Source organism: Mesorhizobium sp. M5C.F.Ca.ET.164.01.1.1 (assembly GCF_004792125.1).
Taxonomy (GTDB): Bacteria; Pseudomonadota; Alphaproteobacteria; order Rhizobiales; family Rhizobiaceae; genus Mesorhizobium; species Mesorhizobium wenxiniae.
Map to the genome: position 1 here is coordinate 124,641 of NZ_SRTG01000003.1, position 54,819 is coordinate 179,459.

Below are 54,819 nucleotides of genomic sequence, written 5' to 3' on the forward strand. Positions count from 1 at the left end.
GGTCAGATGCAGCACCGAAGGATGCGCGCCGGTGGCGATCTGGCGAAACAGCGATGACGCCGGATCAGGAACGGCAAGGACTTCCGGCGCCTGTTCGGACGCCGGATGCTTCAACAGATGATGCGCAAGGTGAAAGGCGAGCGTCGCCTTGCCGATGCCGACCGGTCCGACAAAGATCAGCGCATGCGGCAGCTTCCCGGAGCGATAGGCTGACGCCAGCATGGTCGCTGCCTGGCCATGTCCAACCAGGCGCGGGGTCTCGGACGGCTCCGGAACGCCGTCCAATGTGTCGTGCTGTTCTGGTGCGATCCGTTCGAAAATCATCCCGGCGCCTGCTTCCTGTGCGCCGTTGTCATCGTCTCCAGGGCCGCGAATACGGCGGCGGTGACGACATTCTCCACTATGTCGGGGTCGGCGGACGCGTCGACGACGATGCAGCGCTCGGGTTCTGCCGCGGCGATTGCCAGAAAGGCTTCGCGGCGGCGCTGATGGATATCAAGCGTTTCCTTTTCGAAGCGGTCGGCTCCGGCATCAGTGCCCCGCCGTGCCGTGGCGCGCCGCAGTCCTTCGGCCGGATCGATATCGAAGATCAGCGTCATGTCGGGCACCATGCCGTTGATGGCGACCTTTTCCAGCGCGCCCATGAACACCGGGTCGAGGCCGCCGGTGACGCCCTGGTAGACGCGCGAGGAGTCCATGAAGCGATCGCAAAGCACGATCGAGCCGCGTTCGACCGCCGGCCGGATGACCTGCTCGACATGGTCGGAACGCGCAGCGGCGAAAAGCAGCGCCTCCATCCTGGGGCCGAATGGCTCGGCAGCGCCGGAAAGCAGGACATGCCTGACCGCCTCTGCGCCCGGTGAGCCACCCGGTTCACGCGTGACAAGGACATCGTATTTCTTGGCGCGCATCTTCCTGGCCAGCCGCTCGATCTGCGTCGACTTGCCTGCCCCTTCTCCGCCTTCGAAGGTGATGAAAAATCCGTACGCCAAACCCTTTATCCATGCTGCGGGACCGTATTAGTCCTGACTTGAGAAAAGGTCCACGACATGGATGCTAACGCAGCCAGCCGACGGCCAGTTCCTTGGCGGCATCGAGCGCCCGTTGCGGCAGCGAGCCGACGCCTACCGACTCGGCCGCGAAAAGCGGCGTCTCCTGGCTCAGCGTATCACCGATCCAGACCCGCAGCGCACCCACTGGTTGCCCCTCTTCCACCGGGGCTGCAACCGGCCCGTCATAGACGATCTTGGCGGTCAGCTTGTCGCGGTTGGCGATGGGCAGGAAGATGACCACCGGCGCTTTTGCCTTCAGCGCCACGCCGGATTTCGCACCGCCGAAAACCTGGGCCTCGCCGACCACCTCGTCCTTGGCGAAAATCTCGGTCTTCTGGAAGGAACGAAGGCCCCAGTCGAGCAGCTTTCGCGCTTCCTCGGCGCGCTCGCGGTCGCTTGCCAGGCCGCTCATCGCCGCAATGACCCGCCTGCCACCGTGGCTGACCGAGCCGACGACGCCGAAGCCTGATGCCTCGCTCCTGCCGATCGCCAGGCCATCCGCACCGATATCCATCGCCAGCAGCGGGTTGCGGTTCCTTTGGGTTATCTTGTTCCAGGTGAAATCCTTCTGGCCGTAATAGCGATAGAGGTCCGGGTACGAGCGCCAGATATGCAGGGCCAAAAGCGCAAGCTCTCGAACCGTCGTTTGCTGACCGTCGGCCGGCAGACCGGTTGAATTGACGAATGTCGACTTCTCAAGGCCAACCTGCCTTGCGCGCTCGGTCATCTCAGTCGCGAAATTCGCCTCCGAGCCCGCAAAACCTTCGGCGATGATGATGCAGCCGTCATTGGCGGCCTGAACCGTCACGCCCTGGATCAGGTCTTCAAGCCGGATCGTTGACTTCAGTTTGGCAAACATTGTCGACGTCCCGGATGGCGCCCCGCCCGTGCGCCATGCGTTTTCACTCACCACGAATGTGTCGTCGAGCGTCACGCGCCCCGATTTGATGGCGTTGAACACCACCTCCATCGTCATCAGCTTGGCCAGCGAGGCCGGCTGAATCGGCCTGGCAGCATCCTTGGAAAACAGCACCGTTCCGGTTTCGGCATCGATCATGAAGGCCTGCGCGGCCTTCGTCTCGAAAAGCTGCGCCGCGGCCGGAGTCAGCGAAAGCAGCAGGAGGCCAAAACCCAGAAGCCCGGCGAGAGGCGCGGCGAAGCGAGATTTCATGAGAAGTTCGACCTGTCAGCCGGCATTTTTGGGCAAGCTCTATCAGGCTTTGTCCCGGCCGATCAACCGCGCGATGGACAGCTGGGCAAAACTTCAGGTTTTGCCGGTCAGTTCCGAACTACGAGAGCGTCCGGTGCGCCATGCGACCATGCCGCCTGCAGCATTTCGTCAAGGCTGCCATGGCCGTCCGGATAGAGATTGACCGAGTACCAATCCTCGCCCTCGAATTCGGAACGCTGGATTTCGGTCTTGCCGAAGCTGGAGAGCCGGGCTGCCACACGCTGCGCCTCGGCGGCATCCTCGAACGAGCCCGCCGCGATATAGTCCTCCGTGGGCGAACCGGCCGGAGGAGCTTGCCGCTTCCACGATCGGAGGATTTCGGCAGGCGACATGCCGGCGCCATCCAGCGCAGCAAAGACATGGGAGGCGCGCTGCACGCGTTCATCCGCGTAGGACAGCGACGCTACGCTGAACGGCGATTGCGCCGGCAGATTGATCTGCGGGCGTTCGGGCACGATCGGCCCGAAATCGGGCAGCGTCACATTGCCGAAGGCTGGCGCCTGCGCCGCAATGACCGGCTGTGATGATGCGGAATTCGTCAACTGACCGGGAAATGGAGCGGCGGCCGCGCCCACCGCCCTGCTCGGCGATGGCCCATTCATGGCGATCATGACACCGGTCGGCAAGCCTTCCGACGGATCCGGCACCCTGTTGCCTGGATTGTAGGAGGTCATCAAATACTGATCGTCATTGCCGTCGAGCGGCGCCCGACCGACATATTCGACCTTCACCTTGGCCGTGCCAATATTGGCATAGTCGAGCATTTCGGCGGCGCGCCTCGAAACATCGATGATGCGCCCGTCATGGTAAGGGCCGCGGTCGTTGACGCGCACGATGACCGAGCTGCCGGTCTTCAGATTGGTGACGCGCGCATAGCTCGGTAGCGGCATTGTTGGATGCGCGCCGGTCAGATGTGTCATGTCGTAGACTTCGCCGTTGGCGGTCAGCCTGCCGTGGAAGGCTTCGCCATACCAGGAGGCGAGACCCATCTTGGCATAGCGCTTGTCTTCTTTCGGGTAATACCACTTGCCGCGCACCTGATAGGGCTTGCCGAGCTGGTCGCGTCCGCCGCCACGCTGCAGGCCGGATTTCTTGAAGGTAACGCGCGGGCTGGCCTTTACGCCATATTCGGATTCGGCAAAATATTCCTTGGAGCGAGGCTTCGTGTTGACCATCGCCTTGGGCTGTGGCTGGCCGGCGCAAGCCGCCAGCAAGGCAGCCGACAGGGCAAACAACGTGAAAGCGCAAGCGCGACGAAGATGCGGGCGCGCCGTGCTCTGCATGTTTCGATTGTCCCCCCTTAACAGGCACCGAAACTCGACTGTCGACAGGCCTAAAAACCCCTCGACAATTGCCAGCGCCACCCTGATTCGCTATCCCTTTTGCGCAGGAATTGTTTATCAGCCTATTAACCGATTATGGTCGGAACCGGGCGAGATTGTGGCACAAACGGTCCCAGGCGATCGCTGTGAAAAACCGCTGCTTTTCGATCGTCGGCGCCGTGCTGTTCGCCCCGCTTCAGCCCTGCCGTCAAGCGTCCATGTTCTGCCGTTGGCGCGAATGGGCCACGGCCGGTTGACAGGACTTCATCGGGCGCACTAGAGCAATGCAGCGCGAACAATCTCCGGGTAGCGCGGCAGTGCCAACAGGCACGAGTGAGATCAGGACGAGCATCCAAGTGGTTAAAAAATCACGTGGAGGGATGGCCGAGCAGTTTAAGGCACCGGTCTTGAAATTCGGTTGCAGGCGTCCCTGGCTATCCCGATGCATCCCGGCAAGTCGTTGCCTGTCAAGGGTTTGCGGGCAATCGAGCGACGTGGGTGTTAGGCTGTCCTGTTCCGTACCGTAGCGTTGCGTTGCAAAAAACGTAGCAGCTTATTCACCTGCCGTTCTCACCATGGAAAAAGGCCCCAAAGCCGCCGGGCCAAATTCACCGGCTCCGTCACCGAGCGGCTTCTTTCTCGACGTCTACGTCGTCGGGAGATTTTTTGAGGACTGGGCGAAGCCAATCGCTCTGCATTTCCTTGATATCATCCGGCATATTGGGCCGTCCACTCCCACGGATGAAGAGGCCGCGGCCCAGCGGCTTTCTCGGGCCCGTCGCTCAAGCCGCTTTTGCTCCCGCTCGATCTTGTCCAGATGGGCATGGGCAACCTGCATTTCCTCGTCGAGCCGGAACAGCTCGGCGTCGGGATGACGCTCGCTTGCGACGGCTGGCACGGCGCCCGCGACCAACGCGGCAACAGTGCCGGCCAGGATGCGGCGGCGGCGGCGCCGGTGTGAGGCTGAGGAAGCAGTGAGCGGCGCTATTTCAGGCCGAACTGCGCCTTAGACACCATGGCGCCGTTCTGGAACATCGCATTCATGTTCCCACCGAAGCCGTTGCCGTCCCACATGTACATCACGGTCTCATAGCCGCCGAACTCGCTGCTGCTCAGCTCTTCGCCTTCGCACCCAAGGATGCGTATGGCATGCTGATAGCTCATTCCGTTTCGCAGGGCATTGTATTGGCTCTTCGTGACGGAACAGTCGGATGCGACCGCTGGCGAAACGCAATGGCCGCGAGCGCAATGGCCAAACCAAGCCGGCTCATCGCACATCCTCCGTGATCAGGATCTTCTTACCCCTGGTCATCAATGTAAACAGACCAAGGATGATATCGCCAGCTACCCAGAAGAAGACAAGCATGCTGGTGCCTATTGCTGCCCCGATGGCGCCGCCTGCCTTCTCAGCTTGGCTGCCCTGATCGAGCATGCCGCCGATCTTCGACCAGTAGGAGAAGAGCCAGAGCACCATAAGTATGTTGAAGATGATGAATAGCCATTTGAATATATGGCCAAAGAACCCGCGCTTGCGGATTTGCGCTGAACTACTGGCATTTTTAAAGAAACCCCCGTCTCCTCCACTTGGCTATGAAAGCATGGGATCGGCGGGCTGTCCAATGGTGAAAATTATGCGGGTAGTCATCTTCAGCAGTTCGTCGTCGTTTGGTCTATAAATCGAAAACGGAAACTCCCTGATGCCTGCCACACCAAGACCATGCCCATTCGATCACCCGATCCGCCGCGGCTCGGATGTCGAGCCGATCAACAGCCACTTCCATGTCGTCTGCCGTGACTGCGCAGCACAGGGGCCGGAGCGGGACATTTGGGCGGAAGCACTCGGAAGCTTGGAATGCACGCCGTAAGGGCGATGGCCACTCCTGAAATCGCAGGGAAATCGCTCACAATGGGCATTTTGGAAGCGTTTTGCCGGCGTTTTCCTAAGCCCCACAACGCCGCACATATTAGGCCCCGCTTTAGACTGGTCGCGCTATGGGACGGCCGAGCGCACCTACATCAAGGTTTGGAGAAGGCCAACTGTCGGTCTAGCTTTGCAGACCGGGCCGGATGCTGTTTCCTCGAGGATTGCGATGATCGTTCATTTAGTAGACGGCACATACGAACTGTTTCGCCACTTCTATGGCCAACGCCGGTTCAACAACGGCCAAGACAAGCCGTTTGGCGCCGTTGTCGGCGTGCTGAACACAGTGTTGGAGATGATCGAGAATGGCGCCACACATATTGGGGTGGCTACCGATCATGTAGTCGAATCGTTCAGAAATCAGCTCTGGCCTGCCTACAAGACCGGGGATGGCATCGAGCCGACATTGCTCGCGCAGTTTCACCCCCTCGAGAGAGCCCTGGCGGCGATGGGAGTGGCGGTCTGGCCGATGATCGAGCTGGAAGCCGACGACGCGCTGGCATCCGCGGCACACAGCGCGGCTGCCGATGATGGCGTGCAGAAGGTGTGCATCTGGACGCCGGACAAGGATCTCGCGCAGTGTGTGCGCGGTGATCATGTGGTCCAGGTAGACCGCAGGACGCAGAAAATTCGCGATGCCACCGGCGTGCGCGAGAAGTTCGGAGTTGAACCGGCCCTGATTCCAGATTTCCTCGCGCTCGTGGGTGATGCCGCCGATGGCTACCCCGGTCTCGAAGGCATCGGCCTGGTGTCAGCCGCCCGGCTGCTTGGCCGATACGGCCCTCTTGAAAGCTTTCCGCCTGAAGCCCTCGGCAAGCGTAGAGAGCTCGCGCTTTTGTTCAAAAATCTGGCGACGCTGCGCATGGACGCTCAGCTGTTCGATAACGTCGAAGAGCTGCGCTGGCACGGCCCGACCAAAGAGTTCGAGACGTGCGTGACCCAGCTAAATGACACCCGGCTCCTCGCACGTGCGCTCAAGGCTCGCCGTAACTGACTTCGGAGGCGAGGTCTGGAAGCGGCCTTTGGAAATGCCGCTGACTCAGCAGGAACTTGCTGACACCATGGGAATGTCATTGGTCCATATTGAAAAGCTCCCTCCTTGTTCTGGAAGGTGCTCAGGCAGGATCGCGCTGCCGTCCACGACGTGCCAGCCGCGCATGGCCGCGCCGGGTGTAGAAGCGAATGCCGTCCTCGTCCTTGATTGCCTGGGTGCGGAAGCCGTCGAATTGGACCTCATGGATCCAGGCATCGGCCTTCCGGAGGCTTGTCGACCAGGGTTGGTATGGCGGTTCGATGAACTGCAACCGGCCATCGCCGGAACTCTTACGCATACTGAAACCCCACACCACATACGCGGACTCAAGCCGCCAAATCGGTTTCAGTTTCCGGAACATTTTAGACAAATTGCATGTTTGAAAGGTTATGGCGAAGAAGCGACTGCCGAGCCGCGGGTAACGCTATGGAGAAAGCCCGCGCCTCTGGCGGAGAGCGCGGGCCCGATCGGGTTGCGGCCCGATCTACAGCGGGCACCGGGGGGCCGTGCCCACTGGTCACAGACAATCATTAGGATTTGCTGAAGTTCCACTTTGGAAATCGGCGCGGCCGGAACAAACGGGATCGACCTCGAAGTGGCCAAGGCCAGACAGGGTGTAAAACGAGCCGAGAACTCTCTGAAGCGCGCGAATGAGTTGCTAGACGAGGACGGTGGCGACGCCGTTAATCTCGCGTTGTGCGGCCGGATAAGGGCCGAGCAAAGGCGCGTGATCGATGCCAGAGAGCGTCTGACGAAGATCGATCCGAACAGCACGGACAACTAGAGACATGTCTGCACAAAAGGAAGACTATCGAACGAACAGAGCCGACTACGCGATTGCCGCGAAGCATGGCCGAGCGGCCGCTAATGGAAATCGCGATAAACTGCTGGCAAGAAAAAAGAGGTTGCTGTTGGTAAGGATCGGCGATCTGCAAGGCTGATTGCAAATGCATCGGAAAGCGCGGCGGAACCGAAAGCCAGTACGCGCGGTTAGCGCGGCTGGACCCATTACTACGAACGCTCGACGGCAAATGTCGGCGCGTCATCTCCCTCCCGGCCTGGAGAAATTCGACGACGGCAAAGTGAAGCCCTGGCCCTGCCATAAGCGTTCACCGGCGCGCGCTTCAGGCGGGCGCTCGTGGATAAAACCGTTCCCGGGTCGAAATGCACAATGGCATTAAGGATGGTGCGGTAGAAATTGTCTACTTCCTCGTCGATCTCTTCACGCCTGATGCCCACGGACTTCGCGTCGGCAAACAGCTTGTGCGTCAGCTCATTGATCGAAATCACATCCGGCCGGGCCGTTTTAGGAACGCTGTTCGCAATCCACTTGTGCAGGAAGGTGATGCCGCGTGCGCTCATTTGGGCATAAGCTACCGAATGGACATTAGTTCCAGCTTGAACACGAACAACAGAGCGGATGAATGAATTTCGGAACAAAGAGGAACAAGGCGCTATGTCGCAAGTTGGGTTCCGTAGTGGGAAGGAACATCTCACCATGGGCGAAGATAGAAAAAGTGAACCCGAGCGGCAAAAGGAACTCCAGGCGCAGGCGCTCGCACGCGAAACCGGGATCACCCGGGATCAGGCTCTCACGCTCATAGAATTGCTAGGAACGGATCGATCATCACTGCTGCGTAGGCCAACATACTGAAGAATCGAAAGCCCAGCAGTGCACCATGACGAACCACAAGACGGGCAGCTATCACTGCCACTGACTATGCGGCCCTCTGAATGACCCGCCTATCTGTTTCGGAAGAGCTTGAAAGTGCCGCCGACCGCATCGCCCATATAGCGCGCGCGGATCTGTGTCGCGCTGCATCGATGCTTAGTCTCCGGCGTGCCGCTGGAGCCAGCCACCGCAGACACGCTCGATTCCATCGCTGCCGAAATGGGAATCGGCCGATCCGACCTCATCCAGATCGTGTTGCGCGAATGGCTGGAAACCAACGCCTATCAGCCGGTCCGGGCGATAGACGAGGAAAGCGAGACGGACGGCAGCGCGTAGGCTGGGACGCGACCTCTATGCAGAAGACCCGCCGCTACATTTGCGAAGCGACGGGCCTCCACCCCATTCCCCCATACCTGACCATGCAACTGGCGTGCCAGACTTTATTGGCCCAATGCGGAACACCTTATGGCTTCTGCGCAGCGGAATTACCGACACGTACTTCGTTCGCATGTTTGATTAATTAGTTTTACTCACGTATTCACCAGCCACGTGAGCACGCCCCCGAAGGCTCTCTGGTCAGGCCCAGCGGCCTCCCCGCTCGCAATCCAAATAGACGTCTTTCAGCTGTTTGATTGGCATGTCAGCGTGAGCGAACGCGAGGTCCTGAGCGTCAGAAGCCGACAATGAAGCCGTACTGATTGCGATCAGCACGGTGCCGAGCGTCACAGGCGCGAGGGACTTAACAACTGACGTGATCATTTTGAGATCCTCCCCAGCTCCCGTCGGTCAACATTCAGTCCTTGGGGTCGCAGGTGTAGTGCCGTTCGAAGGTCCCGTCCGCGCGCCGCTGCTTGTCGAAGCCGCGATGTAAGGCTCGATCGCGCGCTCGTGGACCAGCCAAAGGGGATCTCGGCCGAGGCGTAGCCACTGCCGGCGGCCAACCGTTTCGGGATCGAGGCCGAAGCGATCCTGGTGCGCTCGATCGTCGTGCCGGCCGCGCCTGCCTCCGCATGACGGATGGCGCGGCTTCGCAAAGCGCACATGATTTCGTCACGTGAGATGCCGATGTCGCCAAGAACGTCATCGGGTAAACGGCTCAACTGGTCCGTTGCCGACAAGAGAGCTTTTCGCTCGGCGCGGAGGCGTAACCACCTGCGAAATGGACCAATGGCGACAGCATGAATTATAACCATGATCAGATCGTCCCTTCATTGATCTGAATTGACCGGTACGGAACGGCGCGAACGGCACTCCGGGCGAGAGCGTCAGCCGTCCGCGAGGCAAGTTAGGCGTAGTGGTCGATGGATTGGTTTTGCCGCGGCGTGCCCATACGGCGGGCGGTGGCTGGCCCCGGGCCACGCATGTAATAAAGCTCCGGGCGGTAGCGCGGCGCGACGAATTTGCGAAACTCCGCAGCAAGTTTTGTGACGGGAGCCAAGAATTTCATGACTGTTCCCTTTCCCTTCGCCGGCTTGCACACGAGCCGGCGGGCCTGACGTTGCAACAAGGATATGACAGTCGAACCAGGCTCGGCTGTGGGAATTCCCACACCGGGGAAAACATTGGCAAAATCCGCTCCCAGTTTGCATCCCGGAAAGCGGGGCCTGCGGCCATCAAATTTCCTTGGATAGGGAGTAAGGTGAAGTACACTTGATTGAACAAGAGACCGTTGTGACAGGCTCTCTGGCCTTCCTCTCAAGACTTTGCGATGCCGACCTCGCCGCGCTGACCAAACGGTGGCACGAGCGCAGCTATCGACACAACGAGCTAATCATTTCCCACGGCGACACTGGTCGCGATGTCTTCTTCCTGCTGGAAGGACGGGCTCGCGTGACACTGGTTTCAGCGGACGGCAGGGAGATAGCGTATCGCGATGTCGAACCGGGTGACATTTTCGGGGAGCTCGGAGGCATTGACGGGATTGCACGCTCTGCCAGCGTAGTCGCGCTGGAGGCAACCCGCGCTGCACGGCTGTCCGGCACAGCATTCCGGGATATCGTGATGACCCACCCGACTTTCGCCTGGATGCTGCTTGAGCATCTGTCTGCCCAGCTCCGGCGCATGACCGAGCGGGTATTCGAATACAGCACTCTGGTCGTGCGAAAACGGCTGATCGTCGAGCTCCTGCATCGGGCGGAGAAAGCCGCACTCGTGGACGGCGAGGTGTCCATAAGCCCGGCACCGACGCATTCCGAGCTGGCGGCAACGATGAGCACGCACAGGGAAGCGGTCTCACGCGAAATGAGCGACCTCGCCAAGAGAGGCCTGATCGAAAAGCGCGGCAGCAGGTTATTGCTGCATGACGTCTCGGCACTACGGGCGCTGGTCGACAAGAAGGAATAGCGAAGGCTGTCGCTGCGGCGGGGGGCACCGCACGTTTCATACCCCTCGGCCGCAAGTGATTATTCATTCCGGCAAACCGGGCAACCTAGCGTGCCAGCGCGCGGGTCGGGCTTTGATCGCTTCACCCCTTGCAAGAATCATGACTCGGCTTCTTGATGCGGGCACGGAACGTTATCCCCAGCCTGCTTGCAGACTTACAAGGGCGGATCGAAGGGTGAGGCCGCATGGACGTTAAATACCAAATCTTCGTCAGCTCGACCTACGCCGATTTGGTGGACGAAAGACGGTCGGTCATCGAGGCCGTTCTTAACCTCGGGCATATTCCTGTGGCAGCGGAGGTTCGCTCCGCTGCCAGAGATATCTCAACCAGTGGTCTGCTTATTTTGCCGGGGGTTTGTAGGAAGATGCGATTTTGCCCGCCTTCTCTTGGGCAGCTTTGAATTCCGCGCCCGAGTATGCCCGCACGGATTTGACATTCGATACTGCTCCCGATGCGCCGACGACGAGAAGTGCGGGGATCAGGTCAGCACCGTCGGCGAATTCCGCAATTACCATCCAGTCGGTTTCGCCGGTCGTGACGTAGAAAGAATGCATTCTCCCGCCTGCTGCTTCCATTATGCCACGAGCCGCCGCTTCTCTGTCCGATGGCTTGTCAATCATTCCCTTCGCTGACGTGGCTGAATAGCACCCTGTGATTATGAATAATGGCATGGGGCATTCTCCTCCATAATCGGGCAGATCGGGTGATCTGCCGAAGACACAATATCTCAAATCTTGGCGTTTGCCGCGAGATATAAGCCGACGCGTAGGCGGCGCTAGGAGCGCAATTCTGGGTTCCAAGTCTTTCCCCCAGCCGACGCAATGAACGCGCCCTACGTGTCGAGCAGCGCCCGGTTGTTGTGGTCGAGGATGACGTTGGCATAGGCGAAAGCGCCTATATGCTTAGCGGAAAGCATGGAGGTGAAAGGCATGTTTGTGGTGCGGCTGGTTGTCAAGGGCGAGATTGGCGACTTTAAGGTGTTCGAGACGATGGAGCCTGCCAAGACGCGCTTCAATGCAGGCTGGTTCCAAATCTCAGAATATGAAGGAGCATCGGCGGCACTTTATGACGTTCCCGTTAGTGGTGCCAGAGATGCAGTAGCTGCCGTGCGCGATGCACATTCTTCTGTCCGGCTTGTGGAAGCGCGCCCCATATCACCAAAGCACCTCACGCTCGAAGAATTGGGATGTAGCCGAAATGCCCACCGGACCTAAAGGCCAGAAGCGCCCCGCCGATGTGATCGGCAATGCTGTCCGCGTCATGCGTATTGCGACAGGCGAAGAAGCCGACGACATCGTTGATGACGGCAAAGACCCTGCCGCAAAGGCTCTAAGGCGAACACTCAAAAGGTTCAAAAGGTCTGCCTCTGGCTTTGGTAGAAGGCGATTTGTTACGCCGAACTATGCCCGCTAGACGCACATACGCGATGCCTAGGGAACGGTTCCCAGCCTCGCGGGTTTGAATCGCGGGCGAACGCTTTTGAAGGTGGCATCACCATGCAACACATCAACGACGCCAAAAAGCTGGTTAAGCAGCTCGATGAGAGGGCCCGGCAAAGCCTCATCCGCATCAAAGAAACTGAGGAACTCATCGAGCAGAACCACCGGCTGACAAAGAGGTCCCGTGGAATCCTTGCGCGCGCGCCCGTACTTGCCGCCGCGCTTGGCAGGACTAACGACCGGCCTTGAGAAAGGATGCTGCAAGCTTGCGCACACTGAGGTCGAGATAGACGCCTCGCCTTCGCCACTCGGCAAACACTTTGCGACGCCAAAGTGTTCCCGTAGGAGTCTAACGAAACAGACGGCAAACACATTTCTAGTTTCGCTCGAAGGAGAGGCCAGCGGCGTCGCGTACCTACGTTCTGGAGCCTTGACGGTAGCGTTTGAGATTCGCCAAACAGCGCGACAGGCCTTAAATAACTTCGCATGGACAGGGATACGAGCCAGACGCAGAGCTCCGCCAGCGCTTCGGCTACGGTTGCATTCATCGATCTTGCAGGCTTTAGCGCCATCGCGGACGTTTATGGAGATGCAGCCGCAATCGATGTGCTCGAGATTTTCGAGAGCATGGTCCGCGAGGCGCTTAGTGGTTACGGACCTCCGATCAAATGGATCGGTGACGAGGCAATGCTCTCGTTTTCCGAGCCGGAAGTCGCGATCCCGGCACTTGGAGCGCTGTTGCAGGCGTGCAGAAAAGAACCGCGCCTGCCGCTGACGCGGGCCGCGCTGAACCACGGGCCTGTCGTCCGCAGGGCAGGCGATCTATTTGGGTCGACCGTCAACGTAGCATCACGCATTGCTGCGCTTGCATCCCCCGGTCAATTGCTTACGACGCAACCTGTTGCCGATGCCGCTGCTGCCAGAGGCATTCTAGTCCGAGATCTCGGAAAAGTGGCCCTGCGATCGGTAGCTGGCGAAGTCCCTCTTTATGAGATCGAGCTTGCTCCGTCGCCTGATCCGGCCTGGATCGATCCGGTGTGCAAGATGCATGCTCCGTATACATCCTATCGACGGGCTGTCCCACAAGGGCCGTGGTTTTGTTCGCCCCTTTGCGAAGAAGCATATCGCAAATCGCCGCAGACCTATCCGTTGGCTCGATGACAGCAGCCACGGCAGCTGTTATTTCGGTCGGCAGCTTCGCCCTTATTTCATTCGGTACTGCATCACCAAGCGAAATTCTCTTAAGCATTCATTTTTGTTCGTTTTTCTCAGTCCGTCCAATCCATCATAGAATCAACATCGATCATGGCTATATCGCCGATTTCTCGCCATAGCTTCCATTCGCGCGATCGAACAGCTGCAGACATTGCCATTCTCCGAACATTGGCCACGATCGGGTCATGCCGCCTTCTGAGACAGAAACCGACATTGAGATGTGCCGACCGCGGGACCGGCCCTCGCGATTTTGGCTGTAGTGATGCGCAGAGAACCCACCTCTCAGGGATTGAGGGTAGCTACAGCGAGCTGGCCCCGCTTACTGCGCAGGCGGGGCCACTTGGTCAGATTCGATTGACGTCGCGCGCGCGGTCGCGCTCGATTTCATCGGCGGTATAATCGTCTGCATCGGGGTCAAACCCGGTCCAGCCCCCCGCCTCGTAGTCCCTGCGGCGCTCGGCTAAGTCGACCGACCTTGATTGACTGAGGATTTGCTCGGCGCTCCGCGCAAGCTCGTCCGCAACTCTAGCCGTAACCAAAGTCCCGCCACGTCGGACGCCTTCTGCATAAACATGCGCATCGCTTTCGGGCACGCCCGATTCCGTAAGGGCGCCAATGATGCCGCCGGCAGCACCGCCGACATCGAGTGTGCCAGGCAGAGGAACAGCTTCGTCTTGGCCTTCGCCCCGATGGTAACAGCTTCGTCGTTGCCCAGGTCGACGGCGCACCCTTGCAGCCAAGGTCGCTTACCCACGAATGGGTTCGCGTTCTCGGGAAAACCACCCTGCCCCGCATCCGCTTCCATGATCTTCGGCATACCCATGCCTCTCAGATGCTTTCGGCCGGTGTCCATCCGAAGGTTGCCAGCGAGCGACTTGGCCATTCGAGCATTGGCATCACGTTGGACCTTTATTCCCATGTTATGCCGGGAATGCAGGCTGACGCCGCAGAGCAAGTTGACGCCGCGTTGCAGGCGGCTATAAGCAGCGAACGAAAAGCCAAATAGTTGCAAATCGCGTAGCAGACGGCCTTTTGAGCAAACCGCAAAGAGGCAGAAAGCCACTTTAACTCAACTACTTGGAGGGATGGCCGAGCGGTTTAAGGCACCGGTCTTGAAAACCGGCGTGGGTGCAAGCCCACCGTGGGTTCGAATCCCACTCCCTCCGCCACATGCCATTGATATCGCTGGATAATCTACAATACCAGCATACCTACGTTCAATTCCGCGCACAGATTGCTTTCGCTTCTGACCCTGCCCCTTAAACTTGGGAACAAGAGCGGTGTTCAGTGCTCTCGGCCGAGCAACGCCAACTCATCCGGCTTCGTCGCCTCCAGAAAATTGCCAACGTGGCGAGATGAGCGGTGTTTCCAGTAACCTGACGCAGGGATTATTCTTCATCTCCGGGATCGTCGACGAGGCAGCCGGCGCCATGACAACCCTGATAGTTGCCGTGCTCGTCAAAGTTGGGTTCACCCTCCTTGTCGAACTGGGGAGTGTTGTCGACAGCGCTATCCGGGTCGTCGACCATGCAGCCGACGCCATGGCAACCATTGTAGCCGTCGTCTGGCCGATAATTGCTGGTCCTGTGATGATGCTTCCGGTTCGCGTCTTCGGCCATCCCTTCGACGAGCGCGCCTAATATGGCTCCGCCAACCACAGCACCTACGTCATGTCCCCGATGATCATACATTCGCGCATTGGGATCGAATGTGTCCCCGCGACCGTGGTGATAGCCGGCAACATCGGCGAAAACCCCTTGGCATCCCTGGGCGACCCAGATGTACTTGCTCTTCGGATTATAACCCCAGGTACGATTGAGGATGCAGGCGTTGCTCGATATCTGATGAATCAACTGCGGTTGCTTCAAAGGGCCGGCGAAACACTCGTCGTACTGGTAGTGCCTAGAGTGGCACTCGACGGTCGACTGCGCCCGGGCCTCCGAAACGAGCAGGGGCGCCGCAAACGCGACAGCCGCTAAAGCCACGTATCTGAACATATCAAGTACCTCCTGCATTGCCCTCAAGCGTTGATCGTAATGATCCGGATCGTATCGGGCCGGCGTCAACAGCTTAGCGGAAGATAACTCAGACGATGCAAGATGTATGTAGCTTCATGATTAAAATCATGTTATCTCAAAGCTAAATCGTCATTGAATGAATTGTCTTTCGAACGGCTTATATTAGCCACAGCGAACAGGTCTTGATTCCGAAGCCTGCGGCAACAAAATCTAATGGCCGGCGTTGCTACAAAGGCCCTGCAAGAGAGGCTGCCGGCCGGACTCTCGAAAGCTGGTAGCCTCCGAATCTTGGTTCACGGATTTGGGACAGGCCCCTCGGGTCAAGCCCGGCGAGGCGGATGAGGTAAACTTGCGTACCTGCGATCAAATTCAAACCCAAGTGGTTTGAGTTTGATCGCAACTGCAGGAATAGAGAAGGACCGTCTGGCGAACGTCCAGGACCGGAGCACGAAAGCCACCTGACGCGATGACCACGGCGATTGACGACATATACCGGCCTCTTGCAGCAACCGCGCGGTTGCTTGTCCAGTGCTGGCCGCAGCTATTGCTTGTTGGCTGCCTTGGCGTGATCGCTCGTGATCTGCTGCTTCAGGGCGCCGTGACGATCGGCCTCCAATTCCCGCTGGGCGGAATGGTCATGCTGTCGCTGGTGATTCTCGCCAAGCTGACGGTGCTGGTCATGATGTTCGTGGTGCTCCGGCCGCATCTGCCGGCGGTGGCGGCACTGAGACAAAAGCCGAAAAACGGAGCGGACGAAAAAAAGCGCGAGCCGATCCTGGCGATTACCGCGGCCGCGATCCTGCCGTTCTTCGCATACTATGCCGCCTGGGGTTTCCTCGGCGATACGGTCCGCGAGTATTCGCGCATGGCGCTGGCCCAGGCCGAACTCGGCAAGAGCGTCGACATCTTCGCCATTCTTCAGTCGAGCGGCGTGGTACTGTCGATCGTCATTTGCTGGCTGGTGCGTTTTGCCGCCAAGCGACTGAATGCGCGCGCCTCTCACCCCTACTGGCGGCTGCTGATCGTGGCGACGGACGCAACTTGGGTCTTCATCGGTCTCTACGCGCTCGGCGAATGGAAAGACCAGTTCATCCGCTGGCTTGGTGCAGGCGCCGCGCTGCAACAGCTCAGCCTCGATTTGCTTGCGCCGGTAAGTCGGGCGGTTGCGGCCGGCCAGTTCGTTCCCGTGGAATTCCGGCCGCTTCCCTTCGGAGTGCAGCTTCAGAATCTTTTCTTTTTCGCGTTGCTGCCGATTGTCTGGCTGGTGATGGCGGCGATCATTAACGGCTATGAGCTTTCCGCGCCGGCCGCTCCCGGTCCTGCGCTATCGCGCACGACCTCATGGCAGAAGTGGCTGAAGGATTTCGCGACCCATTTCGTTGGCGGCTATCGCAGCCGCTACTCGCCGGTTTGGACTTGCCTCAAGCTGACGCTCAGTGCCGGCCTTGCGACGCTTGTCACCTTCGTCATCGCCTATCAGGCCATCTCCTGGATCGGCGCCTGGATGTGGTATGGCCTGACAAGACTGATCGGAGCGCATGATCTCGCAACCTGGCAGATCTTCGCCGACACCATCAGCCTGTTCATCGGCAGCCCAAGCGAACTCGACGGAGGAATCCTGCTCGACGCGGTCCGGGTCGCGCTGCTTGCAGCAGTGCTCGAGACTTCAGTCGTCATGGCTGGCGAAGTGCGTGGCGTCAGGTCCGCGGCTCGCTGACGCTGAGATAATTCGGCAGCGCCGAGTAGAGGGCGATCGATAGTGTGAGGCTGCTCGCCGCAGGTGGGATCAAAAAGCTGGCAGCCATCCGTGCCGGCTTGCCGGGGTTCGTCGCCGCGAATGCGGTGCCGCCACACAGGGACCGGTTCCTTACATCCGGATACTGCTTTCTGATCACAGGGTCGGCAGATAGGGTTGGTTGCCATTCGCGACCGCTTCCATCGGAAAGTCGAACCTTGCATGGAACGGCGCCGAGCGCTTTCGGGTCAGCAGCGAGGGCTTCGAATTCGGCAAGGACGACGGCGCTTCCCTCGCTGCCTGCCAGTCTGGTGAGGCGCGTCACGGTCCAACTGGCACCGGCATAATCGATCGGTTGCCCCAAGGTCGCAGATACCGGCTGACGCACATGTTGGGAGCGCCAGTCGTTGATGCTTCCCCACGTTTGCGCGGCGAGCGCGGCGGGCAGTGCAACCACCAGCGCCATCATGCTCAGCCAGTAGCGTCGCCGCGTTGACATCACCTTTGCGGGAGAACTGTCCATGGCGGTCCTTCCTCGTTGCGGCGGATGGCGATCGCGGGCTCGATGTCCGTGCCTGAAACGTTCGTGGCGATGCGGATCTCATCGTCGAGCGGCAGCAATTTTGTGCGTGCGACCACCACGGTCCCGCCAGCGACGGCGTCCTCCGGCACCTCGAACACCAGAAGGATACGGCGTGGCAGGCCGGGCTGGTAGGCATTACCCGGCATCATTTCGATCGTCGCCGGCACCCGGTCGGTGAGGACATAACGGACGCCGCTGGCGCTCAGCCACTCGCCCGATGTGAGTCCCAAGGTTTCGAACTTCGCCTCGGCCTCGCCTTCGACCACAACCCATACGCCGGAACTCGTGTAGGTCTTTGACTTCCCGAAGGTCTCGACGTTGAGAACCCGCGCCACCCTGGCGCTATCCAGCGAAAGCGCAAACGCGCGAGCCTCCACACGCTTGTTCATGCCGCCCGAAGAGACGATCGGCGATGTAATGTCGCTGTAGAGCGGACGCGTATGCTGCATGCCGTAGAGCACGGCCGCAGCGAACAGCAGCGCAAGCACCGAACGCACCGTGCGCATCATGGCGCCTTCTCCACTGGCAGATCGACCGTCGCAACGGGATCGCGGTCGTACCACCCGCTTGCGCCGTAGAGATTGTCGCGCAACTTGTAGATTTGGCCGGTAACGGTGATCGTCACCTTGTCCGGCACGGGCACACCGGCCGGCCACTCCCAAGCCATCGTCGCGCGTTCCGACATGTTGGGGTTGAAATATCCCGCCAGATACTTGTCGCGATCGAGATAAACCGATGGCATCGGCAGCTTTTGCGCCGGGGCGTTGAGCGTAACGACGCGGTAGAGCACATTGTTCGGGGTGGCGGAACGGTTCACCACGTCCAGATCCACCATCAGAAGCTGCACAGGCTGCGATGGGGGAACGCCTGTCGGCGGCACGGTTCCGACACGTGCCGTTCGCAAGGTGACGAACCAGCGACCGGTATCGATCTGCTGGCCTGCTTGCACAACAGGCACCTTTGGTGGATGGGCAGCTTCGTAGAGTGTCATCGAAAACGAGATAGCCGATGCGGCCAGTCCACCCAGACCAGCGAACAAAAAAGCGTACAGTCTTTGCCGTATTGTCGTTCGTGTCAGTTCCGTCATGCGCGGCGCCGTATGCGATGGTCCTCAGGCCAGCCTTATACGATGCGAGCTACGCCATCGGACAATAATTTTGTTACAACAGCAGCGCTGGCATCTCTAAGGTGGTTCAGCACAGAGATACCAGCCGCGCAATCGAATCCTTGATAGCTCGCCCAGTCAGTATTCAATATCCGCTCCTGGCGCCAAGAGCGGCATTAAGCCCCGACGGCCGCCCAGACCATTCGAAAGAGGTGCCGGCTCGGCTCGGCGCCCCTTTCTGCTTTCTCACTTCTCCGACCACACGGCCAGCTCGTAGCCGTCCGGATCGGTGAAGTGGAAGCGGCGGCCGCCCGGGAAGGAATAGGCGGGCTTGACGATCTTCCCGCTGGCCGCCTCGACGCGGCGCTGGGTCTCGTCGAGCTTGTCGGCATAGAGGATCACCAGCGGCCCGCCTGCCGCCTTGCTCTGGCCGCCGAGGGCGAAGCCGCCGGTCAGGCGGCCATCGTTGAACTCGCAATAGCTCGGCCCGTAGTCCTTAAAGGACCAGCCGAAGGCCTTGCCATAGAAGTCGCGCGAGCGCGCGATGTCGCCGACGGAGAACTCGACATAGTCGATGCGCTTGTCGTTGCTGGATTTGGCCATGATCTTCTCCTTTCGTGATCTTGGGAAGCTCAGCGTTCGAGCATTGCCTTCAGGGTGTTGAGGTCGCGCGCTACCGCCGCGGCGTCGGCAGCGAAGATCTCCTCCGTCATGTCCGGCATCCTTAAGAGCACGAACATGACCTCCGCGCCGGTTCCGTTGGGAACCACGCGCACCGCATTGCGGGTTTCCTTGCCCTCGGCAAAGACGACGTGATCGAGGACACCGAATTCATTGGGCCGGGAGAAACGGATGCGGATGGGCCGGCCGTGGGGATCCTCAGCCGTCCATTCCTCGCCCGATCTTTCGAAGCGCCGGCCGAGGCCTGCCGCCCAGCGCTGGAAATTCTCCGGGATTGAGGCGAAGTCATAGACTTCGCGCCAGTCCCGGTCGATGGACACGGTGATGATGCGGGATTTGTAGATCGTCATATCTGCCTCCTTTCAACGAAGGCAGACTAGGCGGAGTTGGCGGTGGCGTATTGAACGAAACGGCCAGTTCAGGCGCCGAGCTGTCGCAGAACCATCGCGGGCGAGAACCCCGACAGGCGCCGCACCTCGCGCGTGAGATGCGCCTGGTCCGAATAGCCCGCCTCGAACGCAAGATCGACAAGGCGCGGCTCGGCGGACTGCCGCGCCAGGTTCAAAAACCGCTGGAAGCGGAGAATGCGGTCGAGCGTCTTCGGACCATAGCCGAAAGCCACCTGGCAGCGGCGGCGAAGTGTTCGCGGGCTGACGTCGAGCCGATCGAGGATCACCGCCATGCCCGGACCGGCGGATTCCGTTTTCAGCGCGTTGAAGGCAAATCCCATGTCCGGAGGCGGCGGCTCGACGTCGGGCGCAAGGCAGGAGAATGCGGCCTGCATCTTCCGCATCCGCTCCGTCGTGGAGGACGCATCGCCAATTCTCTGGGCGATTTCGCGCGCCAGTGCTCCCCAGAAGTGGCTGAGTGCCACGCGACCGCCCACGATCTCCGACATCGGCAGGCCGAGCCATCGGCTTGCCGCCCCCGGTCGGAACCGGGTGCCTATCACAGTAGAGCCGGGTGTCAGCGTAGAGAGGGCAACGGCCACGTCGGGGCCCGCTACGACCAGATCGCCGTCGATCCAGATGATGTCGACGCAACCGTCGGGGACCACGGCCGATAAGCTCCCCGCGTCCGGCCGCAATGTATTTGACCAGACACACAGGAAATGCCTTTCGAGTGCGGCCGGAGGATCGAACTCGCGGTACTCCCCAATCGCTCCGGAAAGGACGGGCGCCCCGGAAAGGACGGGTGTGTTGTCGTCAGACGTCACGAGCCTCTCCTGCGAGGAACACTTTCTAAGGCATCGTACTCTTCGGTCCCCGAAATCTATCGCGGTGGCGGCGTGCTTCAACCCATGCTGTCGTTCTCGATCAAGCCCTGCACTGCATGGTTGCGACGCCAGGCGGAACTGGGCAATTGTCGAGGATTCCACCAATCGTGGAGCGGTCGTGAGCGGAGTCGCGACCTTGGCGCATGCGCGGCTCGCGCCATCCAGCCCACGATTCCGCACCGATTGCCGCATGACATCATTTTTACCGTCCCGATGCCTGCAGAGGACTGCTTGGAATGAGCAATTTCGACAGATTTTCCTTGCAAAGGCGCCATTTGCGTTCTGGTTTCGGGGTCATCTTGATCACGGCAGCTCAGGCGGTTTGCCGGCCTTGTTCTCAAGCCATCTCTTGACGTGCGGGAACCATACACGTTAGGCGTTCGGGCACCCCACGCGAACGATTGGCGACCAAGCAAGGAAATTCCAGCTGATGGAAATTTTTACCGCCGCTGGCCTCGCGGCTCTGCTCCAGGTCATCGCCATCGACCTTGTGCTTGCCGGCGACAATGCCATCGTCATCGGCCTTGCCGCGGCAGGCCTGCCGTCGGACCAGCGCAGGAAGGCGATTCTCGTCGGCATTGCGGCGGCCACCGTGCTTCGCATCTTCTTCGCACTGATCACCCAGTGGCTCCTCACAATCGGCCCCATTCTTCTCATCGCCGGCGGCCTGCTGCTGCTTTGGGTGTGCTGGAAGATGTGGCGCGAACTCCGTGTCAGCCACGAGCAGGAACATGACGCGACGGAATCGTTGTCGAATGTCGATTACGACAAGAGCGGGACGATCGGCGGCAAGGGACCGCGCAAGACCTTCGCTCAGGCAGCCTGGCAGATCGTCATTGCCGACGTTTCGATGTCTCTCGACAACGTCCTTGCAGTCGCAGGCGCGGCGATGGACCATCCGACGGTCCTGATCATCGGCTTGGCGCTGTCGATTGCGCTGATGGGCTTCGCCGCTTCGTTTGTCGCACGCCTCCTGCATAAGTACCGCTGGATTGCCTATATCGGCCTCGTGATCATTCTCTACGTCGCCGTGAAGATGCTTCTGGATGGTGCCGTGCAGCAGTTCCCCGAACAGTTTGCGTTCCTGGCGCCTTGGTTCGGACCGGGCGGTCATTGAACCTGACCCTTTAGCAGTGCAGGCCCGCCGAGCGGCGCCAAGCCATTCCCCGGTTTGCTTGATTGCGGAACTATGCTATTGCGCCGTGCAATTGAGCTTCTGCGAAAGTTCTAAAGATCAACATGTATCGAGACTTCCGGGCCGGGCCTTAGGGTTTCCGGCCCGCGTCCATTGGAAACCGCACATGTCTGCCCCTCGCGTCAGTTTCGTAAGCCTTGGATGCCCGAAAGCCCTCGTGGACTCGGAGCGTATCATCACGCGCCTGCGCGCCGAAGGCTACGAGATCGCGCGCAAACATGACGGCGCCGATCTGGTCGTCGTCAACACCTGCGGCTTTCTCGATTCGGCTCGTGATGAATCGCTCAATGCCATCGGCTCCGCCCTTTCGGAGAACGGCAGAGTCATCGTCACCGGCTGTCTAGGCGCCGAACCTGACGTGATCCGCGAGAAACACCCCAACGTTCTCGCCATCACCGGCCCGCAGGCCTACGAGAGCGTGATGGCTGCAGTGCATGAGGCAGCACCCCCGAGCCACGATCCCTACATCAACCTTTTGCCGCCGCAAGGCGTCAAGCTCACGCCGCGCCACTATGCCTATCTCAAGATTTCGGAAGGCTGCAACAACCGCTGCACCTTCTGCATCATTCCGGCGCTGCGCGGCGACCTCGTCTCGCGACCGGCGGCCGACGTTTTGCGCGAAGCCGAGAAACTGGCCAAGGCCGGCGTTAAGGAGATACTGGTCATTTCGCAGGACACCAGCGCCTACGGCATCGACATCAAATACCAGACGAGCATGTTCGGCGATCGCGAAGTGCGGGCGAAATTCCTCGATCTATCGGAGGAACTCGGCAGGCTCGGCGTTTGGGTACGTATGCACTATGTCTACCCCTACCCGCATGTCGCCGATGTCATCCCGCTGATGGCCGAAGGAAAAATCCTTCCCTATCTGGATATCCCGTTCCAGCACGCCTCGCCGCAGGTGCTGAAGAACATGCGCCGGCCTGCCCATGGCGAAAAGACCCTCGACCGCATTCGCGGCTGGCGCGAAATCTGTCCGGATCTGGCGATCCGCTCCACCTTCATCGTCGGCTTCCCCGGCGAGACGGACGACGATTTCGAAATGCTGCTCGATTGGCTGGACGAAGCCAAGATCGATCGCGCCGGCTGTTTCAAATACGAGCCGGTCAGGGGCGCCGGCTCCAATGATCTCGGCCTCGAACAGGTGCCGCAGGAAATCAAGGAAGCGCGCTGGCACCGCTTCATGCAGCGCCAGCAGAAGATCTCGGCGACGCAGCTTGCCAGGAAGGTCGGCAAACGCCTGCCTGTCCTGATCGACGAGGCGCATGGCACCTCGGCGAAGGGCCGCACCAAATACGACGCGCCCGAAATCGACGGCTCGGTGCATATCCAGTCGCGCCGCCCGTTGCGTGCCGGCGACGTCGTCACCGTCAAGATCGACCGTGCCGACGCCTACGATCTCTACGGCTCGGCGGTCTGACCGCCAGCGGGAGCGAAGGCCCTTCTGCTAGGACGTGACTGTTTCGCTTACACGGATCAGGGTCCGCCTGAGCCAGGCGTGACCGGGATCGCTGTCGTTCCTCCGATGCCAGAGCAGGGTTTCCTGATAACCGGAGTAATCGAAGGGCAGCGGAAAAGAGCGCAGGCGCGGCCAATCCGCCAGACGGATCACATTTGCCGGCAAAGTGCAGATCATGTCCGTCTCGGCAATGATGGCCGGTACGGCAAGCGCAAAAGGCAGGCTCATTGCAACGGTCCGCTTCAGTCCGCGATCGTCCAGCAGGCGATCGATGTAGCCCTTCAGATCGCCGACATGGGTAACCAGCAAGTGCGGATACTTCAGGAAGAGTTTCAGCGTAAGCTCGTCGCGGATTTCAGGATGCTCGGCGGAGACGATCGATGTCCAGTTCACGTGGAAGAGCGATGCTCGTTTGATCGTCGTCGGCGCGTCGGGCAGGATAGTGATCGCAAGGTCGATAGAGCCTTTCTCGAGCCAATCGACGATCTCCTGGCGGTGCAAGCCGCGCAGAACGATTGAAATTCTTGGCGCCGCTGAACGGAGCACCGGCACCAGCCTGGGCATCAAGGTCGCCGCGATGTGGTCGGTGGTCGCGATCCTGAAAACGCGACCCGATCGCTCCGGCGAGAACTGGCCTAATCCTCCCAGCGCATCCTGGATCTGGCGTAGCGCGGCCCGGATCGGATCGGCGAGGTCGAGGGCCTTTTCGGTCGGCCGCACGCCATCGGCATGACGGACAAAGAGATCATCGGCGAAAAGCCGACGCAGATGGGCGAGGCGCTTGCTCATCGCCGGCTGGCTGAGCCCGATACGGGCCGCCGCCCCGCTCACGCTCCCTTCACTGAGCAGGGCGTCGAAGGCGACAAGCAGGTTCAGATCGACGGCAGCCAGATTCACGCCGGGCCTCCGAAGCTTCATTACCGGGAGGAATATTCAAATGTCAAATATCGATTGGACGACTGAAAGCGAAGCTGGAAAATAGGCGCCTTCCAATTGAGTATGGAGACCTGGATGCGACGCTGTTCTCTCGCTGCAATTGCTTTGTACCTGATGCCGACCCTCTCGAGCGCCCAGCCGCCCCAAAATCACGGCGGAGCCGTCTTCGTGCTGTCGGATGCCGACATGGTGCCGACTGTCTATGAGACGGGCGAGCTCGGGCCTCCAGACCCTCACCACCGGGATACGCTTTCGATCATCACGTCGCCGGCGGAGCAGTCCCGCTCTGTTGCTATGATGGAGGTTTCGAATTCGACCTATGGGCCGCCGGGAGCGCTCGACATCTCCCCGGACGGCCAGTTCGCTTTCGTCGCCGAAACTTTCCGTCAACGGCCCGAACGGGCGACCCGCCTCGACGAGTTGCAGCAAGGCGACACGATCCGATCGCTCCGGCTCGATGGCGGCCACTCGGCGGTGGTCGACAGCGTCCGGATCGGAATCCAGCCGCAGGCGATCCATCTCAATCCAGCAGGCGATCTTATCGTCGCGATTACTGTCGACGCCGACCGCGAACTCACCTTCGTTCCGGTCAGGGAGGGTCGGTTTGGCCCCGTCTCAAGCTTCGGTCTCGGTCTTGAGCCGTCAACGGGTTTCATTCCGCTGAAGGCGACCTGGGTGCAGTGGCATCCAAGCGGCCGGTACATCGCGATCAATCTCGTGGACCGTGGTCAGGTCGCCTTCTTCGAGGTGCTGCGCGGAAATGACGGAGTGGTTTCGGCCATTCGCCCCTGGGGCAATCGCGTCCAGACGAACAAGTTTCCCTTCGTCGGCCGCTTCTCGCCGGACGGCCGCTACTACATTACCTCCGATGTTCAATGGGGCATCGATACGGCCGGCTTCTATGGGGTTCGGGAGGGCATTCTCACCACAGTTCGGCTTGCCGATGTCGGCGCGATGGGCGATGCGGCAAGGCATATCGTGCCTCACATCGCGCTTGGTGGCTGGGGCGCCGAGACGATCGCCTTCAGCCCCGACGGCCGCTTTCTTGTCACGTCCAATCTTCGCGGCACCGGCAAGCAAGACGGCTCGCGCGACTGGACGGAGCATGCGTCGCTCAGCCTCCATGAGCTGGACGCCGAAACAGGGCGGCTGTCACCGCACGGCGAATGGCCGCTCGCAGGCGTGCTGCCGCAGGGCCTCGCTTTTGATCGGACGGGGCAAAGCCTCTTCGTTGGCGTCAACCGTTACCGCAATGACGAAGCGCCCCTTGGCGGTGCCGTCGAGATATGGCGGATCACGACGGAAGGGCGCCCGGCGCTCGCTCCCACATCGGATCGCATCAGGCTGCCCGCGGGCGTCCACACCATAGTCGCCCGCTGAGCCACGTCGTGGGACTCGCAGCAGGGCAGGTAGCCCTCGAAGCTGGCGCACATGAAAAGAGGGCGCCCGAAAGGCGCCCTCCCCGGTTCTGTCGAAGCCGGCCGAACCAAGCCGGCACAAGCGCTTGCGCAGCTTACTGCGGCAGCTTGTCATCGACGCCCTTGACGTAGAAGTTCATGCCGAGCAGCGTCGCATCGTCGGCGACTTCGCCCTCTTTCAGCCAGGGCGTGCCGTCCTGTTTGGCAATCGGCCCGGTGAAGGGGTTCCATCCTTCGACTATCTTCTTCTCGGTGGCTTCCGCCATCGCCTTCACGTCATCGGGCATGTTGGTGTAAGCGGCCATCTTAACGGCGCCGTCCTTGATGCCCAGCCAGACATTGCCCGGCTTCCAGGTGCCGTCGAGCGCAGCCTTCACCCGGCCGACATAGTACGGCCCCCAATCGTCGACGATCGAGGTCAATTGCGCCTTGGGAGCGAACTTGATCATGTCCGAAGACTGGCCGAAGCCCTGCAGCCCGCGCTCTTCGGCGACTTGCAGGGGAGCAGTCGAGTCGGTGTGCTGGACGATGATGTCGGCACCCTGGTCGAACAGAGCCTTGGCGGCGTCGGCTTCCTTGCCCGGATCGAACCATGAATTGATCCAGACGATCTTCGCCTTGAAGTTCGGATTGATCGACTGGGCGCCGAGCATGAAGGAATTTATGCCCATCACCACTTCGGGAATCGGGAACGAAACGATGTAGCCGGCGACGCCCGACTTCGATTGCTTGGCGGCGATCTGGCCGAGGATGTAGCGGCCTTCGTAGAAACGTGCGTTGTAGATGCCGAGATTTTCGGCCGTCTTATAGCCGGTCGCGTGTTCGAACATCACGTCGGGGAACTTCTTGGCGACCTTCACTTCGGGGTCCATGAAGCCGAAGGACGTGCCGAAAATGATCTTGCATCCTTCGCGCGCCAGGCGCTCGAAGGCACGATCGGCATCGGGACCCTCGGAGACGTTCTCCAGATATGCGGTCTCGACCTTGTCGCCCAGTGCCTTCTCTACGTCCAGGCGGCCCTGGTCATGCTGGTACGAATAGCCGAAATCGCCGATCGGGCCGGTATAGACCCAACAGGCTTTCAGCTTTTCCTGTGCTTCGGCGGTCGCCGCCAGCGACAATGCCGCCGCCGCGGTCATCAGCGCAATAAGCAGTTTTTTCATCGTGTTACCTCTCTGAGTTAAGCCTTGGAGCTTCCCGTTTGTCTTTTATCGTCAACGATCCGGAACGAATGGCTGCCCCAAGGAAGCCGGTGTGTTCATCATCGTCAAACGCTTGTTGCGCGAGATTAGAACGAGAACCACGATGGTTGCCAGATAGGGCAACGAAGAAAGCAGTTGCGAGGGAACCGGAATGCCAAAAGCCTGTGCATGAAGCTGGCCGATCCAGACCGCGCCGAAGATATAGGCGCCAGCCAGCACCCGCCATGGCCGCCATGATGCGAACACGACCAGCGCCAGTGCGATCCAGCCGCGTCCGGCGGTCATGTTCTCCACCCATTGCGGCGTATAGACCAGCGACAGGTGGCCCCCGGCAAGGCCTGCACAGGCGCCGCCGAAGATCACCGCCAGATAGCGGTAGCGGATGACCTGGATGCCAAGCGCATGGGCCGATGTGTGGCTGTCGCCGATCGAGCGCAGCGTCAGCCCGGTGCGGGTCTTGAACAGGAACCACATGACGGCGACGGTCAATGCAATCGAGATGTAGAAGATGGGGTCCTGGCCGAACAACAACCTGCCGATGACGGGGATGGCTGTCAGGCCGGGAATGTCGAGGTTTGGCAGCCTCGCGCCGGGCTGGCCGACAAAGCTGGTGCCCATCATGCCGGAAAGCCCGAGGCCGAGCAATGTCAGCGACAGGCCGGTCGCCACCTGGTTTGTGGCCAGCGACAACGTCATGACAGCGAACAGCAGCGAAAACACCGCACCTAAGGCGATCGCCGCCAACAACCCGATCCACGGCGATCCGGTGAGATAGCCGGCGCCGAAACCGCCGACCGCCCCCATAATCATCATGCCTTCGACACCGAGATTGAGCACGCCGGAACGTTCGACCACCAGCTCGCCGATCGCCGCGATCAGCAACGGCGTCGCCGCGGTTGCGATGGTCAAAAGAATGTTGACGGTGATGTCCATCAGCGGGCCTCCTCCAGCTTCGGTGCGGATTCAAGCTTCGGCGCGGCAAAGCCGATCAGACGAATGCGATAGTGAATGAGCGTGTCGCAGCCGAGCACGAAGAACAGGAGCATGCCCTGGAACACGCGCGCCACCTTGTCGGATATGCCGAGCGCGCTTTGCACCGCTTCGCCGCCGAGATAGGTCAGCGCCAGCACCAGGCCCGCCGCGACGATGCCGAGCGGATTGAGCCGGCCGAGGAACGCCACGATGATGGCGGCAAAGCCGTAGCCGGGCGAGATCACCGGCTGCAGCTGGCCGATGGCTCCGGAGACTTCCGAGATGCCGGCAAGCCCGGCCAGTGCACCCGACAGCATGAAGGCGAAGAACACCATCCGGTTGATACCGAAGCCGGCGAAGCGCCCTGCCCTGGGGCTTGAGCCGAGCACGCGAACCTCAAAGCCTTTCAGCATGCGGCTCATCAGGATCCAGACCAGCACCGCCGCGACCAGCGCGAACACGAAACCCCAATTGGCACGGCCGGAGGCCGGCATCAGTTCCGGCAATATGGCCGAGTCGTTGAACTGTATCGTCTGCGGGAAATTGAAACCCTTCGGATCGCGCCACGGCCCACGCACCAACCAGTCGAGGAACAGCTGGGCGACATAGACCAGCATCAGGCTGGTCAGGATCTCGTTGGTGTTGAAGCGCGTCTTGAGCAAGGCGGGAATGGCGGCGTAGGCGGCACCGCCGACCATTCCGAACAGCAGCATCAGCGGCAGCACCAGCGGGCCTTCAAATTGGGGAAACAGCACCGGAATGCTCGAGCCGACGATACCGCCCAGAATGAATTGGCCTTCCGCGCCGATGTTCCAAATGTTGGCCCTGTAGCAAACCGACAGGCCGACCCCGATCAGGATGAGCGGTGCCGCCTTGATCGCCAGCTCATGCAACTGCCAGACCTGACTGACCGGCTCGAGGAAGTAAATTTGGAACGCCTGCAAAGGATTGACGCCAAGCAGTGCGAACAGGATGGCGCCGGCAACGATCGTCAGCGCAAAGGCAATGAAGGGGGACAGCGCCGAAAACAGCATTGAGCGCTGTGGCCGTTTGACGAGTTCGAGGCGCATCATGACGTCTCCAGAGCGTGTTCGGCGTGGCCGGGCTCGGCCCCGCCCATCAGCAGTCCGATCTTTTCGAATGTGGCCTCAGCGATTGGCAAAGGCTTCGATAATTCGCCATTGTGCATCACCGCGATCGCGTCGGATATCTCGAACAATTCGTCGAGATCCTGACTGATGACCAGCACTGCGGAGCCGCTGCGCGCCAATTCGATCAGCGTCTGGCGAATGTGGGCGGCGGCACCGGCGTCGACGCCCCATGTCGGCTGATTGACGACCATGACGCTTGGCCTGCGGTCGAGTTCGCGGCCGACGATGAATTTCTGCAGATTGCCGCCTGAAAGCGCTGCCGCCTCCGGGTCCGGAGCGCTTTTGCGCACATCCATCGCCTTGATGATGCGCTGGGCGGCGGCATAGATCGCATCGCTTTTGACCATTCCGCCGGCGCCGACAAACACCTTGCCGTCGGTGGCATGGCGCGACAAAAGCAGGTTTTCCGAAAGCTTCATGCGGGGGGCTGCACCGTGGCCGAGCCGCTCTTCCGGCACGAAGGCAGCGCCCATCAGCCGCCTGCCGGTGATGCTGAGGCCGCCGGCATCCTTGCCGCGGATGCGCACCGAGGCGGCATCCTGCTGCGGCACCTCGCCGGAAACGGATTCGAAGAACTCGCCCTGGCCGTTGCCGGCAACGCCTGCAATGCCAATCACTTCGCCGGCGCATACCGTCAGGTTGATGTTCCTGAGCGGGATCGAGAACGGCGTTGCCGGCCGGCGGCTGAGCGCGCGAATTTCAAGCAGCGGCCGCGCGGTCTCGATACCCTGAACCGGCGCGCGCACCACGGCCTGCACGTCGTTGCCGACCATCATGCGGGCCAGCGATGCCGCGGTTTCCTTGCGCGGGTTGCAATGGCCAACCACCTTGCCGTGGCGCAGCACGGTGGCGCGGTCGCAGATGCGCTTGACCTCTTCAAGGCGGTGCGAAATGTAGAGGATGGACTTTCCTTCCGAGCGCAACCGTTCGAGCGTCTCGAACAGCTTGTCGGCTTCCTGCGGCGTCAGCACCGAAGTCGGCTCGTCGAGAATGATGAGCTGCGGCGTCTGCAGAAGGCAGCGGATAATCTCTATACGCTGGCGCTCACCGACCGACAGGTCGCCGACCAGCGATTGCGGGTCGAGCGGCAAGCCGTAGCTGTAGGAAAGCGCCCTCGCCTTCGCGGCAATCGTGCTGATCGGCGAACCGTCGTCCAGCGACAGCGCGATGTTCTCCGCCGCCGTCAGTGCCTCGAACAGCGAAAAATGCTGGAACACCATGCCGATGCCGAGCTTCTTCGCAAAGCCGGGATTGGTGATCGTGACCGCCTGACCGTTCCAGAAAATCTCGCCCGAATTGGGCTCCAGTGTTCCGAACAGCATTTTGACGAGCGTCGACTTGCCGGCGCCGTTCTCGCCGAGCAATGCGTGGATTTCGCCTTTTGCGACGTTGAGATCGATATGGTCGCACGCGGTCAGCGTGCCGAACGTTTTGGTAAGGCCACGAACCTCAAGCAGGTCTGCGCCGTCCTGATTTGCACTCACAGTGCCTCCCATCTGGTTTGCCAGATATGTTCTGTGTTCCCGCAGGCATCGTATGCGCGGCCTGCTGTCATCGCAAAGCGGCACCCGTCTTGAAAGAGCTTCAAGAATTTCAGCGGAAACTCAAGGGATAGCAAGGCTCAGGGGATAAGAATGGTTGTCCCGGTCGTCCTGCGGCCTTCAAGGTCGGAATGCGCCTTGCCGGCATCCTCGAGCGCGTAGCGCTGGTTGATCTTGATCTTGACCGCGCCGCTGAGCACGATTTCGAACAGCGCGGCGGCGGACGCCTCCAGGTCTTCGCGCTTGGCATTGTAGACGAACAGCGTCGGGCGGGTTGCGAACAGCGAACCTTTCTGCGCCAGCAACGACATGCTGAACGGCGGGACCGGCCCCGACGATTGACCGAAGCTGGCGAACATGCCGAGCGGCTTCAGGCAGTCCAGCGAGGCCGGAAAGGTGTCGTTGCCTACCGAATCATAGACGACGTCGCACTTCTTGCCGCCGGTGATGGCGAGAACGCCGGCGACGAAGTCCTGCTCGCGATAGTTGATGACGTGGTCGAAGCCATGCGCCTTGGCGAGCTCGATCTTGTCGGCGGAACTGGCGGTGCCGATCACGGTTGCGCCAAGATGCTTGGCCCATTGGCCGAGGATCAGCCCGACGCCGCCGGCCGCGGCGTGAAACAGAATCGTGTCGCCCGCCTTCACCTTGAAAGTACGGCGCAGCAGATATTCCGCCGTCATCCCTTTCAGCATCATGGCGGCCGCCTGTTCGTCGCTGATGCCGTCCGGCACCTTCACGACGCGGTCGGCGGCGATCACGCGCTGCTCGGCATAGGCGCCAGTCGTCACGGCGTAGGCGATGCGATCGCCCGGCTTCAGCCAGTCGATATCCGCGCCCACTTCCACCACCACCCCGGCCGCCTCGCTGCCGGGTATCAGCGGGAAACCGCCTGGCGGCGGATAAAGGCCGGAGCGATGGTAGACGTCGATGAAATTGAGGCCGACCGCCGTGTGTCTGACCAGGATTTGTCCCGAGCCGGGTTGGCCCGGATCGGCGTCCTCATAGGTCAGAACCTCCGGACCGCCATTGGCGTGGATGCGTATTGCTTTGGACATTGATGAGGCTCTCTTGGGACCAGACTCTCTTGGATCAGGTTTTCTTGGCGCCGAGCGTTGGAAAGAGCTGCATGATACCGCCGATGCATGCGAGGTAAAGTCCGGTGACCGTGATGCCGATCTTGGTGAAGACACTCACCTGCTCCCCCAAGACGCCGATCTGGTCGTAGAAGGCGGCAAGAGCTGCCTGCGCCAAGGCCAGCGCTCCGAAAGCGCACCATAGCAGCGTCATGCCAAGGTTGATCGGGCGCAGCCGTACCACCCGCACCGGGTGGATGAAATTGATCGGCACGAAGGTCAGGATGCCGGCCACCACGACGACGGCGAAGGAAACCCATTGTCCCGGATCGATGACGAACAGCGTGAATACCACCATGTTCCAGACCACCGGAAACCCCTTGAAGAAATTTTCCTTCGTCTTCATGCCGGTGTCGGCATAGTAGATTGCGCTCGACACGACGATGATCGCCGCCGACAGGAACGACAGGCCCTCACCCATGAAGCCGCGCTGGTAAAGCGCGAAGGCCGGTATCAGCACGTAGGTCACGTAGTCGATGATGTTGTCGAGGAGTTCGCCCGACCATGTCGGCAGGATTTCCTTGACCTCGAGTTTCCTGGCGATCGGCCCGTCTATGCCGTCGACGAACAGCGCCAGGCCCAGCCACCAAAACATCGCCGTCCAGCGCTGCTCGCTCGCAGCCACCAGCGACAGGAACGCCAGGAACGACCCCGACGCGGTCAGCAGATGGACAGAAAACGCGCGCGCCTGCGGCCACGTGACTTTCTTCTTCGGCCTAGGAATCCGGTCGGTGATCTTTTCGGCGATTTTCCGGGCCTTTGTGTTCTTGCTCACGGGCCCCGCCAGTCCAGCTTGCAGATTTCGGCCGAGCGGCCGGCAAAATTCCAGTTGCGGCCGAAGGCCCGCATCTTGCTCTTGTCGGACCTGGCGACGACGATTTCCGGTGCGATCCAGTACTCCGAATTGCTGATCACCGTATCCTTGTCGCGGTCCTTGCCTGGGATCGGCGTCACCGCCCCGTCGATAATCTTCGGTATCTGGAAGATCCGCGTCCTGTCACGCGTCTCATAGGTGATCGGCGCTTGCTCGACGCCGAGGAACTTTCCGACCAGGATGGAGAGCAGCGAGGTGGTTCCGCCAGCCTTGCCGGTGAAAATCCTGGTCAGCGCCTTTACCGCATAGACTGAGGCGCGCTTGTCGATGAACAGTCCGGCGGTCCAGTTGCCGCGGCTCATATAGCCGGGGATTTCCATGACCAGCCCAAGGTTGAGGCCGGACAGGTCGACCTCGCCGAAATGGCCGGCATCGATTCGGAACCCCGCCCAGGTCTGACAATAGCCCTCGGTGGGCGGATGACTGCCGAGAGACAGCACGCAAGGACAAAAAACCGTGCAATTGCAGGAGAGTACCAGCTCTCCTTTCATTGCCCAGCCTTGATCCGCCATCGAATTCTCTCCCTATGCCGAGACTACTAGCAGGGCGGCTGCCCAGACAAGCAGTATCGCACCGGCGATCCGGGTTGGCAGCCTGCCCGCCGTCTGTTTTTCGATCAAAGTGAACAGGCCGATCAGCGCCATCCAAAACACGTTCATCACACCGACGGCGAACATCACCAGCATCAGCGCCCAGCAACAGCCGAGGCACCAGACGCCCTGCTCCATGCCGAGCCGGAAAATCCGGCCGGGCCTCGCGCTCCAGTTCGAAAACAGGATCGAGAACGGGTTTTTGCATTTCATCAGGCAGGCTACCTTCAGGCCGCTGAACTGATAGAGGCCGGCAACCAAAAGCGCGACTGCTCCGGTCGCTCCGACCACCGGATCGAGCATCTGCACAGGTGAGGCGAAGGCGTGGACGATGAGCGTCAGCGCCGCAAACACTGCCGACGCGGCCAACCACACGCTGAGGTAACCGGCGACCAGGACCAGCGGATGGACGACCGCTTCGCCCTTGATCCGCGCGGTATCGGCGATCTCGCAATAGGTGCGGATCATCGGCGCCGCCGAAGGCAGCATGGTGGCGACCGCCATCAGGAACCACATGACGACGAGCGCTCCGGCCTGCGCGCCAACGCCCCCGTCGAGCGGCGCAGGTGCAAGACAAAGGGTGAAGAAGCGCTCAAGAAAATCCGGCAGCGGCAGCTGCGGCAAATATCTGATCAATGTGTCGCCGGGCGCATCGATGCCCGGAACCCGGCTTTCGGCGCCGCGAATCGCCATGGCGCCGAGAAGCAGCCAGGCCAGAAGGACGCCTGCGCTCAAAACGATGTTCACCGCCAGTCGAGGATTGCGCGAGACTCTCGCCGTAGCCCGGCCGAAACGGTCGAGATGATTGAAATCATGGTCTTGGCCGATCATGGCAATCGAATGGGCCGAATCGCCGCGTTGATCAAGCCGTATGATCTGACCTATATGCTTCTTAGGTCGGACCGACCGCCTCGCATCACAATCCGGAAGCGAACTTGGACCATCAGCAGACAGCACGGATACTGGTTGCCGGCAGTGGCCCGGCAGGGCTGATCGCAGCGCTTGGTTTTGCGGATGCTGGCTTTCCGGTGACGCTCGTCGGACCTGAGGCAAATGGCCAAGACGGCCGAACGACGGCCTTGATGAATCCAGCCCTGGATCTCCTCGAACGGTTGGGCGTCCTCGATGAGGTGAGGTCCAAAGCCGCACCGCTGAAGGTTATGCGCATCGTCGATGCAACCAGCCGGCTGATCCGCAGCCCGGTGGTCATTTTTCGCGCCAGCGAAATCGGCGAGGAGCAGTTCGGGCTGAATTTACCCAACAGCGCGCTCAATCCCGCACTTGCCGGGGCCGTTGTCGCGCATTCCGGCATCGAATGGCGAAAATCGATGGTGGAGACCTGGCGCCTCGACGCCGATCATGCCCATGCGATCCTGTCTGACGGCAGCGAGGTTGCAGCATCGCTGGCGGTCGCTGCCGATGGCCGTCTGTCGCCGGCCCGCGAGGCTGCCGGCATCTCGACATCCGCGCGGTCCTATCCGCAGGCCGCACTGGTTCTCAATTTCGCTCACCGCAGCGACCACGCTTTCACCTCGACCGAATTCCACACCGAGATCGGTCCGTTCACCCAGGTTCCCCTGCCCGGCAACCGGTCCAGCCTCGTCTGGGTAGTAGAACCGGCAACGGCGAAAGAACTCGCCGCACTGGACGATGCTACGCTTTCGATGCGGATCGAACAGCGGATGCAATCGATGCTGGGCCGGGTTTCTGTCGAACCCGGCCGGCAGATCTACCCGCTTTCCGGCGTAACGCCCCGGTGCTTCGCGCGTAACCGGGTGGCACTTGTCGGCGAAGCCGCCCATGTGTTTCCGCCGATCGGCGCGCAAGGTCTCAACCTTGGTATCAGGGATATCGATGATCTGGTTGGAATTACTTGCGAAAACAGGGTTGACCCCGGCGCCGTTAAGGCACTCCGAGCCTATGATTTCAAGCGCCGGCCCGACATCCTGGCGCGCAGCAGAGCGGTCAACCTGCTCAACAAGTCGCTGCTCTCGGACATGCTGTCAGCACAGATGGCGCGCAGCGCTGGTCTCGGCGTGCTCGGCGGCTTCGCGCCGCTTCGCGCCTTTTTCATGCGCGAGGGACTGCGGCCCGGCAGTGGTTTTGCCGCACTCGCCGGCGGCTTAAGGAAACAAGTCAGGCGGTAGCACGCCGTCGGGCTAGCCCGTAGTGACGGGGCGTCAAGCGCTGCGGCATTGAATTGATGCGGGCGCCTGCGTCAAGTAGGGCCAGGTATCAGCCCTAAGTCGGGCTCGATTTTTTGAAGCGTAATGCGTAAATTCAAAGCCTTAGAGAGTCTTTGCGCATTCCAAGGACGCGGCGCTCCTAGGACTTAGTGGTGAGTACGATGATGAAAACAGCCAAATTCTCGATCGGGCAGGTGGTTCGCCACCGGCTGTTTCCGTTCCGCGGCATCATTTTCGATGTCGACCCGCAATTCGCCAACACCGACGAATGGTACGAGGCGATCCCCGCGGATGTGCGGCCGCGCAAGGACCAGCCCTTCTACCACTTGCTCGCCGAGAATTCGGAAACGGAATACATCGCCTATGTGTCTGAGCAGAACCTGCTTGAGGATCAGTCTGGCGAACCGGTGCGGCATCCGGAGATCGGTGAGATGTTCGACAAGAGGCCGGACGGGCGCTACGAGCCGAGACGCCAGTCAAGACATTGACCTTGACGAAATTGCAGGCCTGACCGGGATCAGGAGAAATTGCAGGCCTGACCGGGATCAGGAGAAATTGCAGGCCTGACCGGGATCAGGAAATGGCTGGCCGAAACGAAAAAAAGCGGGGCATGACCCCGCTTTTCCTTAGAAATTGCGCCTGAGGGCGATCAATTGGCGGTCTTCGCCTTGTCCTGCTCTTCCTTGAGCTTCTTGGCGAAGTCCTGATTGTTCTTGGCAACGAATTCCTGAAGCTTCTTCTGCCGATCCTCGATGTCCGACTGCTGCAGCGGCGGCCCGTCGAAGGCGCCGCTGAAGCCGGTCAGCGCGACCTTGATCGGGTTCGGCTGGTTCTGGAAATTGACCGAGGTGAGCGTCAGGTTCGAACCCTTCTTGAAGGAGGCGACGAGCTGGTCGGTCAGCGGCACTTCCGCCACGCACCGGTCAGGGAAGCAGATCACATAATCGAGCTTCTGCGCCTTCCCGGCATCGATCTGGAGGCCAATGCCGGGAGGAACCAGGCGGCCGGTCGGAACCGTCACCTGGAACACCTTGCGGTTCACCTTGCCCTTCAATTCGATCAGGCTGACGCCGGTGACGAGCTGCCCGTTGCCGGCAGTGGTGATGTTCTGGACATTGCAGATGTCGACGTCTTCCTGCTTGGTGCAGGCTTTGAACCAGCCCTGCGGAATCTGCTGTTGCTGCTGCGCAAGAGCATTGGGAAGTTGTGCGCCCAGAAAGCCGACCACGCCAGCGGCCATGACCGACAGGCGGTACGCGTTGCTGTTCAGGCTCGTCATATCGTGCACTTCCTCTCAAATGATCCCAGGACCGGCTTCTTCGCGCCGTGTGGTCCAGCTACCTGTTGCCGAAATGAGGCAACAGAATGACTTCGGACGGCGTGTTACACTGCAAGCGGTGCCGAATCCAGCCCGATAGTCGCAATTCTTGAGCTCGCGATTGGCCGGGAGGCGGCCGGCTCATGTTAGGGTGCGCTCCGAATCATCAAGCCGACCCAGTAAGGAGACGGTCATGGGCCGCGTTCTTGTTTGGCTGATCGCCGCGATCTCGTCTATCACCCTTTCGCTTCAGCCAGCTCTGTCGGAGCCGAAACACGCGATCGCCATGCAGGGCGAGCCGGCGCTGCCGGCCGATTATACGCATTTCAACTACGTCAATCCCGATGCGCCGAAGGGCGGCAGCATCACCTATTGCGTCGTTGGCAGCTTCGACAATCTCAACCCGTTCATCCTGAAAAGCCTGCGCACGACCGCACGCGGCATGATCGATAAGATCTTCGGCAATCTGGTCTTCGAGCCGTTGATGCAGCGCAATGACGATGAAGCCTTTAGTCTTTACGGCCTGCTTGCCGACACTGCCGATATGGATCCAGAGCGCAAGAGCATCGAATTCCACCTCGATCCGAGGGCCAAGTGGTCTGATGGCCAACCGGTGACTGCGGAAGACGTGCTGTTCACTTACGACGTTTTTACCGAGAAAGGCCGACCACCCTACAGCGCCCGTATGAGCATGGTCGCCAAACTCGAAAAGATCGGCGACCGCAGCGTGCGCTTTACATTCAATGACAAGGCTAACCGCGAGACTCCGTTGGTTATCGCGATGACGCCAATCGTACCGAAGCACGCTTTCGACAAGGAGACCTTCGACAGGACCACGCTGAAACCGGTGATCGGCAGCGGCCCGTACACCGTGGCGCACGTGGCGCCTGGCCAGCGCATCGTGTTCAAGCGCAACCCAAATTATTGGGGCAAGGACATCCCAGCCAAACGCGGTTTCGACAATTACGACCAGATCACCATAGAATATTTCCTCAATGCCAACGCCAAGCTGGAAGCTTTCAAGAAAGGCATCTGCGCCGTCGACGACGACAGCGATCCGGTCAAGCGCGAGCGCGATCTCGACTTCCCGGCCTTCCACAAGGGCGACGTGATCGCCGAAACGTTCGACACCGGCATCCCCCCAGTGGTGACCGGGTTCCTGTTCAACACAAGACAGGAGAAGTTTTCCAATCCGGTCGTTCGACGCGCGCTCGGCATGCTCTACGACTTCGAGTGGGCCAACAAGAACTTGTTTGGCGGCAAGTACATGCGCACCATGAGCTATTGGCAGAATTCCGAGCTTTCCGCGCTCGGCCATCCGGCCGACGACAGAGAAAAGGCGCTTCTGGCACCCTACCCGGGTCGTGTGCCAGCCGATGTCATGGACGGAACCTGGCGGCCACCCGTCACCGACGGCTCGGGCCAGGACCGCAAGGTGTTGAAAGCTGCCTTCGACATATTGAAGGGCGCGGGCTATGCCTTGCAGGATGGAGTTATGCTCGATCCCGAGGGGAAACCGTTCGGCTTCGAGATCCTGACCGCCTCGCAGAACGAGGAGCGCCTTGCCGCCATCTACCAGCGCACGCTGGCGAAGATCGGCATCGCTGTCACCATCCGTAACCTTGACGGCGACCAGATCCAGTCGCGCAAGCAACGTTTCGATTTTGATGTGCTGATCGGCAGCAGCGGCTTCGAGAACTCGCTGTCGCCGGGCATCGAGCAGCTCGGGCGCTGGGGATCAGCTGCCGCCAATGCCGAAGGTTCATTCAACCTTGCCGGCGTCGCCGATCCGGCGATAGATGCCGCGCTAGAGGCGATGCTCGACGCCCGCAGCCGCGAAGATTATGTGGCCGCCGTCCGGGTCCTCGACAGGTTGTTGATCTCCGGCAACTACATGGTTCCGATGCAGCACAACACGCAGCAATGGCTCGCCTACTGGAGCTATCTGGAACATCCGCAAAAGACGCCCATATCAGGTTATCGGCTGCCGACATGGTGGCGCAAGCCGAAGTGACCTCTTCGGAACAGGAGATCAAGATGAGCGACAAGATGTCGATTACCGTCGATGTGGTCTCCGACGTTGTCTGCCCCTGGTGCTTCATCGGCCAGAAGCGGCTCGACAAGGCGATCGCCGCGGCAACCGATGTCGAGGTGCACATTCGCTGGCGGCCGTTCCAGCTCGACCCAACCATCCCGCCCGAAGGCAAAGATCGCCGCGACTACCTGGTGGCCAAATTTGGCAGCGACGAACGCATCCGCGAGATCCACGCCCGCATCGAGCCACTGGGCGAGGCCGAAGGGATCAATTTCGCCTTCGCCGCCATCAAGGTCGCGTCCAACACGCTTGACGCGCACCGCGTCATCCGCTGGGCTGGTACCGCCGGCGAGGTCGTGCAGAACCGGCTGGTGCGACGCCTGTTCCAGTTGAGTTTCGAGGAAGGCGCCAATCTCGGCGATCATGTCGTGCTGATCAACGCCGCCCGCGAGGCCGGCATGGATGCATCCGTGGTCGAGACGCTTTTGCCGACGGACGCCGATGTCGAGGCAGTGCGCACCGAAATCGCCACCGCTTCGCGCATGGGTATCACGGGCGTGCCGTGCTTCCTGCTTGAGGGCAAGTACGCGGTGATGGGCGCGCAGGACGCCGACACGCTCACCGACGCCATTCGCCAGGTTGCTGCGGCCAAGGCGCGGGGCGAGTTCGAGAAAGCGAACTGAATAGACGCTATTCCACCGTTACCTTGGCGTGACTGACGAAAAATCATTTGCTGCTGGTGCGGGTCAATTCCTTGATTGACGACTTTCCCTTGATTGGCGGCTTGCGGCTTGCAAGATAGCGACTCCTTGCTGCAGCTGTTCCGTAGGCAAGCTTGGGGCATCGATGTATTGCGCTGCAGCCAACGCGATTCCGGTTACTTTCCGGGCGCCGCCAGGTCCGACATGGCAACAAAGACGTGTTGCAGACGGCACTTTTTTGCGCGCATCCGTCTTCCGCAGCATAAAAATCGGCTGATCGACCACGCTCCCTCCTTCACAAAACTGTGGAAAGAGCTTCCCTAAGGGAAGATGCCGGCCATGGCATGCGTGGCTCAGCAACCCATTGAATTTACGAGCATAATTTCCTTCGGGAACGACACGGCATGGCATTTCAGTCCGGAATTCTGTTGCTTGATGGCAACGGTGAGCGGATCAATCCCCGCAGACCGAGAAAAGATAATGGAAAATGATCAATTGGTGTTACTGTCTGTAACAAAACTAAAAGAGGTTTGGGCGGGATAGTGATTCGGGTCGGTGGACCAGAGCGACATTCAATATCGGAAAAATGGCTCCGCGGTGCCGCAAGGCCGCCGCTCCTGACACCGGTTTCCTCGATGCGCAGCTTCTGGGGACTGATGCGGGCCTACTGGTTCTCGGACCGCTGGGTGGAGGCCTGGACGCTGACGCTGGTCATAGCGCTGTTTACTGCGCTCTCCAGCAAAGCCGGCGTCTGGTTCGCCGAAGCATCCGGGGAACTGGTCAACTCGATCGCCTTTTACCACGATGCCGCGAACACCACGCCGCTCGCATCGCTGCTCACCAATGCCGGCATGCTCATCCTTCTGGTCGTGCTCAAGGACGCGGGCTTTACCGGCATCCGCACCTTTGTTTCCGCAACGCTGCATCGCAAATGGCGAGGTTGGCTGGACAGCCGTTTCAACGAAGCGCTTCTCGACAGCAATCACACGCATTTCCATGCCCAGCATGGTTCCTCCGGCGCCGCCGCTCCCGACAACATCGACCAGCGCGTCCAGGAATCGATCAAGGACATGACCGGCGGAGCCATCGGCCTCGCTATGGGGGTCATGGCTGTCGCCACATCGCTTTATTTCGTCGGCCGGAAACTACTTGAAACCTCGGCGGAGGTGAAAGGGCTGGAGTTCCTCGGCAGCTATGGCAGCGCGGTCCTGGCTTTCCTGGCGGTCGCCATATACGTGCCGCTGAACACCTGGATCGCGGTGAAGCTCGGCAGACTGCTGGAGCGGCTCAACATCCGGATGCAGCAGTCCGAAGGCAGTTATCGCGGCGAGCTGACGACGTTCCTGCGTCGCAGTTTCCACGTCGCCGCCTCACAGGGCGAGAACGTGCAAAAGACGATGCACGACCGGCTTTATGTCGATATCGACAGCACCTGGGCACGGCTGAACATTGTCAACACCGGCTACCGTTCGTTCGAGCTGGTCTACAATTTCATCGGCGCCCGCATTGTCGCGTACGGGCCGGGCCTCGTGCCCTACATCCACAACCGTTTCGATCTCAAGGGCTATATAACCGGCTCCGAGATGGTCAACTCGCTGATCAGTCAATGTTCGTGGTTCATCCACGTCATGCCTTCCATCGCGGCGCTGCGGGCCAACAGCCAACGCGTCACCGAACTCGCCAACGCGATCGAAAACGTCCAGCGCCCGCAGGAATTCTACAGTCTCACCGGCTGCTCCGATTTCCGCTACGATCGCCAGAACCCGGTTTTCGGCTTGACCATACAGAAGCTCGAGCTGAGCCATCAGGGCGAGGACGCCACGCCGTTCCTGAGCGCTGCGAATCTGCGCTTCCGACGCGGTGAGTGGACGTTCCTGAAGGGCGAATCGGGTTGCGGCAAGACATCGCTGATCAAGGCAATCAACGGCTTGTGGCCCTATGGCCGCGGGACCATCGTCTTCCCGGAAGGAGTCGAAAGTTTCTATGCCGCCCAGGAAGTAAAGCTGCAGCAGGTCTCGCTGAAGCAACTGGTCTGCCTGCCCGGCTCAGAGCGCGATTACACCGACACGCAGGTTGCATCGGCTTTGCACAGAGCGGGCCTTGGCGATTTCATCGAACACATGGCCGATGAAAGCCGCGAGGGAATGAACTGGGACCAGGTGCTTTCGGGCGGCCAGAAACAGAAGCTGGTTGTCGCTCGCATCGTTCTGCAGCAGCCGGGGCTGCTGTTTCTCGACGAAGCGACCGGCGCGCTCGACCCCGAAGGGAAGATCGCCTTCCATCAAGCGATCAAGGACAATTGTCCAGACGTCACGGTGATTTCGATCATGCACGAGGCCGTGCCGCCAAGGTCGCTTTCAGGCGCCGAATTCTACCACAGCATCGTTGCCATCGCCGATGGCGTCGCGACCAAAAAGCCGTTGGCGCCGAGCCTGCCGGTCGAGCTCACCACCATCCTCGAGCACCCAAGGCCGGTCGAGGAAAGATGGCTGCGCTTCCCTCGCCGCATGAGGCAGAAATAGCGGCGACACAACTTCGCTGCCCAGTGTCGCTGGTGATCCTGCCCTGCCCGCTGCAGCCGGCAGTGCCCGGGCGGATCACCGGCTCGCCCCGGTTAGCAGTGTTTCAAGGAGCTTAAGGACATCGACGGCCGTTCCGTCCGGGCGAAAGCAAAACGTCAGACGCGCTCGCCGTCCTTCACCCGGTAGGTCGGCTTGTACATGGTGACGAGTTCTTCCGCCGCGGTCGGATGCACAGCCATCGTGCGATCGAAATCATCCTTGGTCAGACCCGCCTTCAGCGGAATGCCGAGCAGCTGCGCCATCTCGCCGGCATCCGGCCCGAGGATATGGGCACCGAGCACTTTTTTCGAGGTGCCGTCGACCACCAGCTTAATCAGCATCTTTTCGTCGCGCCCGGACAGTGTGTGCCGCATCGGCCGGAAGGTGGCGCGGTAGATCTCAACGTCGGAAAAACGCTTTATCGCCTCATCTTCCGACAGGCCGACCGTGCCGATCTCGGGCTGCGAAAAGACCGCGGTGGCGATCGTATCATGGTCGGGCGCGGTCGGGTTGCCCTTGAAGGCGGTCTCGACGAAACACATCGCCTCGTGGATCGCCACCGGCGTCAATTGCACGCGGTTGGTGACGTCGCCGATCGCCCAGATGTTGTCGATGTTTGTACGCGAATATTGGTCGACATTGATAGCGCCGGTCTTGGTCATCTCGATGCCGACGCCCTCAAGACCCATGTTTTCGGTATTGGGGAGACGCCCGATGGCGAGCATGACCTGATCGACCGCCAGTATCTTGCCGCCAGTGACGACAGCGTCGAGGCGTCCGTCTGGGCGCTTCCTGATCCATTCGGATACGGCATGGCAGAGGATTTTTATCCCCTTCTTTTCCATCGTCTCGTGCAGCATGCGCCTGAGATCCATATCGAAGCGGGAGAGGATCTCCTTGCCGCGATAGACCAGCGTTGTGTCGACGCCGAGGCCGTGAAAGATGTTGGCGAATTCGACGGCAATATAGCCGCCGCCCTCGATCATGATCGCCTTCGGTAATTCCTTGAGGTCGAAGGCTTCGTTGGAAAAGATGCAGTGCTCGTGGCCGGGCAGAGCCGGGTGCGGCGCTGGGCGGCCGCCGGTGGCGATAAGAATCTGGTCGGCGGTGATGGTGCGGTCGTCGCCGAGAAGGTGCACCACATGCGGATCGACCAGCATGGCGCGCGACTGAAACGTCTCGCCGCCGGCACCTTGGACATTCTTCCTGTAGATGGCTTCCAGCCGGCTGATCTCGCGATCCTTGTTGGCAACCAATGTCTGCCAGTCGAAGTTCGCCTGCGTCACGGTCCAGCCATAACCTGCGGCGTCGGCAAAATGTTCGGGAAATTGCGAGGCATAGACATAGAGCTTCTTCGGCACGCAGCCGCGAATGACGCAGGTGCCGCCATAGCGGTATTCCTCGGCAATGCCGACGCGCTTGCCGAGTGCCGCCGCCACGCGCGCCGCCCTCACCCCGCCGGAGCCGCCGCCGATGACGAAAAGATCGTAGTCATAGACGGCCATGGTGCGGCTCCTTGCCCTTCAAAATGTTTGAGACAGGTAGGTTGCAAACCACCAAAAGAAAAGCGCGGACCGTCGCGCCGCGCATGCTGTCGGACGCGCAATGGAGGCCGGGCTTTCCGGTCCGGCAGCGATAACGCCGCCGGACAATATGCTCAGTTCTTCGGTGCTTCCGTACCAGCCGTAGGAGCCGCGGCATTCGCCGGTGCCGCCGGCGCTGCAGCCTTCGCTGCCGCGGCCAGAGTTTCGCCGACCTGTTGTGCGAGATCGCGAGCGACGCCGTTCTGCCAGATGTCGGCGGCCTTTAGCAGGTCACGCGTCACGGCCGGGCCGCTGTCGAGCAGCTTCTTGCCGGAGTCGGAATTGTAGAAAGCGGCGATTTCGATAAGCTCTTTTTCGGAAAAAACCTTGGCATAGGCCATGGCTGCTTCCTTCTCGAGATCAGCGCGGCGCGAGGCCAGCGCCAGAGCCTTTTCGCTGACCGTCCTGCCGATCAGCTCCTGCATGTCCGGGTTCTTCTGGATAAGCTGCTGCTGAAGCGCGGCGGCGGCCTGCGGCAGGATGTTGTCGAACGGGTCCGTCGCGTGGATCGCCGCGACCGCGGCGCGGGCCGCCTTCAGATGCCCGTCGGTGACGTCCTGCGAGAACGCCGGCGATGATAACGCAAAGACGGCTGAAGCTGCCAGAACGGCAGAAAAACGGCGAACCCGGTTATGCAACGTCATGATCGGTAGAACTCCCTGGTTTTCGGGCGGCATGGACGGTTTGGATGCCATCGCCGGCTATGATGGCCGCTGATGCCAGCCCGATGAAAAGACCATGCTCGACCACGCCAGGAATAGCATGGAGAGCATTCGAAAGCGCTCTTGTATCCGGAATGCGGCCAAAAGATGCATCGAGGATAAAATGGCCGCCGTCTGTAACAAAAGGCTGGCTCCCCGTCATCCTCAATGTGACGGGACCGGAAAGGCCGAGCCTTCCGGCCGCCGCGGCGACCGCGATTTCCGTGGCACGCAGGCCGAACGGGTTGACCTCGATGGGCAGTGGAAAACGGCCGAGCGTCTCGACCATTTTCGAACGGTCGGCAATGACGATCATCCGGGCGGAAGCCGCCGCTACAATCTTTTCGCGCAGCAGCGCACCGCCGCCGCCCTTGATCAGTGTCAGCGCCGGATCGATCTCGTCGGCGCCGTCGACCGTAAGGTCGAGTTCGGGCGTTTCCTCCAGCGTCGACAGCGGCACGCCAAGCTCGCCGCAAAGGATGGCGGTGCGCTCCGAGGTCGGCACGCCGATAATGGTGAGGCCGGTGGCGACCTTCTCGGCAAGCAGCCGAACGAACTCCTCGGCCGTCGAGCCGGTGCCGATGCCGAGCCGCATGCCATCAGTCACATGGGCAAGTGCCGCCCGCGCGGCCTCGACCTTCAGTTGCCTCGCATCCATGCCTGCCCCGGATTTCGCTTGTTTCGGCGCTCCTAGCATCTTTGCACGTCCGGTCAAAGACTTTGCCCTGTGGATTGACCAAGCACTGCTTGCCTGGATGGGCTGCAGCGGCTATCGCCTGCCGGCAGCGTAATCGTCACAGGACAGGCCATGACCCGACCGATCATCGTGTTCGACCTCGACGGGACGCTGATCGATACAGCGCCGGACCTGCTCGACAGCCTCAACCACAGCCTTGCCGCCAGCGAACTCGCAGCCGTCGATGAGGCCGGCTTCAAGCGCTTCGTCGGCCATGGTGGACGAGTGATGATCGAGCGCGCGCATGCCGCCCAGCAGAGATTGCTTGAAAGCCAGGAGCATGATCGCTTGCTGAAACTGTTTCTCGATCATTACACCGACAACATCCCGGGTAAATCGCGCCCCTACCCCGGCGTCGTCGAGACGATCGCCCGATTCGAAGCAGCCGGTTATCTCCTGGCCGTCTGCACGAACAAATACGCAGCCAACTCGGTGGCGCTGATCGAGGCGCTCGGCCTGGCGAAGCATTTCGCGGCGATTTGCGGCCAGGACACGTTTGCGTTCCGCAAGCCCGATCCGCGCCATCTGACCGAAACCATCGTGCTGGCCGGCGGCGATCCGCACCGCGCGCTGATGGTCGGTGATTCGCAGACCGACATCGATACGGCGAAAGCCGCCGGCATTCCCGTGGTCGCGGTCGATTTCGGCTACACCGACCGCCATGTGCGCGAATTCGAACCGTCGGCGGTGATCTCGCACTTCGACGCACTGACGCTTGGTCTGGCCGAACGCCTGATTGCCGCTGGGGGGCACTGAGCGAGGCGACCGGTTCGCTCCCGGCGGGATTGCATTCGGTCTTCGTCGGAACGCGAGGGCATCGCCTTGACTTCCCCGGCCGGCCCCCCTTATATCGCGGCGCGCTTGGCCTTCGGGCAAAGAGCGGGCGATTAGCTCAGCGGGAGAGCACACCCTTCACACGGGTGGGGTCGCAGGTTCAATCCCTGCATCGCCCACCAATACCCGCTTCCGGTACAAAGCTACCATCCGCTTCGCAGCCGCCTACGCTTCGAACTTCCGCCTCATCGCCAGGTTTGCCATGACCCGGTTCATGCGATTCGCCAGGCAGCTGGGTACACATCGCTAAGCGCTGTCTACCCTCGGAATCGCTCAAGCTGCACATTGAACGCGGCCGGGAGAAAGTTGACGGACGATAAAATCGTCCTAGGTGAGCTGCTATCTCAGTGGCCCCGGGGAACTGACGAGGGGAAATCGCCGTCGACCTCCTGCTCCGACCAGGTGAAACTGCGCATTGCAAATGCGTCTGGCTTCCGCGAACATTGCTGGACCCCATCAAGGGCCCGTAGCGGCCGACCCGAATACCGAGCGCTGGCTTCCCGGCCCGCTGTCCTGGCGGCCTTCGGGATGAGCTTGGATCCAGCCAGCGTCCTTAAGTCAAAAGGGAGGAACAACCGATGAAACTGACAAAACACCTGACCGGTGTAGTGATCGCGTCGACCTGTCTGTGTGCGCCCGCGCTGGCGCAGACGAAGTTGACCATGTGGTATCACGGCGCCGGCAACGAGGTGGAGTCGCGAACCCTCAACCAGATCGTCTCCGACTTCAACGCCAGCCAGTCCGATTGGGCGGTGACCATCGAGAGCTTCCCAGAGAAGAGCTACAACGATTCCGTCGCGGCGGCGGCCCTGGCGGGCAACCTGCCCGACATCTTGGATGTGGACGGGCCCGTCATGCCCAATTGGGCCTGGGCCGGCTATCTGCAGCCGCTGCCGATCGACGAGAGCGAGTTCGCCGACTTCCTGCCCGGCACCAAAGGCGTGTGGGACGGCAAGCTCTATTCGGTCGGTCTGTGGGACGCGGCGGTGGCGCTTTTTGCACGCCAATCGACGCTGGACGAGCTGGGCCTGCGCACCCCGAGCCTCGACAAGCCCTGGTCGAGAGAGGAATTCATGGCCGCGCTTGATGCCGCCAAGGCCTCCGGCAAATATGAATTCGCCCTTGATCTCGGCATGAACGACCAAGCCGAGTGGTACTCCTATGCCTTCTCGCCGTTCCTGCAGAGCTTCGGCGGAGACATTGTCGACCGTTCGACCTACAAGACCGCGGAAGGCGCGCTGAACGGCGAGGCTGCGCAGGCCTTTGGCAAGTGGTGGCAATCGCTGTTTACCGGAGGCTATGCGCCTGGCACCAGCGAGGACCCCGCCGATCAGCAGACCGGCTTCATCGACGGCAAGTTCGCCTTCCAGTGGAACGGCAACTGGCGCGCGGTGGCGACGATGGAAACCGTGGATGACGTTGTCTTCCTTCCAGCCCCCGATTTCGGCGCGGGCAACAAGATCGGCGCGGGCTCCTGGCAGTTCGGCGTCTCGGCCAAGTCCAAGCATCCGGAAGGTGCTGTCGAGTTCATCAAGTTCGCCGCGCAGGACAAGTACCTGGCCGCCTTCTCCGACGGCATCGGCCTGATCCCGCCCACGCCCTCGGCGGCACAGATGACGAAGAACTACAAGGACGGCGGCCCGCTCGCGGTGTTCTTCGACCTCTCGAAAGCACAAGCTCTGGTGCGCCCGGTCACCCCGGGCTACGTGGTCCAGGCCAAGGTCTTCACCAAGGCACTGGCCGACATCGCCAATGGCGCCGATGTGGCCGACACGCTTGATGCGGCGGTCGACGAGATCGATGCCGACATCGAAAGCAACGGCGGCTACGGTCACCGGTAGTTCTGTCGCGCCGGGGTCCCCGCCAGCCGCGGACTCCACGCTTTCTGGCGGATATTCATATGGCATCGAAACTAACCCTGTCGAACCGGACGGGCTGGACATTCGCCCTGCCGGGTTTCGCACTCATCGTCACGTTCATCGTCCTGCCGTTTTTCTTCGCGATCGGTCTCTCATTGACAAATCAGCGGCTGCTGTCACCGAATGCCACCCAGTTCGTCGGGTTGGAAAATTATCGTCAGCTCCTCGGCCTTGGGGTGGTGACGCTCGAGCCAGAGCGCGACGATGCTGGCAAAGTGGTCCGAAACGAGGCCGGCGAAATCCAGTATCCCCGCCTGCGTGAGATCACCCGTAGCGAGGCCTATCCCCAGTATCGCGGCATGCGCGAATGGTTCCGCTGGCAGTCCGGCGAGAACGTCATGGTTGTCATCGCCAGCGACGTTGTGTTCATGAAGGCGCTGGTAAACACCTTCCTGTTCGTCCTAGTCGTGGCGCCGGTGCAGGGCGGCCTCGCGCTGATGCTTGCTTTGCTCATCAACCAGAAGCTAAGGGGCATCAACATATTCCGGACCATCTACTTCATGCCGGTGGTGGTCTCCATCGTCGTGGTCTCGCTCCTCTGGCGGTTCATCTATGACGGCCAGAACGGGCTGTTGAACAGCATCCTCCAGGGGCTCACCTTCGGCCTCTTCCAGCCCGTCGACTGGCTGGGCAACCCCTCGACCGCGCTGCCCGCGATCATGGCCATGTCGATCTGGCAGGCCGTCGGCTTCCACATGGTCATCTGGCTAGCCGGGTTGCAGATGATCAGTCCCACGCTCTATGAGGCCGCCGCGATCGAGGGTGCTTCGAAATGGCAGACTTTCCGCTATGTCACCTGGCCGGGCCTGCGCAATACCGCCGTGCTCGTCCTTGTCGTGATCACCATGCAGGGCTTCGCCCTCTTCGCCCAGATCGACGTGATGACCAATGGCGGTCCGCTCGACAGCACCCAGACCCTCGTCTTCCAGGCAGTCGAGCGCGGCTATGGCAAGCAGGACATCTCGGGCGGCTCGACCATCTCGGTCATCCTGTTCGCGATCGTGCTGGCGATCTCACTCACTCAGCGCTGGCTGACACGGGAGCGTTAAGATGGCCCTCAATCCTGACAACTACGGCCTGAGGCTCTTCGTCCGCTATCTGGTGCTGTGCCTGATTGCCTTGATCTTCATCTTTCCGCTCGTGTTCATGATCAACTCGAGCTTCAAGCCCGACAGTCAGCTCCTCGCGGACACCTCCAGCCTGCGTGCTTTCCTGCCCGTCGGGGACATCAGCTTCAACAACTATTTCGGAGCGTTCCGGCGGGCGCCTGTCGGCCTGTTCGTCCTAAACTCGGTTCTGGTCACCGGGACGACCGTCCTTCTCTCGTTGTTGATCTGTTCGCTGGCCGCATTCTCCTTCGTTTTCCTGCGGTGGAAGGGGCGCGACGTGGTGCTCTCGATCGTCATCGCCACGCTGATCATCCCTTTCGAGACCATCGCTATCCCGCTCCTGCTCCTGGTCTCTAAACTGCCCTGGATCGGGCTTGATGGGCTGCACTGGGGCTGGCTCAACACCTACAGGGTACAGATCATCCCCTGGATCGCCGATGGGCTGACGATCTTCCTGTTCGTGCAGTATTTCAAAGGACTGCCGGGCGAGCTGATCGAGGCAAGCCGGGCGGAGGGCGCGAGCTGGTGGCAGGTCTACTATCGCGTTGTCATGCCGCTTTCAGGGCCGGTTCTGGCGACTGCCGCCATCCTGAAGTTCCTCGTCATGTACAACCAATATCTCTGGCCGCTCGTCGTCGTGCAGCAGGAAAACTACCGCCCGGTCATGGTCGGTCTCGGCTACTTCTTTCAACTCAACGTCGCCTGGGGCGAAGTCATGGCTTATCTCACCCTTATCACTGTCCCGGTGCTGATCTTCTACCTCTTCCTGCAGCGCGCCTTCATCGCATCGATCGCCTCGACCGGTGTGAAGGGCTGAATGCATGGTTCTCGCGCTCAAGCGCCAGTGGATCTGGGACGACTGGTATGCCCATGACGGCAAGCGCGGGCACGGCTACTTCCTCAAGGCCGACCAATCGATCGGTGACCCCGAATTGCCGCACATGAACCAGGGAGCCATCGCTTATGGCTGAGGTCTCGCTCAAGGCCGTCAAGAAATCCTATGGTCGGGTCGACGTCATCAAAGGCGTCGATATCCACATCAACGATGGCGAGTTCGTCGTCTTTGTCGGACCGTCAGGCTGCGGGAAGTCCACCTTGCTGCGGGTGATCGCCGGACTCGAGGACATAACCGAAGGCATCCTCGAGATCGGAGGCCGGGTGGTCAACGAACTCCCGCCCAAGGAACGCGGTGTTGCGATGGTGTTCCAGAGCTATGCCATCTTTCCGCACATGACGGTGCGCGAGAATATCGCGTTCGGCCTTACGATCGCGGGCGCTCCCAAGCAGGAAAAGGAGCAGAAGGTGGCCGAGGCCGCACGCATCCTGCAAATGGAACATTTGCTCGACCGCCGCCCAAGTCAGCTTTCGGGCGGCCAGCGCCAGCGAGTCGCTATCGGGCGCGCAATCACTCGGAAACCTTCCGTATTCCTGTTTGACGAGCCGCTCTCCAACCTCGACGCCGCGCTGCGCATGGATATGCGTATGGAAATCGGCCGGCTGCGCAGGCAACTCGGAACAACGATGATCTATGTCACCCATGACCAGGTCGAGGCGATGACGCTGGCTGACAGGATCGTCGTCCTCAAGGATGGTCAAGTCATGCAGATAGGAGCGCCGATGGAACTCTATCACGAGCCGGCCAACAGGTTCGTCGCCGGCTTTCTAGGAGCCCCGTCGATGAATTTCCTGAACGTCGACGTCCTCGACCTCGATGGCGAAGCGGCAACGGTTGGCAATCAATCCCTGGAGCCGATCAGGGTAGCGACCAGAAGGCGCTCCTTCCGGAAAGACGGCAAGGCCATCCTGGGTATCCGTCCGCAGTACCTCCGGGCGGCGCAGCCTGGAGAAGGCATGCTGCATGGCATCGTGGCACATACCGAGCGGTTGGGCAGCGAGACGGTCGTGGACCTGACACTTCGCGACGATCACGAGCTCATTGCAGCCTTCGATGAAGACAAGATCTTTGAACCGGGTGACGCCTTGGAGCTCACGTTCGACACGGCCTTAGCCCATCTCTTCCCCGACGAGGGTGAGCTGCAGACGCCCTAAACGTGAGCATGGACAACGCGACGCATCGGCGCGATTCGCGAGTGTCCATTCCAGAACCCCGGAACAAACCTGCATGGCCGCGAGTTTCTACTCCTTGAAGAGTGAGGGAAAGCCATGTCCAGACGTGTTTTGGCGACAGGTGTCGTAGTCCTCCTTCTCGGCGGACCGGCCTTTGCCGCAGACGGCAGCCCGTTGCCGCCGCAGAATGCCAGGAAACTGTCGGAAATAATCGCCAAGGTTGAGCAGCGCGACGACTTTCGCTACGTCGACGAGGTCGGCTGGGACAGCGGCGCCTACACCGTCACCTATTACACGACCGATAAGGCGAAGGTCGAAATCACCTACGATCCGGTGACAGCCGAGCCGAAATAGATCGCCGCCACCCTTCCTCCAGGCGATACGTGCGGCCGGAACAATTCCGGCAACCAGGTTACACCGCAGCCTGGCGACGATCCCTCGAAAACTGGCGGCGGCGTGGCTTCACCAAGAGCGGGGCCTGCACCCTTTTCGGCATCCCCTTGCGCCGATGCGGCTTTGATGGCTGACTGCGGCGTAATCATTGAGCCGCACGGGGGTGGGCATGGCGACGGCAAAGCATGTGGCGAAACGCGTTCTGATGATGCTCGCCGGCTATTTCGTTGCGGTACTGGTCGGGCTGATTGCAGTAGTAACGATCTATGGTGCATTGAGTTCGCTGCCTGATGCACCGGCGTATTTCGATTTCATGGGGGTCTCCCCTATCGCGGCGCTGGTCGTGCCGCCGCTCGGCATGTTCATCTATTTCCTGACGATCGTGCTGACCGGTCCGCAGACGCTGATCTTCGCGCTGATCGCCGAACTGTTTTCGCTGCGCAGTTTTTGGCTGCACATGATCTTCGGCGCCGCAGCAGCGGCTGCCGGCTTCGTTCTGATTTGGCCGAGCGCGCCGGGCGACCTGAGCCCCGAGCGCTGGGCCGATATCGGCATCATCGCCGCCGCCGGCCTCGTCGCCGGTCTCGTCTACTGGCTGATTGCCGGGCGCGAAGCCGGGTTGCGGCGCCCGCTCCCCCTGCGTTAGCGTCCTCAGCTCGCCGGCGAGCGCACCGCTTCCGTGCTGTCGAGTGCCTGCTGCAGCCGCGTGTCGCGGTCGTAGACGTCGCTGAAATATTCGACCTTGCCGGAACTATCAGGCCAGGCTGTGAAATAGGCGACATAGACCGGGATCGTGCGCGCCACCTTTTCGGTCGAATGTCCGTGCTTCAGCTTCTCCGCGACATAGTCGACCGAGGTGCCGAGCACGGCCGCCGCCATGCCGCGCGGATCCTGCAGACGAACGCAGCCATGACTGAGCGCGCGCATGTCACGCTGGAAAAACGACTTTTGCGGCGTATCGTGCATGTAGATTGCGTGCTTATTGGGGAACAGGATCTTCAGTTCGCCCAGCGCATTGGCCTCGCTCGGCAGCTGGCGCACGCCATACGGTATTTTCGCGCCATAGGCGCCCCAGTTGACCGAGGAGGAGGGAATGCGCTTGCCGCGCGCGTTGACCACTTCGTAGCCGGCGCGGTCGAGATAGCCGGGATCCCTGCGCAGCCGAGGCAGCATCTCGTTGACGAGGATCGACTGCGGTACACCCCAATAGGGATGGAAGTCGACCTGCTCAACCTGATCGTAGAAGAAAGAAGTCTGGTTCGTGGTCTTGCCGACGACGGCGCGAGTCTTCAGCTTCTCCTCGCCATTTTCGATGTAGCTCGCCGTAAAGGCCGGCTGGTTGATGAAGACGCGCGGACTGCCGAGATCGGATGGCAACCAGCGCAACTCTTCCAGCGCGACCTGCACCTTTTGAATCTTGTCGGCCTTGGACGTCCCGACCAGCGCTGCGACGGTGCGCGGACCGATGACGCCGTCGCCCTTCATGCCAGCCCTTTTCTGCACCGCCTTGATAACCGGCACCAGTTCCGGATCATAGACCTCGCTGGTGCCGAGCCTGGCCAATATCTCGCCATAGGCGCCGCCCATCTCGTCGTCGAGATTGCGCGCGATCTTGATCAGTAGCTTCGGCAGTTCGGGGCTGGTCTGCCCCGGTTTCAGCAACAGCTTGGGGTCAACGACGATCTCGTCTTCGGCGCTGGCCTGAAGCGATTCCAGTTCGACGCGCAGCGCCTGATATTCCGCGTTCTGCGGATGCCGTGATTCGAGATAGGTGCGCACTTGCTGGGTGCGCGCCAGCGTTTTCAGCACGCCTTCCATGTCGAGCGGCTTGGCCGGGAAATCATAATAGCCGGTGATGCGATTGGGATCGACGCGGCCGCTTTGCGCGTCATGGACATAGCGCAAGACGCGCGCCGACAGTGCCATCTCGAAGCGGGCGAACCTCTTCAGCCGCGCAGCGGCGCCGCCGGTCGATGCGCCGGCGGCAGGCACTTCAATCGTATAGTCGGCCGGCGTGAGGCCATAGCTCGTCGCCTCGCCAAGCACCCGCACCGCATCCTGCGCGCGGCTATTGGCACTGGCTCCCGTCACCCAGATGAAATCTGGATTGGCCGAGTAATAGGCGATGAGCGCCTTGGCGATGTCCTTCTCAGCGTAGAATTCGTAGTCGTCGAGTCCGGCAATCGCTTCGCGGAAGGCAGCACTGGTGGCGGAAGACGGCTGGAAGGCGGCGTCCTGCGGCATTGCCGGCTCCGGCGTTGCTGTCAGCGGAGAGAAGTCGACGCGCACGAGCGGATCGCTCTTGTAGGTGTAATAGGACGGACTGCTGATACGAGAGGCAGCGGGCGCCGTTGCATTTGGCTTGTACTTCGGCTTCTGCCTTGACGGCGGAGGGGGGAAATCACCTTGCGGCGAGTGCCTGATGCCACCGCCGAAAAGCCTCTCGAAAAGCCCTTGCGCGTCTGCCTGCGGCATACCGAAGGCCAGCATTGCCGCGACCGCAGCAAGCGGCATCGCGGTTGCTTTGTTTCCGAGGAATTTCATGAATCACCCGCTCCGGTTGCAACCGGTTCCCGTTCGGCATCGCTTGACGGTCTCGCCCACCGTACGGCGGATGTAAGACGCAACCACACCGATTCATACCGATTTCGTTAAGCTTCAATAAATTTCGGCTATCCTGTTGCAGAACAGTTTCACAACACCGTGACAACTAAAGCGAATTGGGTCCGCGCCGGTTCCAGGAAATAGTGCACGGGTCAGGCGTTGGCGCCGCCGTCGATAGTCAGTGCGGCGCCTGTCACGAAGCGCCCTTCGGGACCTGCCAGCCAGGCGACCATGCCGGCGATCTCTTCAGCCTTGCCGAAGCGAGGCGTCGCCATCTTCTGTCGCTGGTGCTCGGCGTGAGGGCCACTTGCCGGGTTCATGTCGGTGTCGGTCGAGCCCGGATGAACGACGTTGGCGGTGATGCCGCGCGAACCAAGGTCGCGCGCCAATGCCTTGGTCAAGCCGACCAATGCCGCCTTGCTGGCCGAATAGGCGCTGAGGCTGGTGTCGGTGACACGCTCCGCCAGATTGCTGCCGATCGAGATGATTCTGCCACCCTCGCCCATATGCATTGCTGCCGCCTTCGACGCCACGAACGGGGCTCTGACGTTGACTTCCATGGTTTCATCGAAGTCGGCGAGCGGCAATTCATCGATCGGCGCGGCGCGCCAGATACCGGCGCTGTTGACGAGGATGTCGAGCCGTCCGAAGGCTCTCACTGCCTCGCTGACCGCCTCTTGGATTGCGACGGCGTCGCGATTGTCGGCCTTGAGGGCAATGGCGCGACCGCCGGCTGCCTGAATATCCTCGACGACAGCACGGGCCTGCTCCTGACCGGTCACGTAGGTGAGTGCGACGCTGGCGCCGTCGGCCGCGAGCCTTCGCGCAATCGCTGCGCCGATGCCGCGGCTGCCGCCGGTGACGAGCGCGACCTTGCCATTCAAGCGTTGCGATGACATTTATTTCTCCTTTTTTTGTAATGATCGATACAT

At 60.8% G+C, this 54,819-nt stretch carries 58 protein-coding genes, 2 tRNA genes and 2 pseudogenes (1 of these 62 cut by a window edge); 28 read left to right on the plus strand and 34 right to left on the minus strand.

All coding sequences use genetic code 11. From position 1 onward, the window contains the following. The 4 genes from EN807_RS21515 to EN807_RS21530 form a co-directional block, all read right to left on the minus strand. Positions 1-324, minus strand: the start of a protein-coding gene (locus EN807_RS21515) for a DNA polymerase III subunit delta' (RefSeq protein WP_135936580.1). The gene continues 732 nt to the left of window position 1, outside the view; 324 of the gene's 1,056 nt are visible here — the first part of the coding sequence; the start codon lies at positions 322-324; its stop codon lies off the left edge, out of view. After that, the gene (gene tmk / locus EN807_RS21520) at positions 321-992 is read right to left on the minus strand and encodes a dTMP kinase (protein WP_135936581.1); all 672 of its coding nucleotides are present in this window, start codon (positions 990-992) and stop codon (positions 321-323) included. Before tmk ends, EN807_RS21515 begins: the two co-directional genes overlap by 4 nt. 64 nt (positions 993-1,056) lie before the next feature. Further along, positions 1,057-2,223 (minus strand): D-alanyl-D-alanine carboxypeptidase family protein, encoded by a 1,167-nt coding sequence (locus EN807_RS21525; RefSeq protein WP_135936582.1) that lies wholly within the window; start codon positions 2,221-2,223, stop codon positions 1,057-1,059. Positions 2,224-2,330: 107 nt separating this feature from the next. Then, a complete protein-coding gene (locus EN807_RS21530; RefSeq protein ID WP_135936583.1) occupies positions 2,331-3,566 on the minus strand; it encodes a septal ring lytic transglycosylase RlpA family protein in 1,236 nt (411 codons plus the stop codon). 832 nt (positions 3,567-4,398) lie between these two features. Here EN807_RS21530 and EN807_RS35635 point away from each other — a divergent pair. Beyond that, entirely contained in the window at positions 4,399-4,566 is a 168-nt protein-coding gene (locus tag EN807_RS35635; protein WP_189522530.1) for a hypothetical protein, read from the plus strand. A gap of 23 nt (positions 4,567-4,589) precedes the next feature. Here EN807_RS35635 and EN807_RS37470 read toward each other — a convergent pair whose 3' ends face one another. Then, the gene (locus tag EN807_RS37470) at positions 4,590-4,883 is read right to left on the minus strand and encodes a DUF3862 domain-containing protein (RefSeq protein WP_135936584.1); all 294 of its coding nucleotides are present in this window, start codon (positions 4,881-4,883) and stop codon (positions 4,590-4,592) included. Next, on the minus strand, positions 4,873-5,079 hold the full coding sequence (locus EN807_RS21540; RefSeq protein WP_135936585.1) for a hypothetical protein: 207 nt from the start codon (positions 5,077-5,079) through the stop codon (positions 4,873-4,875). The genes EN807_RS37470 and EN807_RS21540 overlap by 11 nt, the downstream gene beginning before the upstream one ends. 616 nt (positions 5,080-5,695) lie before the next feature. Between EN807_RS21540 and EN807_RS21545 the strand changes: the two genes are divergently transcribed. Further along, positions 5,696-6,520 (plus strand): 5'-3' exonuclease H3TH domain-containing protein, encoded by an 825-nt coding sequence (locus tag EN807_RS21545; protein ID WP_135936586.1) that lies wholly within the window; start codon positions 5,696-5,698, stop codon positions 6,518-6,520. Positions 6,521-6,641: 121 nt separating this feature from the next. Here the strand turns inward: EN807_RS21545 and EN807_RS35640 are convergent, their stop codons facing one another. Beyond that, complete coding sequence (locus tag EN807_RS35640; RefSeq protein ID WP_189522531.1) at positions 6,642-6,857, minus strand: hypothetical protein; 216 nt, start codon at positions 6,855-6,857, stop codon at positions 6,642-6,644. A gap of 255 nt (positions 6,858-7,112) precedes the next feature. Here EN807_RS35640 and EN807_RS21555 point away from each other — a divergent pair, with 255 nt between their 5' ends. Further along, positions 7,113-7,343, plus strand: a complete 231-nt coding sequence (locus EN807_RS21555) for a hypothetical protein (RefSeq protein WP_135936587.1) — start codon at positions 7,113-7,115, stop codon at positions 7,341-7,343. 368 nt (positions 7,344-7,711) lie between these two features. Here the strand turns inward: EN807_RS21555 and EN807_RS36710 are convergent. After that, positions 7,712-7,921, minus strand: a pseudogene (locus tag EN807_RS36710) (hypothetical protein); the annotation flags it as partial. 478 nt (positions 7,922-8,399) lie between these two features. Here EN807_RS36710 and EN807_RS37685 point away from each other — a divergent pair. Continuing rightward, complete coding sequence (locus EN807_RS37685; protein ID WP_348640256.1) at positions 8,400-8,567, plus strand: ribbon-helix-helix domain-containing protein; 168 nt, start codon at positions 8,400-8,402, stop codon at positions 8,565-8,567. A gap of 240 nt (positions 8,568-8,807) precedes the next feature. On the opposite strand, the gene EN807_RS21575 is transcribed toward EN807_RS37685, so the two are convergent. Both EN807_RS21575 and EN807_RS35645 read right to left on the minus strand, forming a co-directional pair. Then, a complete protein-coding gene (locus EN807_RS21575; protein WP_135936589.1) occupies positions 8,808-8,990 on the minus strand; it encodes a hypothetical protein in 183 nt (60 codons plus the stop codon). A gap of 526 nt (positions 8,991-9,516) precedes the next feature. Then, positions 9,517-9,678, minus strand: coding sequence for a hypothetical protein (locus tag EN807_RS35645; protein ID WP_189522532.1), 162 nt, complete (start codon positions 9,676-9,678; stop codon positions 9,517-9,519). 224 nt (positions 9,679-9,902) lie between these two features. Between EN807_RS35645 and EN807_RS21580 the strand changes: the two genes are divergently transcribed. Further along, complete coding sequence (locus tag EN807_RS21580; RefSeq protein WP_135936590.1) at positions 9,903-10,574, plus strand: Crp/Fnr family transcriptional regulator; 672 nt, start codon at positions 9,903-9,905, stop codon at positions 10,572-10,574. A gap of 378 nt (positions 10,575-10,952) precedes the next feature. On the opposite strand, the gene EN807_RS21590 is transcribed toward EN807_RS21580, so the two are convergent. Next, positions 10,953-11,285, minus strand: coding sequence for a GYD domain-containing protein (locus tag EN807_RS21590; protein ID WP_135936591.1), 333 nt, complete (start codon positions 11,283-11,285; stop codon positions 10,953-10,955). A 258-nt stretch (positions 11,286-11,543) separates the two neighbouring features. Between EN807_RS21590 and EN807_RS21595 the strand changes: the two genes are divergently transcribed. From EN807_RS21595 to EN807_RS21610, 3 genes are all read left to right on the plus strand, one after another. Next, entirely contained in the window at positions 11,544-11,828 is a 285-nt protein-coding gene (locus EN807_RS21595) for a hypothetical protein (RefSeq protein ID WP_135936592.1), read from the plus strand. A gap of 282 nt (positions 11,829-12,110) precedes the next feature. Further along, positions 12,111-12,302 (plus strand): hypothetical protein, encoded by a 192-nt coding sequence (locus EN807_RS21605; protein WP_135936593.1) that lies wholly within the window; start codon positions 12,111-12,113, stop codon positions 12,300-12,302. A gap of 237 nt (positions 12,303-12,539) precedes the next feature. Further along, positions 12,540-13,214 (plus strand): adenylate/guanylate cyclase domain-containing protein, encoded by a 675-nt coding sequence (locus tag EN807_RS21610; protein ID WP_127319660.1) that lies wholly within the window; start codon positions 12,540-12,542, stop codon positions 13,212-13,214. A 398-nt stretch (positions 13,215-13,612) separates the two neighbouring features. Here the strand turns inward: EN807_RS21610 and EN807_RS21615 are convergent. Then, positions 13,613-13,909, minus strand: a pseudogene (locus tag EN807_RS21615) (hypothetical protein); the annotation flags it as partial. A 5-nt stretch (positions 13,910-13,914) separates the two neighbouring features. Between EN807_RS21615 and EN807_RS21620 the strand changes: the two are divergent. Together EN807_RS21620 and EN807_RS21625 are read left to right on the plus strand one after the other, a co-directional pair. Beyond that, positions 13,915-14,274: a site-specific integrase gene (locus EN807_RS21620; RefSeq protein ID WP_210239994.1), complete on the plus strand. Its 360-nt coding sequence runs from the start codon at positions 13,915-13,917 to the stop codon at positions 14,272-14,274. Positions 14,275-14,347: 73 nt separating this feature from the next. Continuing rightward, positions 14,348-14,437, plus strand: a tRNA-Ser gene (locus EN807_RS21625). 219 nt (positions 14,438-14,656) lie between these two features. Here the strand turns inward: EN807_RS21625 and EN807_RS21630 are convergent. Further along, a complete protein-coding gene (locus EN807_RS21630) occupies positions 14,657-15,265 on the minus strand; it encodes a DUF3011 domain-containing protein (protein ID WP_135936594.1) in 609 nt (202 codons plus the stop codon). A 586-nt stretch (positions 15,266-15,851) separates the two neighbouring features. Between EN807_RS21630 and EN807_RS21635 the strand changes: the two genes are divergently transcribed. Then, positions 15,852-17,003 (plus strand): hypothetical protein, encoded by a 1,152-nt coding sequence (locus EN807_RS21635; RefSeq protein ID WP_246684262.1) that lies wholly within the window; start codon positions 15,852-15,854, stop codon positions 17,001-17,003. On the opposite strand, the gene EN807_RS21640 is transcribed toward EN807_RS21635, so the two are convergent. From EN807_RS21640 to EN807_RS21665, 6 genes are all read right to left on the minus strand, one after another. After that, positions 16,984-17,544, minus strand: a complete 561-nt coding sequence (locus EN807_RS21640; RefSeq protein ID WP_135936596.1) for a hypothetical protein — start codon at positions 17,542-17,544, stop codon at positions 16,984-16,986. The two genes, EN807_RS21635 and EN807_RS21640, sit on opposite strands and share 20 nt — an antisense overlap. After that, entirely contained in the window at positions 17,520-18,113 is a 594-nt protein-coding gene (locus tag EN807_RS21645; protein ID WP_135936597.1) for a hypothetical protein, read from the minus strand. The genes EN807_RS21640 and EN807_RS21645 overlap by 25 nt, the downstream gene beginning before the upstream one ends. Then, positions 18,110-18,595 carry a hypothetical protein gene (locus EN807_RS21650; RefSeq protein ID WP_145972445.1) on the minus strand — a complete coding sequence of 162 codons (486 nt, stop codon included), beginning with the start codon at positions 18,593-18,595 and terminating at the stop codon, positions 18,110-18,112. Before EN807_RS21650 ends, EN807_RS21645 begins: the two co-directional genes overlap by 4 nt. Positions 18,596-18,955: 360 nt before the next feature. Further along, positions 18,956-19,312 (minus strand): VOC family protein, encoded by a 357-nt coding sequence (locus EN807_RS21655; RefSeq protein WP_135936599.1) that lies wholly within the window; start codon positions 19,310-19,312, stop codon positions 18,956-18,958. Between the two features lie 29 nt (positions 19,313-19,341). Next, positions 19,342-19,740: an SRPBCC family protein gene (locus EN807_RS21660; RefSeq protein ID WP_135936600.1), complete on the minus strand. Its 399-nt coding sequence runs from the start codon at positions 19,738-19,740 to the stop codon at positions 19,342-19,344. Positions 19,741-19,808: 68 nt separating this feature from the next. Next, the gene (locus EN807_RS21665; RefSeq protein ID WP_135936601.1) at positions 19,809-20,606 is read right to left on the minus strand and encodes a helix-turn-helix domain-containing protein; all 798 of its coding nucleotides are present in this window, start codon (positions 20,604-20,606) and stop codon (positions 19,809-19,811) included. A gap of 490 nt (positions 20,607-21,096) precedes the next feature. On the opposite strand from EN807_RS21665, the gene EN807_RS21670 reads away from it, so the two are divergent. Together EN807_RS21670 and rimO are read left to right on the plus strand one after the other, a co-directional pair. Then, positions 21,097-21,783, plus strand: a complete 687-nt coding sequence (locus EN807_RS21670) for a TerC family protein (RefSeq protein WP_135936602.1) — start codon at positions 21,097-21,099, stop codon at positions 21,781-21,783. 184 nt (positions 21,784-21,967) lie between these two features. Next, positions 21,968-23,281, plus strand: a complete 1,314-nt coding sequence (gene rimO / locus EN807_RS21675; protein ID WP_135936603.1) for a 30S ribosomal protein S12 methylthiotransferase RimO — start codon at positions 21,968-21,970, stop codon at positions 23,279-23,281. Between the two features lie 27 nt (positions 23,282-23,308). Here the strand turns inward: rimO and EN807_RS21680 are convergent, their stop codons facing one another. Further along, positions 23,309-24,217 (minus strand): LysR family transcriptional regulator, encoded by a 909-nt coding sequence (locus tag EN807_RS21680; RefSeq protein WP_189522534.1) that lies wholly within the window; start codon positions 24,215-24,217, stop codon positions 23,309-23,311. A gap of 114 nt (positions 24,218-24,331) precedes the next feature. Here EN807_RS21680 and EN807_RS21685 point away from each other — a divergent pair, with 114 nt between their 5' ends. Then, complete coding sequence (locus tag EN807_RS21685; RefSeq protein WP_189522535.1) at positions 24,332-25,636, plus strand: beta-propeller fold lactonase family protein; 1,305 nt, start codon at positions 24,332-24,334, stop codon at positions 25,634-25,636. A 133-nt stretch (positions 25,637-25,769) separates the two neighbouring features. Here EN807_RS21685 and EN807_RS21690 read toward each other — a convergent pair whose 3' ends face one another. From EN807_RS21690 to EN807_RS21725, 8 genes are all read right to left on the minus strand, one after another. Then, a complete protein-coding gene (locus tag EN807_RS21690; protein ID WP_135936606.1) occupies positions 25,770-26,837 on the minus strand; it encodes a BMP family ABC transporter substrate-binding protein in 1,068 nt (355 codons plus the stop codon). Positions 26,838-26,888: 51 nt separating this feature from the next. After that, positions 26,889-27,809, minus strand: coding sequence for an ABC transporter permease (locus tag EN807_RS21695; RefSeq protein ID WP_127316153.1), 921 nt, complete (start codon positions 27,807-27,809; stop codon positions 26,889-26,891). Beyond that, positions 27,809-28,921 carry an ABC transporter permease gene (locus tag EN807_RS21700; RefSeq protein WP_135936607.1) on the minus strand — a complete coding sequence of 371 codons (1,113 nt, stop codon included), beginning with the start codon at positions 28,919-28,921 and terminating at the stop codon, positions 27,809-27,811. The genes EN807_RS21695 and EN807_RS21700 overlap by 1 nt, the downstream gene beginning before the upstream one ends. Beyond that, positions 28,918-30,495, minus strand: a complete 1,578-nt coding sequence (locus tag EN807_RS21705; protein ID WP_189522536.1) for an ABC transporter ATP-binding protein — start codon at positions 30,493-30,495, stop codon at positions 28,918-28,920. Before EN807_RS21705 ends, EN807_RS21700 begins: the two co-directional genes overlap by 4 nt. 125 nt (positions 30,496-30,620) lie before the next feature. After that, positions 30,621-31,598, minus strand: coding sequence for a quinone oxidoreductase (locus tag EN807_RS21710; RefSeq protein WP_135936609.1), 978 nt, complete (start codon positions 31,596-31,598; stop codon positions 30,621-30,623). Between the two features lie 34 nt (positions 31,599-31,632). After that, a complete protein-coding gene (pcsA, locus tag EN807_RS21715) occupies positions 31,633-32,451 on the minus strand; it encodes a phosphatidylcholine synthase (protein WP_281405216.1) in 819 nt (272 codons plus the stop codon). Then, positions 32,448-33,062, minus strand: coding sequence for a DUF1326 domain-containing protein (locus EN807_RS21720; protein WP_127316158.1), 615 nt, complete (start codon positions 33,060-33,062; stop codon positions 32,448-32,450). Before EN807_RS21720 ends, pcsA begins: the two co-directional genes overlap by 4 nt. Before the next feature lie 12 nt (positions 33,063-33,074). Beyond that, positions 33,075-33,971: a DUF2182 domain-containing protein gene (locus EN807_RS21725; protein WP_246684264.1), complete on the minus strand. Its 897-nt coding sequence runs from the start codon at positions 33,969-33,971 to the stop codon at positions 33,075-33,077. Between the two features lie 104 nt (positions 33,972-34,075). Here EN807_RS21725 and EN807_RS21730 point away from each other — a divergent pair, with 104 nt between their 5' ends. Both EN807_RS21730 and hspQ read left to right on the plus strand, forming a co-directional pair. Continuing rightward, positions 34,076-35,287, plus strand: a complete 1,212-nt coding sequence (locus tag EN807_RS21730) for a UbiH/UbiF family hydroxylase (protein ID WP_135936611.1) — start codon at positions 34,076-34,078, stop codon at positions 35,285-35,287. A 203-nt stretch (positions 35,288-35,490) separates the two neighbouring features. Further along, positions 35,491-35,814 carry a heat shock protein HspQ gene (gene hspQ / locus EN807_RS21735; protein ID WP_029352484.1) on the plus strand — a complete coding sequence of 108 codons (324 nt, stop codon included), beginning with the start codon at positions 35,491-35,493 and terminating at the stop codon, positions 35,812-35,814. 161 nt (positions 35,815-35,975) lie between these two features. Here hspQ and EN807_RS21740 read toward each other — a convergent pair whose 3' ends face one another. Continuing rightward, the gene (locus tag EN807_RS21740; RefSeq protein ID WP_135936612.1) at positions 35,976-36,605 is read right to left on the minus strand and encodes an invasion associated locus B family protein; all 630 of its coding nucleotides are present in this window, start codon (positions 36,603-36,605) and stop codon (positions 35,976-35,978) included. A 232-nt stretch (positions 36,606-36,837) separates the two neighbouring features. Here EN807_RS21740 and EN807_RS21745 point away from each other — a divergent pair, with 232 nt between their 5' ends. From EN807_RS21745 to EN807_RS21755, 3 genes are all read left to right on the plus strand, one after another. Then, the gene (locus EN807_RS21745; RefSeq protein ID WP_135936613.1) at positions 36,838-38,658 is read left to right on the plus strand and encodes an extracellular solute-binding protein; all 1,821 of its coding nucleotides are present in this window, start codon (positions 36,838-36,840) and stop codon (positions 38,656-38,658) included. A 23-nt stretch (positions 38,659-38,681) separates the two neighbouring features. After that, the gene (locus EN807_RS21750) at positions 38,682-39,362 is read left to right on the plus strand and encodes a DsbA family protein (protein WP_135936614.1); all 681 of its coding nucleotides are present in this window, start codon (positions 38,682-38,684) and stop codon (positions 39,360-39,362) included. A gap of 653 nt (positions 39,363-40,015) precedes the next feature. Next, entirely contained in the window at positions 40,016-41,902 is a 1,887-nt protein-coding gene (locus tag EN807_RS21755; RefSeq protein WP_189522537.1) for an ABC transporter ATP-binding protein/permease, read from the plus strand. 155 nt (positions 41,903-42,057) lie between these two features. Here EN807_RS21755 and gor read toward each other — a convergent pair whose 3' ends face one another. The 3 genes from gor to rpiA all read right to left on the minus strand — a co-directional run bounded on the left by gor (position 42,058) and on the right by rpiA (position 44,883). Beyond that, on the minus strand, positions 42,058-43,446 hold the full coding sequence (gene gor / locus EN807_RS21760; protein WP_135936616.1) for a glutathione-disulfide reductase: 1,389 nt from the start codon (positions 43,444-43,446) through the stop codon (positions 42,058-42,060). A 152-nt stretch (positions 43,447-43,598) separates the two neighbouring features. Beyond that, positions 43,599-44,168 carry a DUF2059 domain-containing protein gene (locus tag EN807_RS21765; protein WP_135936617.1) on the minus strand — a complete coding sequence of 190 codons (570 nt, stop codon included), beginning with the start codon at positions 44,166-44,168 and terminating at the stop codon, positions 43,599-43,601. Then, complete coding sequence (gene rpiA / locus EN807_RS21770; RefSeq protein WP_127316166.1) at positions 44,155-44,883, minus strand: ribose-5-phosphate isomerase RpiA; 729 nt, start codon at positions 44,881-44,883, stop codon at positions 44,155-44,157. The genes EN807_RS21765 and rpiA overlap by 14 nt, the downstream gene beginning before the upstream one ends. A 150-nt stretch (positions 44,884-45,033) precedes the next feature. Here rpiA and EN807_RS21775 point away from each other — a divergent pair, with 150 nt between their 5' ends. From EN807_RS21775 to EN807_RS21810, 9 genes are all read left to right on the plus strand, one after another. After that, on the plus strand, positions 45,034-45,717 hold the full coding sequence (locus tag EN807_RS21775; protein WP_135936618.1) for a phosphoglycolate phosphatase: 684 nt from the start codon (positions 45,034-45,036) through the stop codon (positions 45,715-45,717). Between the two features lie 125 nt (positions 45,718-45,842). Continuing rightward, positions 45,843-45,917 (plus strand) — tRNA-Val (locus tag EN807_RS21780). Between the two features lie 486 nt (positions 45,918-46,403). Continuing rightward, a complete protein-coding gene (locus EN807_RS21785; protein ID WP_246684265.1) occupies positions 46,404-47,636 on the plus strand; it encodes a sugar ABC transporter substrate-binding protein in 1,233 nt (410 codons plus the stop codon). Positions 47,637-47,695: 59 nt separating this feature from the next. Further along, positions 47,696-48,763: a sugar ABC transporter permease gene (locus EN807_RS21790; protein WP_135936620.1), complete on the plus strand. Its 1,068-nt coding sequence runs from the start codon at positions 47,696-47,698 to the stop codon at positions 48,761-48,763. A gap of 1 nt (position 48,764) precedes the next feature. Then, the gene (locus EN807_RS21795) at positions 48,765-49,640 is read left to right on the plus strand and encodes a carbohydrate ABC transporter permease (protein WP_135936621.1); all 876 of its coding nucleotides are present in this window, start codon (positions 48,765-48,767) and stop codon (positions 49,638-49,640) included. A gap of 4 nt (positions 49,641-49,644) precedes the next feature. Continuing rightward, complete coding sequence (locus EN807_RS35650) at positions 49,645-49,794, plus strand: hypothetical protein (RefSeq protein ID WP_156768251.1); 150 nt, start codon at positions 49,645-49,647, stop codon at positions 49,792-49,794. Further along, positions 49,787-50,872, plus strand: coding sequence for a sn-glycerol-3-phosphate ABC transporter ATP-binding protein UgpC (ugpC, locus tag EN807_RS21800; RefSeq protein ID WP_135936622.1), 1,086 nt, complete (start codon positions 49,787-49,789; stop codon positions 50,870-50,872). The genes EN807_RS35650 and ugpC overlap by 8 nt, the downstream gene beginning before the upstream one ends. A 114-nt stretch (positions 50,873-50,986) precedes the next feature. Then, the gene (locus EN807_RS21805; RefSeq protein ID WP_127316179.1) at positions 50,987-51,244 is read left to right on the plus strand and encodes a PepSY domain-containing protein; all 258 of its coding nucleotides are present in this window, start codon (positions 50,987-50,989) and stop codon (positions 51,242-51,244) included. A gap of 208 nt (positions 51,245-51,452) precedes the next feature. Continuing rightward, positions 51,453-51,929, plus strand: a complete 477-nt coding sequence (locus tag EN807_RS21810) for a hypothetical protein (RefSeq protein WP_135936623.1) — start codon at positions 51,453-51,455, stop codon at positions 51,927-51,929. A gap of 5 nt (positions 51,930-51,934) precedes the next feature. On the opposite strand, the gene EN807_RS21815 is transcribed toward EN807_RS21810, so the two are convergent. Together EN807_RS21815 and EN807_RS21820 are read right to left on the minus strand one after the other, a co-directional pair. Further along, positions 51,935-53,827, minus strand: a complete 1,893-nt coding sequence (locus EN807_RS21815) for a murein L,D-transpeptidase (RefSeq protein ID WP_135936624.1) — start codon at positions 53,825-53,827, stop codon at positions 51,935-51,937. 212 nt (positions 53,828-54,039) lie between these two features. Next, complete coding sequence (locus EN807_RS21820; protein ID WP_135936625.1) at positions 54,040-54,786, minus strand: 3-oxoacyl-ACP reductase family protein; 747 nt, start codon at positions 54,784-54,786, stop codon at positions 54,040-54,042. Positions 54,787-54,819 lie beyond the last annotated feature (33 nt).

Excerpts from the sequence above, each read along its gene's own strand:
- EN807_RS21765 (WP_135936617.1), bottom strand. The coding sequence starts at position 44,168 with ATGACGTTGCATAACCGGGTTCGCCGTTTTTCTGCCGTTCTGGCAGCT.
- EN807_RS21610 (WP_127319660.1), top strand. The coding sequence starts at position 12,540 with ATGGACAGGGATACGAGCCAGACGCAGAGCTCCGCCAGCGCTTCGGCT.
- EN807_RS21815 (WP_135936624.1), bottom strand. The coding sequence starts at position 53,827 with ATGAAATTCCTCGGAAACAAAGCAACCGCGATGCCGCTTGCTGCGGTC.
- EN807_RS37470 (WP_135936584.1), bottom strand. The coding sequence starts at position 4,883 with ATGTGCGATGAGCCGGCTTGGTTTGGCCATTGCGCTCGCGGCCATTGC.
- EN807_RS21810 (WP_135936623.1), top strand. The coding sequence starts at position 51,453 with ATGGCGACGGCAAAGCATGTGGCGAAACGCGTTCTGATGATGCTCGCC.
- EN807_RS21605 (WP_135936593.1), top strand. The coding sequence starts at position 12,111 with ATGCAACACATCAACGACGCCAAAAAGCTGGTTAAGCAGCTCGATGAG.
- EN807_RS21805 (WP_127316179.1), top strand. The coding sequence starts at position 50,987 with ATGTCCAGACGTGTTTTGGCGACAGGTGTCGTAGTCCTCCTTCTCGGC.
- EN807_RS21790 (WP_135936620.1), top strand. The coding sequence starts at position 47,696 with ATGGCATCGAAACTAACCCTGTCGAACCGGACGGGCTGGACATTCGCC.
- EN807_RS21545 (WP_135936586.1), top strand. The coding sequence starts at position 5,696 with ATGATCGTTCATTTAGTAGACGGCACATACGAACTGTTTCGCCACTTC.
- EN807_RS21650 (WP_145972445.1), bottom strand. The coding sequence starts at position 18,595 with ATGACACTCTACGAAGCTGCCCATCCACCAAAGGTGCCTGTTGTGCAA.
- EN807_RS21595 (WP_135936592.1), top strand. The coding sequence starts at position 11,544 with ATGTTTGTGGTGCGGCTGGTTGTCAAGGGCGAGATTGGCGACTTTAAG.
- EN807_RS21750 (WP_135936614.1), top strand. The coding sequence starts at position 38,682 with ATGAGCGACAAGATGTCGATTACCGTCGATGTGGTCTCCGACGTTGTC.
- EN807_RS21685 (WP_189522535.1), top strand. The coding sequence starts at position 24,332 with ATGCGACGCTGTTCTCTCGCTGCAATTGCTTTGTACCTGATGCCGACC.
- EN807_RS21690 (WP_135936606.1), bottom strand. The coding sequence starts at position 26,837 with ATGAAAAAACTGCTTATTGCGCTGATGACCGCGGCGGCGGCATTGTCG.
- EN807_RS21630 (WP_135936594.1), bottom strand. The coding sequence starts at position 15,265 with ATGTTCAGATACGTGGCTTTAGCGGCTGTCGCGTTTGCGGCGCCCCTG.
- EN807_RS21525 (WP_135936582.1), bottom strand. The coding sequence starts at position 2,223 with ATGAAATCTCGCTTCGCCGCGCCTCTCGCCGGGCTTCTGGGTTTTGGC.
- EN807_RS35645 (WP_189522532.1), bottom strand. The coding sequence starts at position 9,678 with ATGAAATTCTTGGCTCCCGTCACAAAACTTGCTGCGGAGTTTCGCAAA.
- rpiA (WP_127316166.1), bottom strand. The coding sequence starts at position 44,883 with ATGGATGCGAGGCAACTGAAGGTCGAGGCCGCGCGGGCGGCACTTGCC.
- EN807_RS21725 (WP_246684264.1), bottom strand. The coding sequence starts at position 33,971 with ATGATCGGCCAAGACCATGATTTCAATCATCTCGACCGTTTCGGCCGG.
- EN807_RS21695 (WP_127316153.1), bottom strand. The coding sequence starts at position 27,809 with ATGGACATCACCGTCAACATTCTTTTGACCATCGCAACCGCGGCGACG.
- EN807_RS21700 (WP_135936607.1), bottom strand. The coding sequence starts at position 28,921 with ATGATGCGCCTCGAACTCGTCAAACGGCCACAGCGCTCAATGCTGTTT.
- EN807_RS35640 (WP_189522531.1), bottom strand. The coding sequence starts at position 6,857 with ATGCGTAAGAGTTCCGGCGATGGCCGGTTGCAGTTCATCGAACCGCCA.
- EN807_RS21590 (WP_135936591.1), bottom strand. The coding sequence starts at position 11,285 with ATGCCATTATTCATAATCACAGGGTGCTATTCAGCCACGTCAGCGAAG.
- EN807_RS21540 (WP_135936585.1), bottom strand. The coding sequence starts at position 5,079 with ATGGTGCTCTGGCTCTTCTCCTACTGGTCGAAGATCGGCGGCATGCTC.
- EN807_RS21575 (WP_135936589.1), bottom strand. The coding sequence starts at position 8,990 with ATGATCACGTCAGTTGTTAAGTCCCTCGCGCCTGTGACGCTCGGCACC.
- rimO (WP_135936603.1), top strand. The coding sequence starts at position 21,968 with ATGTCTGCCCCTCGCGTCAGTTTCGTAAGCCTTGGATGCCCGAAAGCC.
- EN807_RS21740 (WP_135936612.1), bottom strand. The coding sequence starts at position 36,605 with ATGACGAGCCTGAACAGCAACGCGTACCGCCTGTCGGTCATGGCCGCT.
- gor (WP_135936616.1), bottom strand. The coding sequence starts at position 43,446 with ATGGCCGTCTATGACTACGATCTTTTCGTCATCGGCGGCGGCTCCGGC.
- EN807_RS21755 (WP_189522537.1), top strand. The coding sequence starts at position 40,016 with ATGCGCAGCTTCTGGGGACTGATGCGGGCCTACTGGTTCTCGGACCGC.
- hspQ (WP_029352484.1), top strand. The coding sequence starts at position 35,491 with ATGAAAACAGCCAAATTCTCGATCGGGCAGGTGGTTCGCCACCGGCTG.
- EN807_RS21645 (WP_135936597.1), bottom strand. The coding sequence starts at position 18,113 with ATGATGCGCACGGTGCGTTCGGTGCTTGCGCTGCTGTTCGCTGCGGCC.
- EN807_RS21640 (WP_135936596.1), bottom strand. The coding sequence starts at position 17,544 with ATGGACAGTTCTCCCGCAAAGGTGATGTCAACGCGGCGACGCTACTGG.
- EN807_RS21795 (WP_135936621.1), top strand. The coding sequence starts at position 48,765 with ATGGCCCTCAATCCTGACAACTACGGCCTGAGGCTCTTCGTCCGCTAT.
- EN807_RS21710 (WP_135936609.1), bottom strand. The coding sequence starts at position 31,598 with ATGTCCAAAGCAATACGCATCCACGCCAATGGCGGTCCGGAGGTTCTG.
- EN807_RS21660 (WP_135936600.1), bottom strand. The coding sequence starts at position 19,740 with ATGACGATCTACAAATCCCGCATCATCACCGTGTCCATCGACCGGGAC.
- EN807_RS21670 (WP_135936602.1), top strand. The coding sequence starts at position 21,097 with ATGGAAATTTTTACCGCCGCTGGCCTCGCGGCTCTGCTCCAGGTCATC.
- EN807_RS21720 (WP_127316158.1), bottom strand. The coding sequence starts at position 33,062 with ATGGCGGATCAAGGCTGGGCAATGAAAGGAGAGCTGGTACTCTCCTGC.
- EN807_RS35650 (WP_156768251.1), top strand. The coding sequence starts at position 49,645 with ATGGTTCTCGCGCTCAAGCGCCAGTGGATCTGGGACGACTGGTATGCC.
- EN807_RS21745 (WP_135936613.1), top strand. The coding sequence starts at position 36,838 with ATGGGCCGCGTTCTTGTTTGGCTGATCGCCGCGATCTCGTCTATCACC.
- EN807_RS21655 (WP_135936599.1), bottom strand. The coding sequence starts at position 19,312 with ATGGCCAAATCCAGCAACGACAAGCGCATCGACTATGTCGAGTTCTCC.
- EN807_RS21820 (WP_135936625.1), bottom strand. The coding sequence starts at position 54,786 with ATGTCATCGCAACGCTTGAATGGCAAGGTCGCGCTCGTCACCGGCGGC.
- EN807_RS21705 (WP_189522536.1), bottom strand. The coding sequence starts at position 30,495 with ATGGGAGGCACTGTGAGTGCAAATCAGGACGGCGCAGACCTGCTTGAG.
- ugpC (WP_135936622.1), top strand. The coding sequence starts at position 49,787 with ATGGCTGAGGTCTCGCTCAAGGCCGTCAAGAAATCCTATGGTCGGGTC.
- EN807_RS21775 (WP_135936618.1), top strand. The coding sequence starts at position 45,034 with ATGACCCGACCGATCATCGTGTTCGACCTCGACGGGACGCTGATCGAT.
- EN807_RS21530 (WP_135936583.1), bottom strand. The coding sequence starts at position 3,566 with ATGCAGAGCACGGCGCGCCCGCATCTTCGTCGCGCTTGCGCTTTCACG.